Source organism: Halalkalibacter alkaliphilus, from assembly GCF_023555415.1.
Classification (GTDB): domain Bacteria; phylum Bacillota; class Bacilli; order Bacillales; family Bacillaceae_D; genus Halalkalibacter; species Halalkalibacter alkaliphilus.
The window spans coordinates 173,015-230,685 of record NZ_JAKRYL010000003.1; the positions used below are offsets into that span (position 1 = coordinate 173,015).

Below are 57,671 nucleotides of genomic sequence, written 5' to 3' on the forward strand. Positions count from 1 at the left end.
TCTTGAAGTTCATCTTTTAATTGAAAGTAAACAAAGCGGAACGTTTCACCATTATGACGTTCTGGTTTGACTTCACTTCCTTTAAATAGGATGGATGACCAATATTCCTCTTCAGGCGTTCTAGGGGAAAATTCTTTTTGTTTCGGTAAAGGAGTTAGGAAAATATTTAATAGGTCAAGTTCTTTTTCATGCATAAGGTCTATTGGAAAACCAATCGTTACGTTATCGGGTGTTTTGAACCAATAAAAGTTGTCATCGTATGTAATGTGATCATGACCGACGATGAAGATATCTCCAAAATGAGCTTTAAGCTTGTCTAACATGAATGATCAAATTCCTTTCAAGGTTTAACTTGAAATAAGTATAACAATCTTACAGAACAATATAAAGGTAACATAAGCATTCCACTATAAGTTAGAAGAAAGAAATGATAGAGATATACTCAAATGAAAAAGCTCTTTTCTATAGTTAGGCACTAAAAAATAAAAATTAAGAGACCACTGAAAAGGTAAAAACTGTACCTTTTTCAGTGCCTCCCAATTAACCTTAATTCAGTGCCGTTCTCTAAATCAGCCTTTTTATTTTGGCTTTGAAAAAATTACTTACACCAACTTACACCTAGGATAATAAGCAAAATGACTAGCACTACAATTAGTGCGAAGCCAAAGCCAAATCCTGGGCGGGGTGTTGGGGGACAACAAAATCCACTGTACCCGCCATATCCGCCGTACCATGGACTATAGTAACCCATAACTCACACCACCTTTCAGGAGGGTTACTACACACTATGCATTTGTACTAACTTTAGAGCTAGGTAAGAGTGGAATTTAACAAATATTATTGCTTCCCTTATTCAGTGGCTTTTAGAATAGTTTTGCTAGTATTTTTAGTTCCTTTCATTTGTTTGAACTTTCCATGTATGATACTCTTTTTTGGAAAACTCTACCGCACAATAAAAAATAGGAGAGAAATGATATGTTAGAAAAAGACAAGATAAAAAAGCAAATATTAGATGCGTTTCAGTTTAGACATGCAACAAAAGTATTCGATCCAGATAAAGTTATTTCCGATGATGACTTTCAGTTCATATTAGAAACAGGAAGACTATCTCCAAGTTCCATTGGACTTGAACCTTGGAAGTTTGTCATCCTGCAAAATAAAGAGATGAGAGAAAAGTTAAGAGAGATCGCTTGGGGAGCTGGTGGTCAATTACCGACAGCTAGTCATTTTGTTATTATTTTAGCTCGTACAAGTAAAGATGTCAGGTATGACTCTAATTATATTACGAATCATTTTAGAACCGTGAAGAACGCTCCTGAAAAGGTCGTTAGAGAGCTTCCAGCTCGATACCAAAATTTCCAAGAAAATTTTGGTTTATTGACGACTGAACGTACCATCTTTGATTGGTCATGTAAACAAACGTATATTGCGTTAGGAAATATGTTAACCGCTGCTGCACAAATAGGAATAGATTCTTGTCCAATTGAAGGCTTTAACTATAAGCTTGTTCATAAGTTTCTAAAAGAACAAGGCTTATTAGAAGATGGTCATTTCGACGTCTCGGTTATGGCCGCCTTTGGATATAGAAAGGATGAGCCAAGACCAAAGACTAGAAAAGAATTAAATGATATTGTTACATGGATTAAATAAGGTATGTCTAAAAGTATTTGAGAACTACTTCTAAATGGAAAGAAGGGTGTCTCAATAGACAGGACTAGGGTGAATCAGAAGATCAAAATCTTTGGTTCACCCCTTAATTAATTCTTTCAATTGCGTAAGAATGGCTGTGAAAGCTTCCTTATTATCAACTTCACGGAAAGAAGAGAAAGGGTCTTTTTGTTTTTCTAATCGTTCAATCACTGCTGGTAGTGTAAAAGCATTCGGGGTTAATGAGTCGTTTACTTCATCCCAGTTTAATGGAGTAGCGATGAGCCCTTTTTCGCTCCCCCGAGGGGAATAAGGTGCGACAATGGTTTTGCCTTCATCATGTTGGATGTAATCAAGGTATAGTTTATTGTTTCTGTTTTTCTTCAATCGTTCCGTCGTAAATAAATCGGGTTGCTGCTCACATAAAAACTGGCAAATGAATTGCGTGAAAATCCTTGTCTCCTGATATGTGAAGCGATTCTTTGGCAGCGGAATATATACTTGCAACCCCTTCCCTCCAGATGTTTTTACAAAGGAAGTTATGGTAAATTGGTCAAAGATCGCTTTCATTTGCTTTGCTGCAATAATAGCTAAAGAAAACTCGTTAGCTGATGGAGGATCTAGGTCAAATACAATTTCTGTTGGTTTGTCTGTATATCGTGTTTGAAAGGGGATATGAAGCTCAAGAGCGAGTTGATTCCCTAACCAAAGTAGAGTTTCGATATCATTACAGACGATATAATTAATATCTTCAACCTGTTCGGTCTCAATAAAGTCAGGTGCATAGTCAGGACAATGCTTTTGATAAAAGCTTTCACCTGTTGCTCCATGTGGATATCTAATAACGGTAAGAAGACGCTCACGTAAAAATGGGAGCAAGTAAGGTGCTGCTTTTTGTAAGTAAAGTAAGTATTCATCTTTTGATACTTCAATCGTTGACCAAATTGGTTTATCTGGATTGGTGATTGTAATATTATCAGGAATGGGATGAAGCTGCCGCTGCATATGGTGCCAAGTGCATTCTGGAGGTTCCTGATTAAAATTAAAAGCATGGAAACGTGGTTCACGCAATTGCTTCCCGTCAAAGTCAATACAAGCAATGTCAACGCAAATAGATGGTGGTAGCTCCCATATATTTGGTCCTCGTTTCGTCCCGTTGTTTTCAAAGAAAGCAAATAACGTTTTTTCTTCATCTTCTGTCAGTCCATGCTTAAAAATAACAACCTCTATAAGGTCAGTTCCTTGAAAGATAGCACCGTGAAAATAACCGTTGCTTTTATCGAATTTCGTTAATATAACGGAAACAAAGCGATAGTTCTTTATTTTAAGCCAATTGGAGGTTCGCTTTTCGCTTTCCCACGGACTTGTTGATCGTTTGGCAACGACTCCTTCTCCATTGTTGGAAACAATTTTATTCCACAAATAGCCTTCTTCAGTGAAAACATCGATTAATTGCAGTCGGCTACTGTTTTTATAATCAACAGAAGTAGGTAACCGTTTTTCAGTAAAAAAGCCTTCTAATATTTCTTTTCTTTTTTTTAGAGTTCGGTTAACAAGCAGTTCGCCCTTTAGTCTCATAACGTCAAAAACGATAAAGTGACATGGAAATTCTTTAGCGTGTTTTGTAATATTTGATTGATTTTTCATTCGTCCTCGAACTTGAACCGTAGAAAAATGACTCTGTAAATTATTTCTTAAATTCACAAGTTCTCCGTCAAAAGTGAGTGGTATAAAATCTTTAAGTAAAGGATAAATTTCCTCACAATACTTAATTATTTCAGGGAAATGAAGGTTTAATTCTTTTCCATTTCGACTGATTAACTTAGGTATTTCTTCATCCCAATACAACAAACAACGAAATCCATCATACTTCGTTTCATAAATCCATTCCTCGCCTGAAGGAAGATCGGTTGCAGGGGATAATAACATTGGTTTCATAAATGTCACCTACTTTATCATCTAGATACTATTTAAGCTGTAACAAATGTTAGACAACCATACATAATTGTAGGCAAAAACTTGCATATTAAAAGAAAAAGTAGGTGGTCCTCATGCATACAGTTTGGAAAGGGAGTATTAGTTTTGGTCTTGTTAATATTCCGATTAAACTTCACACTGCAACAGAGAACAAAGATATTAAATTGCGACAAATACACAAAGAGTGTCATACCCCTATCAGCTATCAAAAGGTTTGTCCAGGTTGTGATAAAGAAGTAAAGAATGAGGATATTGTTAAAGCGTATGAATATGCAAAAAACAAATTTGTTGTACTAGATGATGAGGAACTTGAAAAGTTAAAAAAGGAAAATGAAGAAAAGGCAGTTGAGATTATTGACTTTGTGAAACTAGAAGAAATTGATCCAATTTATTTTGAAAAAAGCTATTTTATTGCCCCTGATAACGGTGGGGGGAAAGCGTATTCACTGTTACGCAAAGCATTAATAGAATCAGGGAAGATAGGTATCGCAAAAATCATTATCCGATCAAAGGAACAATTAGCTGTTGTACGTGTATATGAAGATACTCTTTTAATGGAAACGATCCATTTCCCTGATGAAGTGCGTAATGTACAAGATGTTCCGAATGTACCTTCAGAACAATTAGTTGAACAAAAGGAACTGGATACAGCGCTTATGCTTGTTGAGCAATTAACAACATCATTTGAACCTGAAAAATATACAGATGAGTATCGAACAGCATTAATGGAATTAATTGAAGAAAAGAAATCAGGGAAGGAAACGGTTACAGCGGCAGAGAAAGAACCAGCCGCCGCTGCATCGAATGTTACAGATTTAATGTCTGCTCTTCAAGCTTCTCTTGATAAAACAAAAACGAAGAAGCCTACAACAAGAAAGAAGAAAGCACCAGCCAAGAAAAAAGCAGTTGAACCAGCAACAAGCGCAAGAAAGAATGCCTGAGCGAAAAAGAGAATTAGGGATCATTTAAAAAGCTTGTGTGAGAGACCACTGAAAAGGTCATTTTTCACCTTTTTTCAGTGGTCTCTCGTGTTTACCTTTTTAGTGACTACTTTTAGAAGTAACAACGTCGTGGAAGAGGTAAAGCTCCTATTTTCTATAGAACTACTATGTTTTATATAGTAAACTATTAGGTATGATCAAAAAAAGTCAGGAGTAGGTTGTTAAAACGATGAAATTAATTACAAAGCTAATCATTGGGTTGGGCTCAATACTTGGGATTATTATTATCTTGAGTACGACCGTTTTCTACACGTTAACCGAACAAAATACAAGCATGCGTGAAATTGTGACAGAAGACCATCAAAAGATTGTACTAGCGCAAAAGCTAAACTATGAGACAAATACGATAGCCAGAGAAATGAGAGAGCTCTTGCTAATGGACTCAAATGCTGAAGTAACAGAAAAGATCACGATTATTAATGAAGCTTTAGATAATCAAGTAACGATATTAGATTCCCTCCAACAAATAAGCTCATTAAATGAAGAAGAACGGTCTTCAATTACGTCTATCTACCAAACTAGAAATGATTATAATGATATGGTTCAAACGGTTTTATCTTTGGTTTCAACTGATGATTATATAGTGGCAACAAATTATTTAATAAACGAAAATGAACAATTACGAAGAGGTATGATAGAAGAAGTCGACTTATTTGCAGAACAAGAACAGCTACTTCTGATAGATAGATTAACTGATTCAGAAGCTGGTTACCGTAGTACGATTACATATTTAGTTATCCTAACAATTATTTCGTTAGGAGTCGTTACGACTATTACATACTCGATTGTTAAAAATATATCTTCTAGCATTAACAGTGTACGCAAAGTAATAACGAGTGTCAGGAGTCATCCTTTAGATAGGCTACCTCGAATTGAAGTGAAGTCAAAAGATGAAATCGGCGAAATAGCCATTGCCTATAACAATATGGCAGATTCTCTGGAAATCGTAACAAAGCAAGAAAAGGAAATTGCAGAATCGTTAAAAGAAGAGAACTGGATTAAATCGAGATACGCCGAAATTGCAATGAAGTTTCAAGGTATCAAAGACTTAAATGAGTTTGGTACGGTCTTTATGACGAATATTGCACAATTTGTAAGAGCCACTTATGGAGTTATTTATTTGAGAGGGGAAGGAAATACGTTATCTAAAATTTCCTCATATGCCTCTGATGACAGTACCATTGGCAAGGAAAAAATACACTTAGGACAAGGATTAGTTGGACAATGTGCAGCTGATAAAAAACTGATGATTTTTGATCATCTTCCAGGAGGCTATGTGTCCACAACATCTGGTTTAGGAGGAGCTGCTCCAACATCACTTATTCTTTTACCTATCGAATTTGATCAAGAGGTTGTTGGTGTTTTAGAATTAGCTAAATTTGAGCCGTTTTCTCAATCTGAAGTCAGAATTCTAGAACAGCTAAGTCAATCATCTGGATCAAGCATTGAACGGATATTAGATCATATGAAGATTGAAGAGCTACTTACTGAGTCACAAACTCAATCAGAAGAGTTGCAAACTCAATCAGAGGAGCTTCAACAACAGCAAGAAGAGCTTCGCTTAATTAATGAACAATTACACGAACAATTTAAACAATCCGATGAGAAAAAGCAAGAGCTTGAATTGATCAAAAAGGATTTAGAAGAAAAAAATCGAAATATTAAACTTGGGTCAAGGTATAAGTCAGAGTTTTTGGCAAATATGTCGCATGAGCTCAGAACGCCTTTAAATAGCATGTTGATATTATCACAAATGCTAGCTGAAAATGCTAATGGCAATTTAACAAATAAGCAGGTAGATCATGCATCAACGATTTATTCATCAGGACAGGATTTGCTAGACTTGATCAATGATATATTAGATTTGTCTAAAATTGAATCCGGTAAAATTGATGTGTTCCCAGAGGAAGTGCTAATTAGCGACATCAAAGCATTCGTTCAGAGACAATTCGCACCAATTTCTACTCAAAAAGGAATAGATTTTAACATCGTAATTGAGCCCAATACTCCAGCGATTCTCTTTACAGATGACCAAAGGTTAAAACAAATACTTAAAAATTTATTATCGAATGCTTTCAAATTTACTAGTGATGGCAAAGTAGAGCTTCATTTTAAAAAAGGGAAGGAAGCAGATGGGGTAAAAGTTGCCTTTTCGGTTTGTGATACTGGGATTGGAATTGATCCGAGTAAGCAGCAAAGCATTTTTGAGGCGTTCTATCAAGAGGATGGTACGATTACTCGTAAATATGGCGGTACAGGACTCGGGTTATCAATAAGTAGAGAGCTTTCAGAGTTGTTAGGTGGTTATATTGAAGTAGAAAGCACAGAAGGTGAAGGTAGTATGTTTACTTTGTACCTACCAGATTATCACCAACAACCTGAGCTGAATGAATCAATTATTGATGAAGTGGCAGGGACAATTGAGGAAGAGACCTTCATAATAGATGAAGCTATTGAGGAATCAGATGATAAGCTTACGGTGGAAAAGGAACAGGGACAGGATATGACAAAAGAACAGTTAAAAAATAAAACGGTTCTTATTGTTGACGATGATATGCGGAATGTTTTTTCACTAACAGCAGCCTTAGAAATGCAAAATATGAATGTCATTTTTGCTGAAAATGGAATTGACGCTATCGAGGCCTTATCAGAATATGAGGAAATTGATATCGTCTTAATGGATATCATGATGCCTGAGATGAATGGATATGAAGCAATGCAAGAGATTCGCAAAAATGAAAAATGGTCCAAGTTGCCAATTTTGGCATTAACTGCAAAAGCAATGAAGAATGATCGAGATAAATGCATTAAAGCAGGGGCTTCAGATTATATTAGCAAACCTGTAAACATGGAACAACTTCTTTCGCTAATGAAGGTTTGGCTCCATAAGTAGTTTAGAAGAGATGGTGAGTGCCGATGATTGATTCGTCTTTAATCCAAACTCATGAGGAACGCCTGAATGAGATAGAGAGAACAGAAATTGAATTATTACTTGAAGGGATTTATCAAACGTACGGGTATGACTTTCGAAATTATGCCTATTCATCTATTAAAAGAAGGATATGGTACCGTGCTCAAATAGAGGATGTTAAGACCATATCAGAATTTCAGGCAAAAGTGTTGTATCAACCTGAATTGATGAAACAATTGTTACGTGATTTCTCCATTAATGTAACAGAAATGTTTCGAGATCCAAGTTTCTTTAAAACATTTCGTACAGAAATTGTACCCGTATTACGAAATTTACCTTACATTCGTATTTGGCATGCAGGTTGTTCATCAGGGGAAGAAGTATATTCTATGGCTATTGTTTTGTTTGAAGAAGGGCTTCTTGAAAAAACAAAGATTTATGCGACCGATATGGATGAGGAAATTATTGAGAAGGCAAAGCTTGGCAAAGTATCACTTGAACACATGAAATTATACACGAAGAAATACCATCAAGCAGGAGGAAAGAAGGAATTCTCGGTATACTATTCTGTGTGTGATAATGAGGTAGTATTTCATTCTTTCCTTATTGAAAATATTGTCTTTGCTCACCATAATCTAGTAACTGATTATTCCTTTAATGAGTTTCACATGATTGTTTGTAGAAACGTACTTATTTATTTTAATAAGAAACTAACTAATCGAGTGTATTCTCTCTTTTATGATAGTTTAAGTGAAAATGGTTATTTAGGTCTTGGCTCTAAAGAGTCGATTAGCATGTACCGTTCAGCAGAATTATACGAAGAAGTAAATTCTGCTGAGAAAATATATAAAAAAAAATCAGAAGTAAATTAGAGAGGTAATGTTATGTCTGCTCACGAAAAGGTTGCAATACTAATGGTCGATGATCGACCAGAAAACCTAATGGCTTTAGAGGCTGTGTTAGACTCAGAACACTATTTATTAGTAAGCGCAAAGTCAGGGGAAGAAGCTTTAAAGAAAGTATTACAATATGATTTTGCGGTAATTCTATTAGACGTCCAAATGCCAGGTATAAATGGATTTGAGACGGCGGAAATCATCAAACAAAGGAAAAGTTCATGCCATATTCCAATTATATTTATAACCGCGTTAAGTAAAGCGAATGAACATGTTTCAACGGGCTACTTAACCGGAGCTATTGATTACATATTTAAACCATTTAATCCGATAATTCTGCGAAGCAAAGTCGAAGCATTTGTGCAAATTTATCGAAAACAACAAGAAATTGAGGAAAAGAATTCTCAATTAGAAAAACAGTCTGTAGAATTGCAAGAAAAGCAAAATAACCTTGAAAATATTGTTATTGAAAAAACAAAGGAATTGCTAAAAGCGAATGAGGAACTTAAGGTATCTCACGAACGATTCCAAAAGATATTTCAACTTAGTCCTAATTTAATGGCCATTCGTTCATTAGCTGATCAACGATATGTTGATGTAAATCAAAGTTGGATTCAGTTTTCTGGGTATCAGTTCGAGGAGCTTGCTGCATTAACTAATGACGTACTAGCCATTCACTCGGATACAGGGGAGCAAAATGTTGCGGGGGCAAGCCCGAAAGATTTACAAGTAGGTATTTATAATAAAGAAATTACATATGTGACAAAAAAAGGGGAAAGGAGAGAAGGATTGCTTTCAACAGAAACAGCAACGATCAATGGTGAACCTTGCGTCATTAGCACTATTACAGATATAACAGAACTAGTCGATTTAGAAAAAGAGGTTTCCCGCTTAGATCGATTAAATCTAGTAGGAGAAATGGCAGCAGGAATTGCTCATGAGATACGTAATCCGATGACAACCGTACTAGGCTTTCTTCAGTTAGCCAAAAATCAGAGTCATCATCCACAGCCAGAGGAATACATAAATTTGATGATTGATGAGCTGCACCGGGCAAACGGAATCATTACAGAGTTTCTGACGTTAGCAAAAGATAAAGCAAATAATCGAAAGAAAAAAGACTTAAATGAAATTGTAAAGACATTGCATCCTTTACTAAGAGCAGAAGCACTGATGAATAACAAAGTTGTTTTATTAGATTTAACAGAATGTCCATTGCTTTATTTAGATGAAAAAGAAATTAGGCAGTTAATTTTAAATATAGGATTAAATGGTTTAGAGGCAATGGAAGCTAACGGGACATTGACATTAAAGACATACATAAGTAACGAAAACGTTATTCTAGAAATTGCAGACACTGGCCCTGGAATTAAGAAGGAGGTATTGGAAAATATCGGTACACCGTTTTTTACGACAAAAGATGAAGGGACAGGACTAGGCTTAGCTATTTGTTATAGTATTGCCTCACGCCATTGTGCCAATATAGACGTAAAAACAAGTGAAAAAGGAACTTCTTTTATCATTTCTTTTCAGCAGACAGCAGTAGAGACACCGCAAGTTGCAAATAGACTTTCTTAAAAAATCAATATTTTTGTTTACATAAAGCACAAACAGGGTATGGGAATATAAAACACCATTGCAGGAGGTATGTGCATATGAATGGAGATGTTAAATATCCAAGTTTAAGGCGCTCTGTTGAAAAAAACTTAACTAGAAAAACAGATGAAAAAGAAAGACGCTTTATAAAATGGTTAATAAATAAAGCAAATAATAGCAAGATGAATAAGGGAACTTTGTAAAAATGTAAGATTCGATTGGCTGCAAATATGGTCCCAATTTTTCTCATTATATTTTGTCATAGTTGACAAATACTAACGGAGAAAGAAGGAGGGGTTTATATTGGCTAATCAGAAGGATAAAAATTCCGTAAAGTCATCAGAAGGCGTCGCAGAGAATTCATATCAACCTTCCGATTATAAAAGTACAGAGGAAGTTGAACAAGGATTAGCGGCAACGCATGAGCAAGTAAGTGATGCCTATGTTGAAGGCACGATTGATGGTCAAATTGATAATTATGAGGGACAAGATTTAGATCTTTCAAATGAGGGTTATCAAAAAGATGGGTCTAAAGAAAAGTAAATAATAAGGCTGGAGGTGTCTAAGTGGTTGAAACCTAGGCACCTTCTTTTTGTAGTTTGAGGTTTTTAAATGAAAAAAGGGTGCTAGAAGATAAACCATCTTTCCGAGCACCCAAAACATAAGGAAAATTATTTAAATAATTTTCTTATCGCTTTTCCAGAAGTGCGTCCAACTACACGTCTTCCTATTCTCTTTCCAACCTTGCCTTTTCTAACGGCATCAATATCATTCCAAATTCTGAGCATTTTATAGATCGATGATTTTAAGCTCAAATAAATCTACTCCTTTTGCTAATGTATTTTTAAGTGTACCACAAAAGGGACTGAATATTTGCTACCTTTACAGAAGCAACAATCGTTAAATCTGATTTAGTTGGCTCGTATAACAATTGTAGTTTGTGTAAAAGTAAAGATGAGACGAAAAATGGGAGGGATTAGATTATATGTTTAAAAAGTCAAAACCATCCACGTCAAGTTATATCGTAAGTTCAATTGTTGGTGGTGCTATAGGAGCGGCAGGAGTTATGTTTTTGAATAGTGAACGAGGACAACAATTTCGAAAAGAAATGAGTAACCAAATGAATCAACCTTTATCTGAAACTTTAGTGGAGATGGGCAAAGAGTGGGCGGATTTTGGTGACGTTGTTGATGCAAGAACAAAGACCTCGGAAAATGATGAATAAAATCATGTTGAGGTATTTTTAATTAGAGTTCAAAAACGGGGCTTCCCAAAGGTCAAAGGACTTTTGGGAACCTGCTTTAATTATTTTTGACAAAATACAGAAAAGCAAGAGTATAATACAATATTGTTTCCTATACCATTTTGTCCTACCTATGATAAAATACTATATGAAAAAGGTGGGATTTTAATGGAGATCGATAATTGGAAATGGGATGCTTTTGTTCATTCCTTAAACCGTTTAGAATGGGCAGATATTGGAATAGCAATTGCTATATTTTCAGTGTTTTTGTTATTTAGGAAATTATTTACTAGATATATTTTCAAACTCATTCTAATGATGCTAAAAAAAACACCAACGGAGTTCTTTTCAAACCTCCTTATCTCGTTTGAAAAGCCGATTCGAGCATTATGGATTGTAATAGGTACATATTTAGCCCTTGTGTATTTGCCCTTTCATTTTACAACCATTGAATTTGTCGAACATCTATATCGATCGATCATTATTATGATAATTGGCTGGGGGCTTTTTAACTATACATCGGAATACTCAATGGCAATTATTAAACTTGCCCGTAATATTGACTTAGATGAGCAAAGTATGTTCGTTCCCTTTGTATCTAAAATTTTGCGCTTTGCTGTCATCGCTTTAGTTATCGTTGTTGTTGCAAGTGAGTGGGGATATGAAATTAGTGGTTTTATAGCTGGATTGGGTCTTGGTGGACTAGCTTTTGCTTTAGCAGCTCAAGATACAATAGGGAACTTTTTTGGTGGAGTTATTATTATTACTGAGAAGCCATTTTCTAAAGGGGATTGGATTCAAACTCCTTCGGTTGAAGGAACAGTCCAAGACATTAGCTTCAGAAGTACACAAATTCGGACGTTCTCCGATTCGATCGTTACCATTCCGAATTCTACTTTAGCTAATGAGCCTATTACGAACTGGTCAGAGATGGGGAAGCGTCGAATTGCGTTTACAGTTGGTGTAACGTACTCAACTCCAAAAGAGAAGCTTCAAACTTGCGCGAGACGAATTGAATCTGTTCTTAGATCTCATGATGAGATTGATCAAGATTTAATCATGGTTCGTTTCAACGAATTTAATAGTTCTAGTTTGGATATTTATATTTACTTTTTTACAAAAACGATTGTCTGGGTTGAATGGTTTAGAATTAAAGAAGAAATTAATTTTGAGATCTTGAAAATATTAGAAGAAGAAAATGTATCGGTTGCATTCCCAAGCAGAAGCATTTATATGGAAAAAGATCGTAAAGAAAATCTTGAAGAATTGATGATGAAAGAGAGCTCAAGCGAAAGCTAAGCTCTCTTTTTGTATGGCTTGCTTTCAAATTAATAATTATTTGTATTTTGTCACAAGCTAATTAAGAGAGATGGCAGTAGGAAAGGAAGGAGATATAAAGCGTGAAGAATTTAACCATTACTTATAAGATATCGGTTGTTATTGCTCTCGTTTTTGTTATTTGGGGAGCGTTGTTTCCAGAACAACTAGGGAATTTAATGGGTATTGCACAAGCCTTTTTCTTAAGTGCATTTGGCTGGTTTTATAACTTAGCGGCTACATTCTTTTTGATTTTTTCACTAATTTTAATTTTCAGTAAGTACGGAAAGATCAAGCTAGGTAAAGATACAGATAAACCAGATTTCAATAGAGCGACATGGTTTGCGATGTTATTTAGTGCGGGCATGGGGATTGGTCTATTATTTTACGGAGTATCTGAGCCTGTTTCCCATTATGCTGCACCTCCAACTGGTGAAGGAAGTACTGAAGCATCTGCTCTTCTTGCTCTCCGGTATACGTATTTGCATTGGGGCTTTCATGCTTGGGCCATCTATGCAGTTGTAGCCTTAGCGCTTGCTTATTTTAAATTTCGTAAAGATGCACCTGGTTTAATGAGCTCAACATTGCACCCTGTTTTGGGAGATCGTGTTAATGGTCCGCTTGGATACACCATTGATATAATTGCCGTATTTGCTACGATCTTTGGTGTGTGCGCTTCACTTGGGCTAGGAGCTCAACAAATTAATGCTGGGTTAGGATATTTGATAGGAATCCCTGTTAACTTTACGGTACAATTAATCATTATATTGATCATTACTGTATTATTTATCCTTTCTGCGAGTACGGGAATCAAGCGTGGAATTAAATATTTAAGTAATACGAACATGGTCTTAGCTACACTCTTGTTGATTGCAATGGTTATATTAGGACCTACATTGTTTTTGTTTAATTTATTTACACATACATTAGGTGAGTACATTCAGAATTTGCCTCAAATGGGTTTGAGGATTTTTCCGTTTGATGAGGAAAGGGCTGAATGGACACAAGGTTGGACAATCTTTTACTGGGCATGGTGGATTTCATGGTCACCATTTGTAGGAATGTTTATTGCAAGGGTTTCTAAAGGACGTACGATTAGAGAATTCACGATCGCCGTGCTAGTCGTCCCAACCCTTGTCTGCGCATTCTGGTTTTGCGTATTTGGCGGGACTGGGATAAACTTGGACTTATTACAGGGAATTGATGTAGCTGGACAAAGTTTAGAAACGGGTCTGTTTTTTGTTTATGATCATCTTCCTTTAGGTGGTGTCTTATCAGTTATTACGGTTCTGCTGATTACAACATTCTTTATTACTTCTGCAGATTCAGCGACATTTGTTTTAGGAATGCAAACGACGGAAGGCGATATGGATCCATCTAATTTTATAAAGATTTCTTGGGGGTTAATCCTTTCTGCTTCGGCTATAGTATTAATGGCATCTGGTGGCTTGCAAGCACTTCAAACAGCGATAATAGTTAGTGCTTTCCCATTAACCATCGTTCTGTTAGTTATGAGTGTTGGTATTTTGAAAATATTTAAAACCGAAGTTAGGGGCTTTAAGAAAGCGCGGAAAGAAGGGTAAAAGAAAGTTGGATGACTAGCTATTCTGTATATCATACAGGAAGGTTGTGTCATCTTTTTTTGTTGTCATGATGAGTTATAAATTACATATAACGATAAGGTTAATTTTCTTCATGTTCGTCAAAGCTTTTATTATTCGGATTTACTAAGAGGTGAGCGATTTGAAGAGTGTATTAACTATCATTTTATTGTCGTTATTAGTAGGGTGCGGACAAGTTTCGGGTGAAAATTTAAGTGAAAGAAATCAGGATCAGTTCTCTTTACCTGTCATGAGTAATAATGATTCGTTTCTTTCTTTTAAATGGATAGAAGAAGGGTATAATGGTATGTTCTCACCTATTCAGGCTAACATAGATCATAGCATGGATAAGGTGATGGAACAATTAGGTGAACCTAGAACGCAAGGACATCATGAAGGTGGTGTTTATTGGGAATATGAGCAGGCAACCTATTTTTTCGACCCAATTACGAATAAAGGTGTGGCTATTGCAATAGATGTTGAAGAACATCAACTTACAAGTGAGGAAATGAGAAAACAACTGGGCACCCCTGATCAAAGTGAGATGAATGAAATGAATGGGTATTGGATGTTTGTATATAAATTAGAGGATTATGAATTACTTTTTGAAGCAAAATCAGAGAAAGATATTATATCATACGCTTGGCTAAGAAAAGCAAACAAACACTAAAGAAAAAAGCCTTTAGCGAAGGAGTTCCAAGGTCCAAAAGAGACCAAATTGGAGCTCCTTTGTTATTGGGCATAGAAAATTCAGAAAAAAAGAAAAAAATGGTTGCGGAAACAACATTGCTGTTATATGATAATATCATAATATAAACACTGTATTAATACAGGTTGGGAGAAGAGGGGGAGAAAATTAGTGAGGCAGAAAACGAAGCAAGGGTTACAAGTGGTTGGTCTAGTAGATCAGAGTTGTCATGAAATTTTAACGACAGAGGCTTTAGCATTTGTTGAAGGGTTATGCAGAACATTCAACGGGCGTCGTGAGAAACTTTTACATCGGAGGCAAGTACGACAAGAGGAATTGGATCAAGGAATATTGCCCACATTTCTAGACTCTACTAAGCATATTAGAGAAAGTGAATGGACGATTGCTCCACTTCCGAAAGATTTACAAGATCGTCGGGTTGAGATTACGGGTCCAGTTGAACGTAAAATGGTTATTAATGCATTAAATTCGGGTGCACATGTTTTTATGGCTGATTTTGAAGATGCGAATGCTCCAACTTGGGAAAATACAATACAAGGACAAGTGAATCTCCGTGATGCAATTAGAAGAACGATTTATTATGAAAATACGAAAACAGGTAAAAGTTATCAGTTGAATGAGAATACCGCAACCTTGGTTGTAAGACCACGTGGCTGGCACCTAGAAGAAAAACATCTAGTATTAGACGGTCAGCCAGTTTCTGCAAGCCTTGTTGATTTTGGTTTATATATGTTTCACAATGCTAAGGAATTAATAAGTAGAGGAACTGGACCATATTTTTATTTGCCAAAAATGGAAAGTCATCTTGAAGCTAGGTTATGGAATGATGTATTTATCTACGCTCAAAAACAATTAGCTATCCCAAAAGGGACGATTAAAGCAACCGTCTTAATTGAAACGATTCTAGCATCTTTTGAAATGGACGAAATTTTATTTGAATTAAAAGATCACTCAGCAGGTTTAAATTGTGGACGTTGGGATTATATATTTAGCTATTTAAAGCGTTTTAGAAATCATCCTGATGTGGTACTTCCAGATCGTAGTCAAGTAACTATGACGACTCCATTTATGAGAGCATATTCGCTTTTAACGATTAAAACTTGTCACAAGAGAGAAGCGCCGGCTATTGGAGGGATGGCTGCGCAAATTCCTGTGAAAAATGATGAAGAAAAAAATAGAGAAGCGTTTGAAAAGGTGCGCATAGATAAAGAGAGAGAGGTACGTGATGGGCATGATGGTACATGGGTAGCACATCCAGCTCTTGTACCTGTAGCAAAAGAAGTGTTCAATCACTATATGCCAACACCTAATCAAATTGGCAAAAAGAGAGAAGATGTAGAAGTTAGTGCATGGGAATTAATCGAAGTGCCTGCTGGGTCAATTACAGAGGATGGTCTTCGCATGAACATTAGCGTAGGAATTCAATATATCGAATCTTGGTTGAATGGGAATGGTGCAGTGCCAATTCGAAATTTAATGGAGGATGCAGCAACAGCAGAAATTTCCCGTGCACAAGTATGGCAGTGGATTAGACATCCAAAAGGGGTACTTGATAATGGAACGGATATCACCTTAGAACTTGTTAAACGCATTCAAGAGGAGGAGTTAGAAGTTATACGTGCTGAACTAGGAGAAGAGAGGTGGGAACGGGGAAGATTTGACGAAGCTGCAAATTTATTTACTAAGTTAATTGAAGATGATGAATTTGAAGAGTTTCTAACGCTACCTGGTTATCAACTACTAAACTAATAATATAAATAAAGATAGGGAGAGATGGAAATGAGTATGCGTATGGAATCTAGACAAATGGAAGTAAGACAGTTGGAGAAAAAATGGGGAGAAGATCTAAGATGGAATGGGATTGAAAGACCTTATTCAGCTGAAGATGTTGTTCGTTTAAGGGGCTCTGTTCAAGTTGAGCATACACTTGCTAGAAGAGGTGCTGAGAAGCTATGGAAGTTATTAAAGGAAGAGGATTACGTGAACGCTCTAGGTGCACTAACTGGTAATCAAGCTGTTCAACAAGTGAAGGCAGGTTTGAAAGCTATCTATTTAAGTGGGTGGCAGGTAGCTGCTGATGCGAATCTTGCTGGACAAATGTATCCAGATCAAAGTCTATATCCAGCTAATAGTGTTCCAAGTGTTGTGAAGCGGATCAATCAAGCATTGCAGCGGGCTGATCAAATTCAACACATGGAGGGGAAAGGGAATATTGATTATTTTGCTCCAATTGTAGCAGACGCAGAAGCTGGCTTTGGTGGGCAACTGAATGTATTTGAATTAATGAAAGGAATGATTGAAGCAGGGGCCGCAGGTGTTCACTTTGAAGATCAGCTTGCCTCAGAAAAAAAATGCGGTCATCTCGGAGGAAAAGTCCTTATTCCAACACAGACAGCTATTCGTAATTTAACAGCAGCACGACTTGCGGCGGATGTAAGTGGAGTGCCAACGATTATTGTTGCTAGGACGGATGCAGATGCGGCTGATTTAATCACTAGTGATATTGATCCAGCTGATCAACGATTTATTACAGGGGAACGAACACCTGAAGGATTTTATCGAACAAATGCAGGAATTGATCAAGCAATTGCAAGAGGTCTTTCTTATGCCCCGTATGCTGATTTAATTTGGTGCGAAACATCAAAACCGTCGTTAGAAGAAGCGAAACAGTTTGCAGATGCCATTCATGCACAGTTTCCTGGTAAAATGCTTGCTTACAATTGTTCGCCTTCATTTAACTGGGAAGCAAATCTAGATAAAGAAACGATTGAAACGTATCAAGTTGAGTTAGGTAAAATGGGTTATAAATTTCAGTTTGTAACACTTGCAGGCTTCCATGCACTTAATCATAGTATGTTTGAACTCGCTCATGGATATAAAAAACGTGGTATGGGTGCATACTCTGAATTACAACAAGCAGAATTTGCGAGCGAACAAAAAGGATATACAGCAACAAGACATCAGCGCGAAGTAGGAACTGGCTATTTTGATGAAATTTCTCAAGTTGTTTCTGGAGGTACGTCATCGACAACGGCTTTAAAAGGATCAACAGAGGAAGCGCAATTCCAAAAGTAAGAAATATAAGTTAAAAAATAACAGCCTCTGCATTTTTTTATGCAGAGGCTGTTATATTACAGTTATAAATTTTAGTGTTTGTGTAATACAGTTAACTTGTTGTCGGATTAACTCTTTCTTTGTATCATTATTCATTTTCTTGCCGGGGAAATATTTCATTTGACCTATCCATATTAAACAATAGAGGCGTATAATTAACGATATGCCTAATGATAGAAATGTGAGTTGGAGAGGATTCAAATGGATATTTTTATTCAAGTGGTTTTGCCTGTTTTTTTCGTGTTTATAATTGGATTCATAGTACAGAAATGGAAGAAAACTGATATAAAACCGGTATCAACGGTTGCTATATTTATCATGACACCTTGTTTAGTATTTCGAACATTTTATAGTTCAGAATTAGATGTTCAATCATTATATATGGTTATTTTTTCTATTATCCTACTATTCAGTTTAATAGTCATCAATAAAATCTACGTAAAAATAATGAGATACAATCAATCAATGGAAAGTGGTTTGATCCTGTCAACTGCTTTTATGAATGCAGGAAACTACGGTGCCCCTATTATATTGTTTGCATATGGTGAAGAGGCATTTGCGTATGCCGTTATGTTTCTTGTCTTACAATCCATTGTAATGAATTGTTTCGGTGTTTATTATGCTGCTAGAGGAAAGGCTGGGTTTGGGGTTGCACTTAAAGAAGTGTTTAAAATGCCGGCAACATATGCTGTGGTTATTGGCCTTTTCTTGAAAATATTTAATGTGTCATTACCAGACAATGTCCTTGTAACAGTGGATATCATAGCAGAAGCAGCCATTCCAACAGTGATGATTATTTTAGGAATGCAATTGGCTAGAATTCAATGGGGGGGATTTGAATGGGGAAAAGTAACTTATTCTACTTTTGTTAGACTGCTTGTTTCTCCAGCTATTGGGTTTGGTATTACGTTATTGCTCCCTATGGATCCAACAATGGCAAAAGTGTTAATTGTTTCTTCGGCCATGCCATCAGCAGCGACAATTGTCATGTATGCAGTTCAATTTGATGCACATCCTAGACTTGTCTCTAGTGTAACGTTAGTTTCTACAATTCTCAGTGTCATAACAATTACATTGTTGTTAGTTATACTAGGATGAAAACAATGTCGAAAAACAGGCTTTTTCCATTGCTTTTTTTCGGTGAAATCTTTATCATAATGAAGAGATTGTTTTAGAAAGGTAGGAGGACGAAACATGAAAATGATGGATGCAAATGAGATTATTCAATTTATCTCTAAAAGTGAAAAGAAAACTCCAGTTAAAGTACATATTAAAGGTGAGTTAGAGGGCTTAAACTTTGGAGCTGATACAAAAGCGTTTATTACAGGTTCTGTAGGGGTGCTTTTTGGTGAGTGGAGTGATATTGAGCCTGCATTAAAAGAAAATGAAGCGAAAATTGAAGACTATGTTGTTGAAAACGATCGCCGCAATTCTGCAATACCGCTTCTTGATATGAAAGGAATACAAGCGCGCATTGAGCCTGGTGCTATCATCCGGGATCAAGTTGAGATTGGGAACAATGCGGTTATTATGATGGGGGCAAGTATTAACATCGGTTCTGTCATTGGTGAAGGAACGATGATTGATATGAACGCTGTATTAGGAGGACGTGCAACAGTAGGAAAGAACTGTCACATTGGTGCAGGTTCTGTCCTAGCTGGAGTAATCGAGCCACCTTCTGCAAAGCCAGTAGTAGTTGAAGACGATGTAGTAGTTGGTGCGAATTGCGTTATCTTAGAAGGTGTAACTGTAGGAAAAGGTGCTGTTGTAGCTGCTGGAGCAATCGTAACTGAAGATGTTCCTCCTAATACAGTAGTAGCTGGTACACCAGCACGTGTTATTAAAGAAATTGATGAAAAAACAAAAGGAAAGACAGAAATTAAGCAAGAACTTCGTCGTTTAAATGAAGATAGATAAATAAGTGGACAAGCAGCTTTGTTGTTAGGGATGATCCTTTCGGCAAAGCTCTTTCCATACTTAGAGTGAAAGGGGAGCATTCTGTGTCAAACTGGATAGAACGTGACAAACAAGTGATTATGGCTACATATGGACGCTTACCAATTGTGATTAATCGTGGAGAAGGAAACTATCTGTATGATGAAGATGGTAAGAAATATTTAGATTTATTTACAGGTTTGGCAGTTAATATATTAGGCCACTCTCATCCTGAAGTTACGAAAGCACTTACGAGTCAAGCATCTAAATTTCTTCACATATCAAATTATTTTTATAACAAACCAGCGATTACTCTTGCTGAAAAGATGCTAGCACATTCAATTAAGGGAAAAGTATTCTTTTCGAATTCTGGGGCTGAAGCAACAGAGGCTGCATTAAAGTTTGTTCATAAGTGGTCAAAAGATCAAGAGGAAGAACGTAATGGAGTCGTTGTCCTAAAAAAGAGTTTTCACGGAAGAACACTAGGAGCTTTAAAGTTAACGAGGCAAGCAGGGGTTTATCAAGACTTCCCTGTAACAGATACACCTGTTTATGAGGTGGAACCTCATAATGTGAATGCCTTAAAAGATATATTTGAGGTAAATAAACCTGCTGCTATAATTGTTGAACCAATCTTAGGATCTGGTGGTATTGTTACACTTGAAAAAGAATACTTACAAGAGATCTCAAGACTTTGTAAGAAATATGGTGTCCTCTGTTGTATGGATGAAATCCAAACAGGAGTTGGGCGTACTGGACAATTTTTTGCGTACCAACATGCGGGGATTGAACCTGACGTTATTCTTTTTGCAAAAGGGATTGGCGGAGGTCTTCCGCTTGGGGGGATTATTGTTGCAGAGCGTTATGCTCACTTGTTCAAACCTGGTGATCATGGTACAACCTTTGGACCATCTCCATTAAGTGCGGCATTAGGGAATGCAGTTATTGATGTATTGATGGAAAAAGGTCAGCTTGAAAAAGGCAATCGTGTTGCTTCAGAGCTACATGAATTAGTCACAAAATTACAAGAACAGTTTCCAAGTGTAATCTCTAGTGTCCGTGGCAAAGGCATGATGCTTGGTATTGTCATGAACCTTGAGGCTTCATCAGTTAAAGAGATTCAACGTCAGTTACTTGAAGAAGGACTAATGGTGGATGTGACCCAACAAACAATCATTCGATTATTGCCACCGTTAACACTGACTAGTGAAGAGGTAGTTTTATTTATTAAGGCATTTGAAGAAAAGCTACAAAATGTATTGAAGGTGGACTCTAATGTTATCAGTTGAGCAACTCACAAAAATACGGCGTGATTTACATCGTATTCCAGAAATTGGTTACAAAGAAGTGAAAACACAACAATACCTATTAGGACAGATTGCTCAATTCCCCCAAGAGCTGTTAACGATAAAAAAATGGAAAACAGGAATATTAGTTCATGTGAAAGGATTAGATTCTTCTAAAACTATTGGATATCGTGCAGATATTGACGGGTTGCCAATTGTTGAACAAACGTCTTATACGGATTTTCGCTCAACACATGAAGGAGCAATGCATGCATGTGGACACGACCTTCACATGACCATTGCCTTGGGTGTGTTATCGTATTTCGCTCATCAACAACCAAAATATAATCAAGTGTTTATTTTTCAACCTGCTGAAGAAGGACCAGGTGGTGCTAAGCCTATGCTCGAATCAGCAGAGTTAATTGAATGGAAACCTGATAAGATTATGGCTCTTCATATTGCTCCTGAGTATCCAGTTGGTACGATCGCAATCAAGACAGGCTTGTTATTTGCAAATACGTCTGAGTTATTTATAACGTTAAAAGGAAAAGGTGGACATGCAGCCTACCCTCATACTGCTAACGATATGGTCGTTGCGGCCAGTCATCTTGTAACCCAATTACAAACGATTGTATCTAGGAATATTAATCCGTTAGATGCTGGTGTTGTAACAATAGGAGTTATTAAGGGTGGGACAAAACAAAATATTATTGCTGATACGGCTGTGATTGAAGGAACGATTCGAACACGTTCAATCGAGACAATGAAGTTAATAAAAAAACGAATTGAAGATCTTTCAAAAGGGATGGAGACCGGTTTTAATTGTTCCATTTCCATAGATTATGGAGCTAATTATTGTCAAGTTTATAATGAGGAAAGTGCTACAAACGATTTTATTGAATATTTGAAAGGTCAGGAATCGGTTAACCTTGTTATATGTGATGAGGCAATGACTGGGGAAGATTTTGGTTACTTCTTAGAAGAGATTCCCGGCTTTATGTTTTGGCTCGGTGTTGATAGTAAGTATGGGCTTCATGATGCGAGATTAGAACCAAATGAGAATGCCATTGGCTTTGCGGTTCAAACAATTGTTAACTACTTAGCTAAGTAAATAAGGAAGGCTGTCTAAAAAAGTCAAAGAACAGACTTTTTTAGACAGCCTCTTTTTATAAGCGTAAGTTTTGATATTTCATGCATAGTTACCATATTTTTGGGGAGTTTAATTACTGAAATGAATTAAATTTTTAATTAGTGGAGGTACAAAACATGCCAAAAATTGGTGTCGAGCAATCGCTTACAGCTGTACAACAAGAATTACAATCAATGGGTTATGATGTTGTTCAATTAAAGCAGGAACAAGATGCACAAGGCTGTGACTGCTGTGTCATTACAGGGCAAGATCAAAATGTTATGGGTGTTCAAGATGCAGCAATTAAAGGTTCTGTTATTAATGCACATGGAATGTCAGCACAAGAAGTATGTCAACAAGTTGAACAAAAACTAGGTCATCAACAATAATTAAAAGGAGGCTGGTATGTTTCAGCCTCCTTTTAATGTATTGTTTTTTTATTGTTCTTTCTTTTCAATATAGACTTGATGAGGAAATGGAATTTCAATGTTATTAGCCTCAAGTGCTTCTTTTAATGCTTTCCGTAGTTTTCTTTCAACAGCCCATTGCTCCATATTTTCTGTTTTTGCAATAACTCTAATGACGACATCTGAATCGCCAAGGCCTTGAACACCAACGACATTGGGCCCTTCCTTAATCGTTTCATCTTCTGTTGCAATTTTATCGCAAACAGCTTGTAAAACAGCCATTGCTTTATCAATATTATCATCATATGAAATACTCATATCAACAAGAGCCCTCATGTTACCACGGGAATGGTTGCTGACATTTGTTATCCCTCTATTCGGTATGTAATGCAATGTACCATCAAAGCCTCTTATCTGAACATTTCGTAAGCCAACCTCTTCAACAATGCCATCAATTCCACTAGCAGTAACATAATCTCCCACATCGATTTGTCTTTCTAAGAGTATGAAAAAGCCTGTGACAACATCACTTACTAGACCTTGTGCCCCAAAACCGATTGCTAGTCCGACGACACCGGCCCCTGCAATTAAACCAGTTGCGTCAAGTCCAAAAATACTTATAATAATCGTAATAAATACGAATATGAGTACATAAGAAAATGCATTTACTGAAAGCTTCTCAAGTGTTTTTACGCGGGGGGTGGACATGCCTTTTTGCGATTCCATTTTTGAGAATCCACCTTGAATTATTCTCTTCCCAATTGAACGAGCGATCAAAAAAGCTAAGATAGCCAATACCATTTGACCGACGATTGTGACCAACCCTACAAGGAATTCCCCTTCTGTAAGGTGGTTAAGCCATTGTTCCATCTAATCACTCCTATAATTTGCTAACTCTATCAAAGCTATTCCCGTTCAGTTAAACATTCAAACCATTTTTGAAACGTGAATATTAATACTAGCAAAAAAAAATTACTTCTCGCAGTAAAGCGAAAGAGCTTTACTGCGAATGATAAGCATATTTGTCGCATCACGTGGAAAGGACTGGTATAATTTAATTTGGAATGGTCGTTTATTAGCTCCAGCCATGGGTATACTACAATTGGCGCTGATTTAATAGAAGAATAATATATTAATTTATATTTATTATTAATTAATATTGACTATTGTTAAATCTTCTTTTATAATGACGGCTGTATAGAATTTATTTTTTAATTGGAGGTTTTACATATGACAGACAAGCGTATGGTAGCGAAGCAAGCACCGCGTTTTGAAATGGACGCAGTTATGCCAAACAAAGAATTTGCAAAGGTTAGCCTTGAAGAAAACATGAAAAACGATAAGTGGACAGTTCTTTATTTCTACCCAATGGACTTCACTTTCGTTTGTCCAACTGAAATAACTTCTTTAAGTGATCGTTACGATGAGTTCGAAGACTTAGATGCAGAAGTAATCGGAGTATCAACTGACACAGTTCACACTCATAAAGCATGGATCAACACAGCTCGTGATGAAAATGGTCTTGGTGAGTTAAAGTATCCACTTGCTGCAGATACAAATCACGTTGTTTCTCGTGAGTATGGCGTTCTTATTGAAGAAGAGGGTGTAGCTCTTCGTGGACTATTCATCATCAGCCCTGAAGGTGAGTTAATGTACTCAGTTGTTAACCATAACAACATTGGCCGTGATGTAGACGAAACACTTCGTGTACTTCAAGCCCTACAAACTGGTGGCCTTTGCCCTGCAAACTGGAAGCCAGGTCAAGAAACTCTTAAAGTGTAAGAAAAAAGGAAAGATAAAGGGTCTAGCAGTGATGTTAGGCCTTTTTTTATCCTAGATGCTTTAAAAAAGGCTGTTTTCGTAAAGGTTGTTGCTATAAATAGTTTTCCTCTTAGTGGCTGGAGCGCAATGGAACGAACATGTGAAGGATACGTACCCCATAAAAACAACAAAGTATGCGAAGACAGCCTTAAAAAAAGAGGAGGTATGATTATGGCGTTAAAATTAAGATCTCAGATGCCGGAGCTACAAGGAGCTTCAGCTTGGTTGAATGGTGAAGTGACGAAAGATGAATTAATAGGTAAGAAGCCAACGCTTTTTCACTTCTGGTCAATTAGTTGCGGTTTATGTAAAGAAGCGATGCCAAACGTAAATGAGTTTCGTGATTTGTATAAAGATCAGTTAAATGTAATTGCTGTTCATATGCCTCGTTCTGAGAAGGATTTAGATCTAGAAGAAATTAAAAAGGTAGCAGAAGAACATGGCATTAGTCAACCGATTTTCGTAGATAATGATCACAAACTTACAGATGCATTCGAAAACGAATATGTTCCTGCATATTATGTATTTGATGAAGAAGGCCAACTTCGCCATTTTCAAGCAGGCGGAGGCGGCATGAAAATGCTGACAAAGCGAGTAAATCGTGTATTAGGTATAAAAGAATAAAGGTCAAGGTTCTCGAGGTGTTTAACGGGCTAGTGCTCGTTAAACACTTTTTTTGTTTCATTTACATCACTTTGGATCATTTCTTCATATATATACAACGAGGTGATTTCATGAACATAATTGATAAGCGAAATGCACTCGCATCTAACCGTTCAAGATCATATCGGAGAAGAGCAAGAAGTGCGATTCGAAACATCGCTATCCATCATAGTGCGACAACTTCTGGCAGCGCAGAAGCGTTTGCCCGCTATCATGTAAACGAATTAGGTTGGCCAGGAATAGGCTATCATTATGTTGTTGATAGAGATGGTTCAATTAGTCGTTGTCATGACTTAGAAGTTGTAAGTTATCACGTCGGAAATAGCAATAGCCATGCAGTAGGAATTTGCATGGTAGGCGATTTTAGAAACCAATCGTTACCTGATGTCCAAAGACGAGCGACATTAAATTTAACTAGGTATTTAATGGATGAATTGAATATTCCCGTTGATAATGTTTGGGGGCATATTGAATTTCCAGGATATTCATGGAAGCCTTGTCCATCGATTAGTATGCAAAGTTTCAGAAATTGGTTACGTGAAGAAGGTGCTACCCTATCAAATCGGCCTGCACAGTCGCCTACGTACGTTGCAGGAGTTAGACAGCGTTCTATTCTTTCTCGCGGCGACCAAGGTGATGATATTCGAGCGCTTCAAGAACGATTGGAAGAGCTTGGATTTCATCCAGGCCCAATTGATGGGATTTTCGGACGACAAACAGCAGATGCAGTAATGAGGTTTCAAAGAACAGCTTCAATTACAGTTGATGGAATTGTGGGACCGCAAACTCGGGTTGCTCTTCGTGATTTTGAATCTACGATAGAGCCACCTGAACATGCTTCTCCAACTGATGAACCGGATGAACGTGAAGAAATGTATCTTAGTGAAACAAGGAGAATGCTCCGATTTATTCAACCGATGATGAGAGGAAGAGATGTCCAAGAGGTTCAACAAAAAGTTGGAGCTACTGTTGATGGAATCTTTGGACCAGAAACGGAAGAAAGGGTTAGGCAATTTCAGCGTAGTGAAAGAATTACAGTGGATGGAATCGTAGGGCCTCAAACTTGGCGTGCCCTAGACCGTGTTGAACAATCCTATGGAGTAAGTTACCAACGTCTCTTATCTGTTCAAACACCATTTTTACGTGGGTCTGATGTGAAACAGGTGCAGGAGGCTCTTGGAATTACAACTGATGGAATATATGGTCCGATGACAGCACAGGCAGTTCGGAGCTTTCAGAGGAGGGAAGCGATAACGGTAGATGGGATTGTAGGACCACAGACATGGCGAAGATTATTTGGCTAATTCCTATAGAGAGAATGGCTATCTGCTGTTCTCTTTTTTCGTGAATTAAACTATTTCCCCTGTACCTAATTGAATAGGAAATGCCATGAAGTCTCATAGTAAGAAGAGTGAAATTCTTACTAGGAGGATTAATATGAGACGTCGTTTTTTTATTGGATTAACGATTGCCGCAGTTTTTGTTGCTGTATACATGGGACTGAATTATTTTGAACCAGGTTATGCAGTCAATCCTGCTGGTGAACTCTCTTTGAATCATCCAATTGAGCATGAGATGAACGATGTATATGGTTATGATGTTTGGGGATTGTCTGTGTCGACGAATGAAGCAAATGAATTATTAAGCTCTAACGAAGGTAGAAGGATGCTGTCATTACATAATGGTGCAGTCAGAGTGGACGAAGAGTTTGTTCAAGAAGGTCGTGATTTATTTTACGAAGAAACGTTTAATAATGAAGAATTTATAACGGACGTACTAGGAATATTGGATGGACCATTATCTGTGCTTAATATTGGGAAAGCAGTTCTAAAAGTGAGAGGAGAAGGGACGGATAATTTAAAAGTAGAACTAGCTGAAGATGCTGTAATTGGCGGTCAAACATTTAAAAAAGGTCAAATGATTGAAACTGGTTTAGATGTGCCTAAAGGAGCTTTTGGCCCCCTTGGGATGCCAATTAAATTTAGTGAAGGTCGTTTAAAAGCGGGGATTTCTTGTGCGGCTTGTCATGCAACTGTAGATCGTGATACAGGAAAGGTCATTGAAGGGGCTCCAAATGCAGATTTTAACGCAGGGTTACTGATGGCACTTGCTACAAATTCTACTGCCTACTTTACAAATACAGATGTGGATGCAGAAAAGATTAAGTCTTTTATTGATCATCAAGATTGGATGAAGGAGAAAGAGTTAGGGGAGGAAAATTTTGTTGCTTTGCCAGATGCCGAGAAATTAGAAGAAGAAGTGGACAAGGCGTTGTTGGCATGGCCAAGAGGAAATTTTGATTCAACAATGGACTTAGAAAATAATCCAGCACAGATACCTGATTCATTTACATTAGGAGATCATCCATATGGTTGGAATGGCTTTGCTTCTATTGGTCCATTTAAAGGGTTAACGGCTCTAAATAATAATGTTCATGCTCAAAACTCAGACCTCTTAGCTCAAGCAGATCAAAGCGACGAGTTATTTGATGTGGAGAAGGAACGTTATATCGGGTTAATTCTACAAAATGCTCCAAATTTAAACTATCGTTATGATAACTCTTTAGAAGAAAAACCTAGTGATTTACTGGCAAGAGTTGATCATAATAGAACGGTTTATGGTTTTAATGACATGATACGGCCGCCGACCTATCCTAATATTTCTCTTTTTACCCCGAATGGGACAGTAATAGGTTCAGAAGGGCATATGGTATTAGAGGAATTGAATGCTATATCGGCATATCAAAATGCATTAAAGCCACCATCGGATTTGCCAACGTATACGGTAACGGAAGCATCTGGAAGAGAAGTGTTTGATCGTGCAGGTTGTATTAGTTGTCATGCAGGAACTGCGCGTACTAATAACCGAGTCATTCCAAATGATGTCGTAGGAGCAGAGCCTTCACGTGCTAAAGCATTTAAAGATTCAGTTAAATTATTAAAAGAACCATGGTTCTACCCGTTAGATACGCCAATTCCGATACCGGAAGATGCAAAAAGAGTGAAAATCCCAACAAATCACCTAGATATGGATCAGGTAAAATTGACGCTTGCTCAGGGAAATGAAGGTGGATATAAAGTCAAAAGTTTAGTTGGGCTAAAGTTTTCACCACCATATTTACATGATGGAGGTGTAGCTGTTGGCAAGGACAAAATGACACAATTAGGTATTCCTGGTACGTTAGAAAAAGGAATTAAGCCGGATGCGTATAACAGTTTATTAGCGCTTGTTGATCGTGAATTACGTGAAAAAGTAGTTGAAGCCAATAAATCGTCAGAACGCTTGCAGGATGCTCATTCAACTGGTGAAGGGCACAAGCAATGGGTAGATGCACAAAATGGCTTTTCTGCTGAAGAACAGGATGCGCTAATTCAATATTTATTGTCGATTGATTTGGAAAAAGAAAAACAAACAGAGAAGGAGTAGTAGGTTACTTGAAATAATAGTGTTGCTAGAAACTATTTTTAGTAATTTAAGCAGTGGATCTCTATAACTCCTTTCGTTAAATATAGCGAAAGGAGTTACTTCCTGCTTTGGGGGGAGTCTGATCCTTCTACTTTAAAAGGTATGAAATTGATAGTGATTTCTTGCAAGAAAAAGCGGATGACTAATTTAAAGTCATCCGCTTTTTTATTAAACTTCCATGATGATTGGTAAGATCATTGGCTTTCGTTTCGTCCGCTCATATAAAAATGGTCCAAGTAAATCTGTGATTTCATTTTTGATTTCTGACCATTGAGTTGTTTTGCGCTCCATCACGTCATTTAGATGTGAGGCAAGCAACTTTTGCGCTTCGTGAATTAAGTCGCTAGATTCTCTCATGTAAACAAATCCGCGAGAAATTAGATCTGGCCCCGCTGTTACTTTGAACTCTTTCATATTTAAGCTTACAACTACAACAACAAGACCTTCTTCTGAAAGGATACGTCTGTCTCTTAAGACAATGTTTCCAATATCCCCAATCCCATTTCCGTCAACATAGACAGACCCTGAAGGGATTTTGCCAACAACTCCTGCTTCTTCAGGGTGAAGAGCTAAAACATCGCCGTTATCCATAATGAAACTATTCTGTTTTGGAATACCGCAATCTTCAGCCAGTTTTATATGCATCTTTAACATTCTATATTCACCATGTATTGGCATAAAATACTGTGGCTTCATTAGTCGTAACATTAACTTTTGCTCTTCTTGCCCGCCGTGACCTGAAGTATGAATGTCATTAAGAGATCCGTGAATCACATCTGCACCAGCACGATACAACTGATTAATTGTTTTGCTTACGCTTAATGTGTTTCCAGGAATTGGTGAAGATGAAAAGACAACTGTATCCCCAGGTATTATTTGTATTTGGCGGTGTGTACCATTGGCGATCCTAGAAAGTGCAGCCATTGGTTCGCCTTGGCTTCCTGTACATAAGATGGTTACTTGATTATCAGGTAATTTATTTAATTGTGAAGGCTCGATAAATGTACTCTTAGGAGCTTTAATATAGCCTAATTCTTGTCCGATTGTTAAAGCTGACTCCATGCTTCGTCCAAATACAGCCACTTTTCGCCCGTGGTTGACAGCTGCTTCAACTACTTGTTGAAGGCGATGAATGTTTGAAGCAAATGTTGCAAAGATGATTCTTCCATCAACTTTTCTAAAGATGTTACTAATGCTTTCCCCAACTTTACGTTCAGACATGGTGAACTCTGGGATTTCACTATTTGTACTATCAGATAGTAAACAGAGGACACCTTCTTCTCCAATTTTGGCCATTTTTGTTAAGTTGGCTGGTTCTCCTACCGGTGTGAAATCAAACTTGAAATCGCCAGTATGAACGACATTTCCGGGTGGTGTTTTAACAACAATACCGTAAGCGTCAGGAATGCTATGAGTCGTACGGAAGAATGTAACCGACGTTTTTGTAAACTTAACGATTTGGTCTTCATGAATTTCATGTAGTTTCGTTTTACGAAGCAAACCGTGTTCTTCTAATTTTCCTTTTAATAATCCAAGAGCTAGCTTTCCTCCGTATATCGGAACGTTTACTGCTCGGAGTAAATAAGGAATTCCCCCAATGTGGTCTTCATGACCATGAGTGATAAAAAGACCTTTGATTTTGTCTTCATTTCTTACTAAGTACGTATAATCTGGTATTACATAATCGATGCCAAGAAGCTCGTCCTCTGGAAACTTAATCCCGGCATCGATCAAAATAATTTCATCTTGAAATTGAACTGCGTACGTATTTTTTCCGATTTCGCCTAATCCACCTAAGGCAAATACTGCAGTTTGGTTATTCTTTACTTGTTTCATAAAATTAAATAGTCTCCACTTTGAAATTTTCATTTTGTTGTTCGTATTCGAGATAAGCTCCAGAGACAGGTGTTACAAATTCAATATTAAAATTGCGATCGGCTAGTTTCTTCCTGACATCCGCTTCGCTCTCGCCTTCTACAAACATAGCTTCAGTAAATTCACGAACAGGGACTTGATTAAAATTCTTTTGATAAAATACTTTAAATAACATGTTACTACCTCTCCTTACCATTGGTTATATTTTCATTATAAAGCAAATGTCTTCTCATTTCATGTTATTTATTTCCGGGTACGTTTTCGCCTCTGTATAAAAGTTCATTATTCACGTTATTAGTCTTAATTAAACTTCGATTAAACGGCTTTTTGGTAAAAGGTTTTTGCAGCCTTTTACGATTTTTTTTCTCAATCTTCGCAACATTAGATTCCACACTCCTTATTCACGTTTTTTCCAATAGGTGAGGGTTTTTATATGTATAGTATGTGTTAGTTAGCATTTAGCTGTTCAAGGTAATAACTGGATAAAAAAATGATTCAACTCCGAGCGACCTCAGGAGATGAATCATCAATTTTATACCTTATTAGGCAATTCCTTTTTTAGTTTATCCTTAAAACCTTCAATTCGATCATAGAACATTATACCATTTAAGTGATCAAGTTCGTGTTGGAAAACAATTGACACTAAACCTCGTAAACGTAAAGTTACCTCTTCGCCATCTAAATTGGTTCCTTTTACAGTGATTCTTGAATAGCGAGGGACATTTCCAGGAATATCTCTATCTACAGATAAACATCCTTCGCCACCTTCTAAATGTGTTTCTTCTACAGAATGGCTTATTACTTTTGGGTTAAATAAACCCATGCTATATAATTGATCTTGTTCATCTGTTACATGAACAGCAAACATTCTTTTAGAGATTCCAATTTGGGGAGCTGCGATTCCAACACCAGGTCTTAATTCGTATTTTTCCGCAATCTCAGGGTCTTGGCTGTTTATAACGAAGTCAAGCATCTCTTGTAGGATCTTCCTATCTGCTTCACTTGCAGGTAGTGAGACCTCTTCAGCTATTTTTCTTAAAACGGGATCGCCTTCTCTTACAACATCTTTCATGGTTAACATTATGTATCACTCCTTTTGCACTTACGTTTACTTTATGAAGAAATAAATGAAATATCAAGTAATATTGTAACAAAAGGAGGAATAAGACGATTTTGCCTTATTCCTCCTTGAAATTATTAACAATGTCCGAACTTAGAAGCTCCAACAATGATAAGCAGGATGAAAAGTACTACGATTAACGCGAACCCTTTTCCAGCACCAGGTGCGTAAGCAGCACCCGCAACTACTGGAGCGCCGTAACCATATCCACAAGGGTCAGTACATCCGTGACCTGCACCATATCCGTAACCAAACATTTTTACATTCCTCCTTTTTCTCTTGCACCGCATTGCCTGCGATTCACTAACTACATTATGCATACATAGGCAAGTTGGTTGGACGAATGCCTATTTTTACGGATTCTTTTATAATTATTTGATGGACAGGCTCATATTACAAAATAACTGTTCATATACTAGCTTTGAAATTGAAATATTGTTAATTTGTTCCGTTTGTTTTATGGTAGAGCTTTAGTACATGGTAAGGGGGAAAAGGCTGGTGAGTGTTAAGAAATGGGGAGCAGCACTTTTATTAACAATGTTTTTATTGACAGGGTGTGGGGAGAACCCGGCAGAAACAGTATATCAACATTTAGAAGCTGCAGTAGAATTAGAAGTGCCTTTTGAACAACAACAAGAACCTTTGCAAAAAGCTGAAATGAGAGAAAATGAATTATTTGAAGAGATTATTTCACTTGGCATGGATGAATTTGAAGAAATAGTGGTACTAGCAGAAGAAGCAATCTCATCTATAAACTCTAGAGAATCCATGTTATTACAAGAAAAAGAAAGTATAGAGGATGGTTATCAAGAGTTTCTAAAAATTGAGGAACAGTTTGAGGACATAGAGGGAGAGGAACTTAGCAATTTATTAGAGCAACTTAAATCAACTATGGATGAGCGTTATGAATACTATCAACAGTTATATGCTAGTTATAATGAAGCAATTAGCTTAGATAAGGCGTTATTTGAAATGCTGCAGCAAGAAGATTTAACAATGGAATCCCTTCAAGAACAAATTGACAAAGTGAATGAGATATATGGGAGTGTAATTGAAAATAAGGAACGATTTAATGAATCGACAGATCGTTATAACCAGGTGAAAAGGGAATTTTATAAAAAAGCGGAGCTTAATGTACAGTACGATTAGTACTGTACATTAAGCTCCTTTTGCGTATGCAGCGCCAAATTACAAATAAAAAAACAAAACTGTACTAATATTGTGAGTCATTGATATATAACAAGGTGCTTTGGGAGTATTTACTATCTGCGTAGAAAAAAATCTTGAAAATAGATAAGTAAAAGGATTGACGGAATTTGTAGATGTGATGTAGACTTAATTTTGTGAGTTGTGTTGTATCACTTTGGTGGTAATTAGACTGATACAGTTGAGATTTTAAGGACGTAAATATGAAATCGTTTGGTGTGACATTAAAAAGCTTGCATGAATTTTTGTTTCAAACTTTTCTCCAAAGGTTATGGAAGGTAGTAGTTTGGGTATCCTATGGGGGAGATTTGTCAAATAGTCATTAGATTATCTTTAATTATTAATTTTTTTATTCGAAAGGAAGAGGTGAAGGTAGTGAGTACAAAAACGTTAGAACAAGTTGAAAATCAATTTGAAACTTTCCAAATTTTAAATGAAGAAGGCGAAGTTGTTAATGAAGCTGCTATGCCTAATTTAAGTGATGATCAATTACAAGAAATGATGAGACGTATGGTGTATACACGTATTTGGGACCAACGTGCGATCTCATTAAACCGCCAAGGACGTCTTGGCTTCTATGCACCTGTTGCTGGTCAAGAGGCATCAATGTTAGGAAGCCAATTTGCTCTTGATAAAGATGATTGGATTCTACCTGGTTACCGTGATATTCCTCAAATTGTATTTCACGGACTGCCATTACATCAAGCTTTCCTATGGTCTCGTGGGCACTTTGCAGGAAGCCAATTCCCTGATGGATTAAATGTTCTATTCCCTCAGATCATTATTGGAGCACAAATTATTCAAACAGCTGGGGTAGCGTTAGGCCTTAAGCGTAAAAACAAAAACAACATTGCGATCACATACACAGGTGATGGAGGAGCTTCGCAAGGGGATTTCTATGAAGGAATGAACTTTGCTGGTGCATATAATGCTCCTGCAGTATTCATCGTACAAAATAACCGTTTTGCGATTTCTGTACCTGTTGAAAAACAATCTGCAGCAAAAACAATTGCTCAAAAAGCAGTAGCGGCTGGTATTGAAGGAATTCAAGTAGATGGTATGGATATTCTTGCTGTTTACGCTGCAACAAAAGACGCTCGTGAACGTGCATTGGCAGGCGAAGGTCCTTCATTAATTGAAACAATGACATACCGTTACGGTCCACATACAATGGCAGGGGATGACCCAACTCGTTACCGTTCTTCTGATTTAGATGATGAGTGGACGAAAAAAGATCCTTTAGTTCGTTTCCGTAAGTTCTTAGAAACGAAAGGTCTTTGGACAGAAGAAAAAGAAAATGAAATCGTTGAGCAAGCGAAAGAAGATATCAAAGCTGCAATGAAAGAAGCAGATGCTGCACCTAAGCAAAAAGTAACAGATCTTATTGGTTTCATGTTCGAAGATTTACCTTATAATCTTCGTGAGCAAATGGAAGAATACACAGCAAAGGAGTCGAAGTAACCTATGGCACAAATGACAATGATTCAAGCGATTACGGATGCAATGCGTAATGAGCTTAAGAATAATGAAGATGTTCTTGTGTTTGGTGAAGACGTCGGTCAAAACGGTGGAGTATTCCGTGCGACAGAAGGCCTACAAAAAGAATTTGGTGAAGAGCGCGTATTTGATACGCCACTCGCGGAGTCTGGTATTGGTGGTTTAGCAATTGGTTTAGGATTAACGGGGTTCCGTCCAGTTATGGAAATTCAATTCTTTGGTTTCTTGTTTGAAGTTTTTGATTCTCTTGCTGGTCAAATGAACCGTATGCGTTATCGTACAGGTGGCAAATTAACATCACCAATTACTGTTCGTTCTCCATTTGGTGGAGGGGTTAAAACACCAGAGATGCATGCTGATAGTTTAGAAGGGCTAGTTGCACAAACTCCAGGGTTGAAAGTAGTTATTCCTTCAACTCCTTATGATGCAAAAGGACTTTTGATTTCAGCAATTCGTGATAACGACCCTGTTGTATATCTTGAACATATGAAGCTATATCGCTCATTCCGTGGAGAAGTACCTGAAGAAGAGTACACAATTCCACTTGGTAAAGCAGATATTAAGCGTGAAGGAAAAGATTTAACTATTGTTACATACGGAGCAATGGTCCACTCTTCCCTTAAAGCAGCTGAAGAGCTAGAGAAAGAAGGCATTGATGTCGAGGTTATCGACCTTATGACAATCAGTCCACTTGATATCGATACGATTCTTGCTTCTGTAGAGAAGACAAATCGAGCGATTGTTGTTCAAGAAGCTCAAAAGCAAGCGGGGATCGCAGCAAACGTAGTTGCTGAAATTACAGAACGAGCTATTTTAAGTTTGGAAGCTCCAGTACTTCGTGTAGCTGCACCTGATACTGTATATCCATTTGCACAAGCAGAAGATGCTTGGTTACCTGACTATAAAGGAATCATTGAAACAGCAAAGAAAGTTATTAATTTCTAACCTAAACAAGAGACAAGCATAAGAAAAGGAAAGATTTTGTCTTTCCTTTTCATTTAAATTTAGTTTAAGAGGAATTAAAGGAGGCACTTCAAAGTGGCATATAATTTTAAACTTCCTGATATTGGTGAAGGTATTCACGAAGGTGAAATTGTAAAATGGTTTGTTAAACCAGGTGACGAAATTAAGGAAGATGACATTCTTCTTGAAGTTCAAAATGACAAAGCTGTTGTAGAGATTCCATCACCTGTTGACGGTAAAGTTCTTGAAGTTAAAGTAGAAGAGGGAACGGTTAGTATCGTTGGTGATGTTCTTTTAACGATTGATGCTGGAGATGCAAATCCTGCAGAAGATGAAGGTACTCCAGAAGCGGAAGAACCAGCTGCTAAGGAAGAAGTAGCAAAAACTTCTGAGCCGGCTGCTGATACAGCAAATGATGAGGTAGATAGTGATGCTCGTGTAATCGCAATGCCTTCTGTACGTAAATATGCTCGTGAAAAAGGTGTTGCAATTCACAAAGTAAGTGGAACTGGAAAAAATGGTCGTGTCGTTAAAGGAGATATCGATACATTCTTAAATGGTGGAGCGCAAGAAGCGCCAGCAGCACAAGCGCAAACAGAAGAAAAAGAAGCACCAGCTGCTGCAACACCACAAAAAACAGAGCCAGTTGCTATTCCTGTTGGTGAGTTAGAGCACCGTGTTCCTTTCAAAGGTGTTCGTAAAGCAATTGCAAAAGCAATGGTGAATTCTAAGCACACAGCTCCTCATGTTACACACATGGATGAAGTGGAAGTTTCTGCTTTAGTTGCACACCGTAAAGAGTATAAAGGAATAGCTGCTGAACAAGGTACTAAGCTAACGTACTTACCATACGTTGTCAAAGCTCTTACAGCTGCTTTACGTAAATTCCCTGCACTTAATGCATCAATTGATGATGCGAATGATGAAATTGTATACAAAAACTATTTCAACATTGGTATTGCTGCTGATACTGAGCATGGTTTATTTGTACCAGTTGTTAAAGATGCAGATCGTAAATCAATTTTTGCTCTTGCTGATGAAATTAATGAGTTGGCAGTTAAGGCACGTGATGGTAAACTTAGTGGTGCAGAAATGAAGGGCGGATCTGCCACAATTTCCAATGTTGGTTCAGCTCGTGGTCTTTGGTTCACTCCAGTTATTAATCATCCAGAAGTAGCCATTTTAGGTATTGGTCGTATCGAAGAGAAGCCGGTTGTAAAGAATGGCGAGATTGTAGCTGCTCCTGTACTAGCGCTTTCAATCAGTTATGATCACCGTCTTATTGATGGCGTTACAGCTCAGAATGCACTAAACCACGTTAAACGCCTATTAAATGATCCACAATTATTATTAATGGAGGGGTAAGCATGGTTGTAGGAGATTTCGCAAATGAAGTAGACACACTTGTCATCGGTTCTGGTCCTGGTGGATATGTTGCAGCAATTCGCGCTGCGCAACTAGGACAAAAAGTAACAATTGTAGAAAAAGGAGAAATGGGCGGCGTTTGTCTAAACGTTGGTTGTATTCCTTCAAAAGCATTAATTGCTGCAGGTCACCGCTTTCATAATGCAAAGCATTCTGAAGACATGGGAATTATTGCAGAAAAAGTTTCCATTAACTTTGAGAAAGTACAAGAATGGAAAGCTTCAGTTGTTAAAAAGTTAACTGGTGGAGTAGAAGGACTTCTTAAAGGAAACAAAGTAGAAATTGTTCGTGGTGAAGCGTATTTTGCGTCTGAAAACTCTGTCCGTATCATGGATGAGAAAAGTGCACAAACATACAATTTTAAAAATTGCATCATTGCAACAGGTTCTACCCCTATAGAAATTCCTGGTTTCAAATACACGGATCGCGTCATTAATTCAACAGGTGCCCTAGCTCTTAAAGAAGTGCCTAAGAAAATGGTCGTTATTGGTGGAGGGTACATTGGGATTGAATTAGCTGGTGCTTATGCGAATATGGGAACAGAAGTTGTTGTTCTCGAAGGTTCGAAGCAAATTCTTGGCGGTTTTGAAAAACAAATGGCTAAGGTTGTAGAACGTCGTTTGAAAAAGAACGGTGTTGAATTCAAGATGGAAGCACTTGCTAAAGGTGTTGAAGAAACAAAAGACGGTGTAAAAGTGACAGCTGAGGTGAAAGGTAAGGAAGAAGTCTTCGAGGCTGACTACTGCTTAGTAACGGTTGGACGTCGTCCGAATACAGATGAGATTGGACTTGAGCAAATTGGTGTTGAAACAACAGATCGCGGAGTTGTTAAGATTGATAAGCAGTGCCGTACAAACGTTTCAAATATCTATGCAATTGGTGATATCGTAGAAGGACCACCATTAGCTCACAAAGCTTCTTATGAAGGCAAAATTGCTGCTGAAGCAATTGCAGGTGAAAAGTCTGAAATAGACTACCTAGCGATTCCGGCTGTTGTATTCTCTGATCCTGAGCTAGCAAGTGTCGGATATACAGAAGCAGAAGCAAAAGATGCTGGATTTGATGTTATTGCATCGAAATTCCCATTTGCTGCTAATGGACGTGCGTTATCTCTAAACGAAACAGATGGGTTTATGAAGCTTGTTACTCGTAAAGAGGATGGACTCGTTATTGGTGCTCAAGTAGCTGGCCCTAATGCTTCTGATATGATTGCAGAATTAGGTCTTGCAATTGAAACTGGAATGACTGCAGAAGATATTGCATTAACGATTCATGCTCATCCTTCTTTAGGTGAAATTACAATGGAAGCAGCAGAAGTTGCCCTTGGAACACCAATTCATATAGTTAAGTAATTGAAAGGGGTGTCTCAAAAGGTCTGTTCCGGACTTTTGGGACAGCCCCTTTTTTATTTTTATGTACATTAAAAGGTTTTATAGCAAAAAATCCAGTTTCTCTATAAAAGAGATACTGGATTTTTGTATGTATTCAATTGAGGTGAGGTTTATCTTCGGTGTCTTCTCAAGTTGAAATACTTCCATTAAATGTGTTAATATTTCGTCTTTTGTAAATATACCTTCCATGCGTAAGTCCTCTTGATCACCGGTTATTACGAGCATAGTTGGGAATTGTTCGATGTTAAAATAACGAATTACCTCACGTTCATTTGCGTCAATAATTAAAAACGAAGGGATTTCACTTGGATAATTTTGTTTTAGTTCAAGGAACGCGTCATAATATGTCTTCTCATCTTGCATAGTAGAAGAATCTGAAAAAAGGACAGTAATTGTTTCGTCAGTATGTTGCTCTAAAGGATTTTCTATCGACGATGCTGCAGAAAAGCACGAGTTTAATAATAGAATTGATCCAATTATCATCACTTCGACATACTTGTCCATTACTAGTCACATCCTCTTTCTAAAATTACATTTTTTTACTAATTGCATTATGTTACTTCATTTTATCACGCATTGATTCACTTAGGATATTTATTATTTAAATGTAATCAAATAGAAATATTTAGGACTTTTATATGACAAAAGACGCCTCTCCTTGGTGGGGAAACCGGAGAAACGTCTTTTAGATTTTATTATTTATATAGTTTTATTTCTTCTTTTTTAGCTCTGCTTTTTCTTTTTTAAAGGCAGATTTTTCTTCTTTTAATCTTTCGCGCTCTTGTTTGAGCTCATATCGTTCAAGACGAATACGTTCTTTTTCAGTTGCTAAAATTGGCTTTTCTGCTTTTAATGATTTCATAATAGAGAAAATCATCATAATCATAATAATTGTAAAAGGGAGGGCGGCGATGATTGCTGCTGTTTGCAAGGCTCCTAACCCTTTCTCTGTAGAAAGTAGAACTGCTGCTGTTGCAGAAATAATCAGACCCCAAACAAATTTCACTCCATTTGGTGGGTTTAAATTTCCGTTCGTTGTTTGCATTCCCAGTACGACTGTGGCTGAATCAGCCGATGTTACAAAGAAAGAGGAAATCAAAAACACAGCAATAATGGAAAGGAGTAACCCAAGTGGAAATTGTTCGAGTACGGCAAACAGAGCTACTTCCATACCACCTTCAGACATCGTTCCCATAATGTCGGCTGTACCAAGTCTTTGTAGTTGAATTCCTGTCCCACCGAAGACAGCAAACCACAAAGCACCGAAGATAGATGGAACAGCAAGTACACCAACAACAAACTCTCTAATAGTACGTCCTTTCGAAACGCGTGCTATAAATGTTCCTACAAATGGCGCCCATGAAATCCACCATGCCCAATAGAAAATAGTCCATCCTTCAACCCAAGTCGTCTCAGGGTTGTAAACATCGAGCCTGAAGCTCATTCCAGCAAGATTTTGAAGGTAACTACCAATGCCTTGTGTGAAAACGCCCATAATGTAGCTAGTCGGACCAAATAATAAGACAAATAACATTAATGAAATAGCAAGATACACGTTTGTTTTACTTAAAATACGAATTCCTTTATTTAGACCAGTTTGGGCTGATATCATAAATAGTATAGTAACAATAAGGATGACAATAAGTTGAAGCATCACTTCATTTATCGTTTGTAAGCCTGGTATCAGATATGAAAGCCCAGCTGAAATTTGGGCAGCTCCAAATCCTAAAGATGTAGCTACTCCAAAAATTGTTGCAAAAACAACCAATACATTAATTGATGTACCTAAACCGCCATTTGCTCTTTCTCCTAACAATGGTTCTAGGACGGCACTCATAACAGCTGGCGACTCTTTTCTAAATCTAAAATATGCTAGTGCTAATGCGACGATAGAATAAATCGCCCATGGATGTAAGCCCCAATGGAAAAAGGCGTAGCGCATCGCTTCACCAGCAGCTTGTGTGGAACCAGGTTCTGCTGTAGGAGGCTCAAAGAAATGATATAGTGGTTCCGCAACGCCCCAAAAGACAAGTCCGATTCCCATTCCGGCAGTAAATAAAAAAGAAAACCAGGTTAGATAGTTATATTCAGGTTTATCATCGGGTTTACCGAGTTTAATTCTGCCGTATGGGCTAAATATTAAATATAAACAAAAAATCAAAAATCCAGTAGCGGCTAAAAGATAAAACCACCCTAATTCATTCGTAATAAAACCTTGAATGCTTGTTGTAACTGCTTCTAGATTATTTGGAGCAACGATTCCCCAAATAATAAAGGCGACTGCAATTGCAACTGAAATTGTAAAAACAGGTGTCACTTTCTTCATTTTCATCAACCTTTCTTTAAAAACCAACTTCTACCGTACCATAAACTTGAAATAGAGTGCAAAAGATTTAATCGGCTTCATGTAATTACCCGCTTGTATTCGAATGAAAACCAATAATTTAATTTTATGAAAAAAAAGAAGATCACATTTCACATTTCATTGCCTCAATCATATAACGCCTGTTTTTGGAATATATAAGTTGGATAGCTTGTTTCTTCCATAGAAAACCTTCGTTCATCTGTGGTGATTTGTGCTAATTCCGATGTAACTTCATTCAGCGAGATAAGCTCGTGACATATTTGGGATAAAAATGAATCTTGCTTATTTTGCTCAGAACGTAGTTGTTTAATTTTTTCTATATTTATAAAATGAGCAGTTGTTATTTGGTGATAATGATCTTCATAAATGTTACAAAATGATTTGATTGTATTACGAAGAAGGTCCTTTTCCTTTTTAGATAAAGATTGATTTAAGCGTAGATGACAAATTTTCCCTAAATGAAAAAGAGTAAGGTGTAAGTAATCTAATTTCTTTTGTAAGTAACCGAAAGACCTTCGCTCAAATTCACATGATCGCCTATATTGCCACTCATCATGTTGAAATTGTGTTAATTGGTAGGCCTTTGTGAGCTCTTCGTGTAAGTGCCGATAATAATGTGTGCGATCCACTGTATCGTCTAATAAATGGGATTCAAGGATCAAGGCAAATTTATTCGCTGTTTGTTGATATAAAGCATCTACTTTCTTTACTAGAATCGGTCCAAATTTAGGTGGAAGAATAACAAAATTAACAAAGGTTGAAACAATAATCCCGATCGATGTACCAGAAATTCTAATAGAAAAGTCAAAAATAGCATGATCTGTTGTACCTGGAATCATGGCTACTGCAGTTAATGTGGCAACTAGTGTTCCCGTATCAAGCTTAAGTTTTGAACAAGCGATTATTGTCAGCATTGCTACAAGTGCATAAGTGATTGCGTTTTGGCCGAGAACAAAATCAGCAGCAATAGCAAACGTTGCACCAAGAGCGGCGGCAGGTAAACGGATCATTCCTTTTTTAAGAGAATCAGCAGCTGTGGGTTCTGTTGTAACAATAGCGGTTATAACTGCAAACGTAGGTGGTAAATTAATAAGGTGGCAAATAAAAGCTGTTATGAAAACAGCGACACCCGTTTTTATTACACGTCTCCCAATCCAGCTTTTCATATCAACACGAACTCCTTAGGTGAAAATTGTTTTTTTCGGTCAGTACATACTAAATAAGTCCTACGTTTAGTATGAGAGAGAAAAAAGGAAGTTATACTCCATTTTTCGACATGAGCGTATGTTAGGAGAGAAAGGATGAGGTAATTCAATGAAACGACTTCTTATCATGGTCATCTTATTTATTATGAGCTTATTCATGTTAGTCGGATGTCAAAATGATCACGTTGAAAGCGAAGTAGAAGTTGAAGAGGAAATAGAAGAAAAAGTAAAAGAAGAGGAGGGAAGGGGAGTTGAACCTGTTCAAGAGGAGGAATTAGAAAGTGTGGATGTGGAATCAGAAGTTTTGAATGAAATTGAAAAAAAATATACAATTAACAAAACGAATTGGTTAGTTGAACCGATAGATGATGCATCTGATCAAGTAGTTCTAATAACGATAGATGATGCGCCTGAACACTATAGTGTAGCTATGGCAGAAATATTAAAACGTCTAGAAGCTGGAGCCATTTTTTTTGTAAATGGGCATTTCTTGCAAACGGAAGAAGACCGAGAAAAACTGAAAAGAATTCATGAACTAGGCTTTGAAATCGGGAATCATACGATGACACATCCGAATATGAGCCAATTGTCACGAGAAGATCAAAAAAATGAGATAATTCAATTAAACCGTTTAATTGAAGGTATCATTGGAGAACGACCAAGGTTTTACCGGGCACCTTTTGGAGTAAATACTGAAACGTCTAATGAAGTTGTAGAAGCGGAAGGGATGCAATCAATGAATTGGACGTATGGTTATGATTGGGAGAACGAGTATCAAGAAGCGGACGCATTAGCTGATATCATGGTTAATAGTCCCCTGCTTACAAAAGGGGCGAATCTGTTAATGCATGATCGAATGTGGACCAAAGAAGCATTAGAAGATATTGTTATTGGACTTAGGGAACAAGGTTATGAAATTGTTCATCCTAATGAAATTGCAACGAATTAACGAATTAGTGAAAGCTAATTCTAGAGCCCCTGAAAAAGGTGAAAACCAGAATGCACTGAAAAAGTCCTTTTTAACAGATTCTAGGAAGCAGCAATGGCTCCACACGTTGCGCGCCTGCTATAGGTGCAAAGCAAGTTTGCACCTATGAAAACCACTTATAGCAGGCTTTAAGACTAAGCAACGGTTCCGCTCATCGCTTAAAGGCCATTGAAAAGGGTCAAAACCTTTTTCAGCGGCCTTTTAATTCGTTCTTTTTTTGCTTCTTTTCTCATCTTGTCAACGGTAGTGATTAAAGGGTAAAATAATCGATATGTGACGAATTTTACACACAAGGAAAGGTTGTACTATATGAAAGCAGCTCAGAAGATTTTATCAGTATTATTTGTTTTATTTTTAATTAGTGGTTGTCAAGGTGAGCCGAATGACTCAGGTAGAGAATCGTCCCAAGCAGATGGGCTTAGTCAAAATGAAAGTGAATATAATGAAACAGTATCGATTGAAATTAAAGAAAATGAGGCTAGATTTCTACTTGATGACTTACTTGAGGTTGTTGGAGGAAGTTATGAATTTGATGAAATTCACCGTACATTACAATTAACAATTAATGAAGACTCGTTCTATTTAATTGACGAAGTACCTGTTTTAGAGAGAAATGGGGAGTATATTCCTTCAGAGGATATTTACTTAATCGTAGAAGGTGAAGCAGGTAATGAAGAGATTTATTTACCAGTTGAATTTCTTGGACAAGCTCTCGATACGAGTGTTGTTTTTAGCGATGATCAAGTTTCATTCGATTGGTATGGTCCAGCAGAAAGAGTGGGGGGACCTCCAGAAGCATTCACATTTGAAGAGTGGACTGTTGATGAAATGGTTGAATATTTATCATTTCTAGAAAAACCAATCAAAGGAGCTCAAGTTAGTAAAATTCCAAGCCATTTGCCAGGTGCTCCAAGACCATACCGCAATGGATTCCATGAAGGGATCGACTGGTATGATCATGCTAGTGGTGGGGGAATCACAACAGAAACACCAATTTACGCAATGGCTGAGGGGGTTGTTGTGAGAGCAGATCATGATTTTGTTGAATATGAATCGTCTGAAATTAGAAATCAAGATTTAGCTTATACAGCCGAGCTTCAAGATACGCCGGAATATATTTTTGACAGGCTAAGAGGAAGACAAGTGTGGGTCCAATATCAAGGTGGAGTTATGAATCGATTTGCTCATCTTCATGAGATCCCTAGTGACTTACAGGTTGGCGATCGTGTAACTGCTGAAACGGTTATTGGATATGTCGGAAACTCAGGGACAAGTGATGGAGTGATAGGAGATTATAATGCTGGCTTGCACTTGCATCAGGATCTACTGATCTATGGAGAACTTTTTTGGAAACCATTATCTCAAGAAGAAGTGTTAGAAGTGTTAGAAAGAATCTGGGACTAGAATGTTTCGACAATAGTTACTTTAACATTGCAGCCTTCGACATGGGTATTATGGTAAGCTAAGATAGAGGGTAGTTGATTTTGTTTGGTTGGAGGTTTCTAGTATGGATAAGTCCTATTTTCTTGATGAGCTACGCCTAGAAATTGGTCTTGTGCGTGAACAAGTACAAACATTATCTAGTTTCTATAGTGGTATTACAAGAAAGTTTGCTAATATTATGGATAATCGTTCCTCCGTTTCGATCTATGAAGCGACAGATCGTGAATTTATTATGAGAGTGTGCGCTGGTCCATGTTATTTAGTTCAGTTGATGTCCTTTGGTGAAGGGATACTTAGTGAAGTGGCAATAAAAGGAGATCTGTTCCATCAAGTGGAACAAGATATGCAAATCATTTATTTGCCATTTTATAAAACGCATCATTTACTAGGTATTATGGTTTTCTATATCCCTTTGGATTACTATGTTGTGTCTGAAGACGATTTCGTTTTCTTAAAAGAGGTAGGGCGTTTTATTGAGGTTCAACATGAAACGTTTTATCCACATACTTATTAAAAGTAGATTCAAAGAGGGTACTGGTTAAAACTCCATTAATCAGTATCCTCTTTTTTATTTTTAAAAAAAATTAATGTGACATACAATTAATGATTGACGTAACCAATTAGTATGTATTATTATATGGTTAAGGAAATTAAAACCGCTTCCAAAATATTAAAATGCATAAAGGGGATGACTCAAATGGGAATTATCATTTGTCAATCATGTAACAAGACTATCGATGTGTTTGAAGGTGAAAAAGTCACAAAGCTTTATGCAAAGGGAAATGGTTGCACACATTGTAAACAAACCGAACAAAAAAAATAATGATACAAAAGAAGAAGGACTCCCACTTTGGGAAGTCCTTCTTCTTTATATATAGAATACAATGAGGTTTTTTCGAAAAAGCCTGAAAGAAAAGGCCGCTTGTGCGACTTTTCTTATCGAATTGCTCTATGTTCTTTTATAACACGCAATGATTGGAATGTTGCATCTTCAGGACCTTGCACAGGTAAATCATTTTTTAAGTTTTCTTCAATATAGGATAGATTTTCTTCGGTTACAATTTCTCCTGGAATGAGAATAGGGATTCCAGGTGGATAAACCATAATAAATTCAGCAATAATTCTCCCGGCTGATTCATGAAATGGAACGACCTCTGTTTCAGCGTAAAAGGCATCGCGAGGAGACAAAGCTAGAGTAGGAATGTTAGGCACATACACAGACGATCTTTGATTAGTTCTAGTACTATTTGCTTTATCAGAAGCAAGGTGTGATAGTGCATCAATTAAAATGTCCATTTTTTCTTGTGTATCCCCTAATGTGACAATACATAAAATATTGTATAAATCTGACATTTCAACTTCAATGGAGTAATGTTCACGGAGCCAAATTTCAACTTCATGACCACTAATACCTAAATCTCTTACACTAATAATTAATTTTGTTGGATCGATATCAAACGTTGCTTTTGTACCTAAGATTTCGTCGCCTACACATGTTAATCCATCAATTTTATTAATGAGGGCTCTTGTTGTTTCAGCTAGAGTAATGACTTCAGAAATTAATTGTTCTCCTTTCGTTGCAAGTTGTTTTCTAGCAACATCTAAAGAGGAGAGTAGTAAGTAAGAAGTTGAAGTAGTTGTCAACATACTAATAATAGATTGTACACGTTTAGGTGAAATAAGGCCTTCTTTAACATTTAAGATGGAACTTTGCGTCATCGAACCCCCAAGTTTATGAACACTTGTTGCGGCCATGTCAGCTCCTGCTTGCATCGCTGAAATCGGCAATTGATTATGAAAATGAATATGAACTCCATGAGCCTCATCCACAAGCACTGGAACATCATACGAATGAGCAATTTCAACTATTTTCTTTAAATTTCCAGCAATCCCAAAATAAGTAGGATTAATGACAAGGAGTCCCTTTGCATCAGGATGTGAATCTAACGCTTTTTCAACTGAATCTGTTGTTATTCCATGAGATATTCCTAGGACAGGGTCGATCTCAGGATGAATGAAAATAGGAGTAGCTCCAGAAAAAATAATGGCAGACATTATCGATTTATGCACATTGCGAGGAACGATGATTTTGTCTCCTGGACCACAGACAGACATGATCATTGTCATAATGGCCCCGCTTGTCCCTTGTACAGAAAAAAACGTATGGTCTGCACCAAAAGCTTCAGCAGCTAATTCTTGTGCCTCTTTTATGATCCCGTGTGGATGGTGAAGATCATCCAATGGTTCAATATTTATTAAGTCAATTGAAAGGGCGTTTTCTCCAATGAATTGTCTAAATTCAGGGTCCATGCCTTTTCCTTGTTTATGCCCAGGAATATGAAATTGAATGGGTTGTTTTTCGGCGTGATTACGTACACCGGTGAACAACGGAGTAAGATGTTGTCGTGACAACAGGTTCACCTCATTTTTCATTATAAACTAAAAGCTAGTTTTAAAAACTTCTAAAACAAATTTGAGTATATCAAAAATGTGGATGAAAGCAAAGATACAATAACCGGATTGATGTGCAAATTTGACAAAATTCAGCGTTCTTATATGTTACGATTTTGGTAATTCAGCTAGGGAGGGGTTTTAATGTGGGAGAATAGAGTAACAAAATTATTAGGAACAACATATCCGATTATACAAGGAGGACTTGCCTATTTAGCGTACTCCGAATTAGCATCTGCTGTTTCAAACGCAGGTGGATTAGGACAAATTACAGCAATGTCACTTCCGTCTCCTGAGGCTTTAAAGGAAGAGATAAGAAAAGTAAGACAAAGGACAAAACATTCATTTGGCGTGAATTTCGCTATTGGACATCATGGACGAAGTTATGAACTTATGCTAGAAACAGCGATTGAACAAGATGTACCTGTAATATCAATGACCGGTGGAAATCCAGCTCCATTAATGAAGAAGTTAGAAAATACGAAGATAAAAAAGGTCGTTTTAGTTGCGTCTACAAGGCAAGCGCAGAAGGCAGAAGCTCTCGGTGCAGATGCTGTAATGGTTGTCGGCCAAGAAGGTGGGGGACATCTAGGAAAAGCAGATACAGGGACTATTGTATTAGTACCTCAAGTAGTTGATGCCGTATCAATCCCTGTTATTGCGTCTGGTGGAATTGGAGATGGAAGAGGGTTGATGGCTGCATTGGCTCTTGGAGCAGAGGGAATTGAAATGGGGACTAGATTTATCGTTACGAAGGAATGCGTTCATGCACATCCAAATTATAAAAAGAACATCATAACGGCAACGGAGAACGATACAACTGTTATAAAACGTTCGATCGGATCTCCTGCACGTGCCTTGAAGAATAAATGGACAAATAAAATCCTTGATATTGAAAAGGTTGAACCGACATATGATGCTTTAAAAGAGTATATCAGTGGAGATGCAAACAAATCCTATATTTACGAGGGAAACGAAGATGAGGGATTTGGCTGGGCAGGGCAAATCGTAGGAAGAATTCATGAAGAGTTGACAGTATCACAATTACTAACGAAAATAATCAATGAAGCACAGATGATACGAAAACAATGGGTTGTAATAGGAGGAGAATAAATAATGGAATCTAAATTACCTATATCTCTCGATTGGTCGACAGAAGAAGTAATTACTGTTATTCAATTTTTTGAGACAATTGAGAAAGCATATAAAAAAGGAGTGGATAGAGAGAAACTTCTCAGTGATTATCGAAGGTTTAAGGAAATCGTGCCAAGTAAAAGCGAGGAGAAACAACTCTTTAAACAATATGATGAGGAGCTAGGAATATCTAGTTACCATTGCATAAAAAAAGCCCGTGAAGGAACGGAGAATATAATAAAAATGGAAAGAGGATGAATACTCTTTCCATTTTTATTATTAAGATTGAGACATAGCTAGTTGATAAATTGGCAATAGTTGTTCGTATGTTTCCTTAGTAAGGTTCAGCAATGCATGTCCATCTTGAACGATTGATTGATTAGGCTTAAGGTGACGGCCTACTAAGAATTCAGCTTTTTTTACGTCGCGTAATCTTTCTAAATCTGCAATGATATCACTTTCATTTTTGTCTCCGATTGAGGTTGCGTCCTTTTTCATATGGTCTAATGAAATGACGTACTCATCCGGTAAGTCCATTATTAGATTACTATTTGTCATTAAGCTCTCGGCGATAGCCTTTTTATTTGGTGCCTCATATATTAGAGCAAACCAGATGAATAAATGATCGTCAAATAAACCTAGTTGAAAATGTGGATGCTTTTTGTAACCGCGTTTATCATGAGCTATTGCCATCCACGTATCATTTGGCGGATTAACCTTTCGTCTAGCATGTCTTGCAATATGAAGGTACATTTCGTTTCCAGCGAGAACAGCAAGTTCCTCTGCTAATATATCTCCAAGCGCTTTAAATTTTGGTTGGATTTGTGTTTGAATTGCTTCCATTCTTGCTTCAAGGCCATCGATATGGAAGACATTAAAATCTGACTGTGAAAATCCTTTTAAACTCATCATTTTAACCTCGCTTTATCATTTATAAATGTATTTTATCATATCTTATCTAATAAACTCGAATGATATGCTGTTGATCATTAGGACATAAAACATGATTATATTAATATTTTAATCTTTTTTTAATTAACATTTTCTTCTATTATCAAATGTGCTATAATAAAATTAATTTAAATAACAGAAAATTTAGTTTTTATTTAGTGGTTAGTATTTTGACTATATAAAGAGGAGTGAAGCCGTATGGAACAAGTTGTGCAAGCTTTTATTCGCGAAGATGGTGAAATGAGAATTCCGGTGTTGCGTCTTGAAATTGATTATGAGCTAGCGACTCTACATGATGCTTTACTCGATGAAGATTTACTAACAATTAAACAGACAAAACAACGACTTGAACAATTACGACAAGAACTTATTTTATTAGAAGTATAGTGGTATTTAATTTCTTGAGAGTGGCTTTTATTAGGGTATAAGCTACTCTCTTTTTTTTGACTTGAAAAGGGTTACTATTTTTCTATTTGGAAAATGTATGTCATAATGGAAATTGAAAAGTGAAGTACCATTTAGGAGGTCATGTAGATGTCAGTCGACTGGTTAGAACTTGAAAAGATTGCTAGAGCATGGACATATGAAGCTGCTGGCTTGATCAAAAAATCTCTCGCCAACCCTATTCATATTGAAGCCAAGTCTAATCCGGATGATTTAGTTACTGAGGTTGACAGAGCAATTGAATCATTCTTTTATCATAAGATTGATCAAACATATCCTGAGCATCATTTCTTAGGTGAAGAAGGGATTGCTGAAGAACTTAATTCGTTAGATGGAACCGTTTGGATTGTTGATCCGATTGATGGGACAATGAATTTTGTTCATCAGAAATATAATTTTGCTATCTCAGTCGCTGTCTATCATGATGGAGTCGGAATGGTCGGTCTTATTTATGATGTAATGAATGACGAATTATTTCATGCTGTTCGGGATCATGGTGCTTATGTAAATAATGAGGAGCTCGTTCCTGTTAAGGAGCGGCCTTTACATGAATCAATTATTGGATTGAATGCAAAATGGTTAGTGCAAGAAAAAAATCCATTTCGAAATCCACTGAAAGCACTCGTCCGAGATGTGAGAAGTATTCGCTCTTATGGATCTGCTGCTCTTGAAATAGCTTATGTCGCAGCAGACCGATTAGATGGGTATATAAGTGTAAATCTGTCCCCTTGGGATTATGCGGCTGGGATCGTTTTATTAGAAGAAGTGGGCTGTAAGGCTTCTACTTTTAGAGGAGAACATCTAAATTACTTACAAAAAAGTACCGTTATTGTTGGGAAACCAAGATTACATAAAGAGATGGTTTCTTCGTATGTTGGAGAGGAGTTATAAGTGATGACAAACGTTGGCTTTATTGGTTTAGGAACAATGGGATTGCCAATGACTAAACATTTAATTGATGCTGGTTACAAAACATTTGTAGTAGGCCGGAGTAGAGGACCAATTGATAAAGCTGTAGCGCTTGGTGCAGAAGAGGCAGCTTCCCCGAAAGACTTAATTGAGAAAGTGGACATTGTTATGACTTGCTTACCGATGCCACAAACCATTATTGATGTTTATGAAGGGGAAAATGGTTTAGTCGCTGGGGCTGTAGAAGGGAAAATTGTGATAGACCACTCTACTGTTAATCGTGAAACAAATGAACATGTTGCTAAATTATTAGCTGAAAAAGGGGCGTTTTTTATTGATGCTCCAGTTAGTGGCGGACCAATGGGGGCTTCTGCAGGAACATTGACAATTATGTGTGGTGGAGAAGAAGAAGCCTTTGAAAAAGCTATGCCTGTCATGAAAGCTTTTGGCGAGTATATTGTTCATGTTGGACCAACTGGCAGTGGCACGGTTGTCAAGTTGCTTAATAATATGTTAATTGGTGTTCATCAATCAGCCTTAGCAGAATGCTACATAATGGCAGAAAAAGCAGGTGTTGATCCTGCAATAGCATATGATTTAATTAAAAGAAGTGCAGGATTCTCAAAAAGTATGGATTGGTCTGTTGATGCCATCCTTGACCGGAAATTCGAACCACGCTTCTCTATCAATCTTTTACATAAAGACATTTTGCTTGCCTTACAGTTAGCGGAGGAAGTAAACATGCCACTTGATTTAATAAAATTAGGAGAACAGAAAGTAGCGGAAGCGAAAGAAAAATACGGCGAGAAAGACGTATGTGCAATTGTTCGTCCATTAGAAGAGAAGACAGGAACAGTTTTAAAAAGAAAAGGGTAAAAAAACAGAATTGACTAGATTTTTACATAAAAGCACGCAAGAAAAGTTTGATTTTAAACCTTTCTTGCGTGCTTCTTTTACAATTCGCTTGATTCTCTAATTTTTTTACGAAGCGTGAACCCAAGGCCGGTTGCGATGAAAACTCCAGCTATGGCAAGAACAGCAATCAGAATACTTCTTTCAGCAACAGCGACTCCAATACTCATTATGCAAATAACGGTAATAGCAGAAAGCAATAAAAACAATATATTTTCTTTCTTCATTTATGAGATCCCCCTCAAAAGATCATTCGCTTATCATTAGTGTAACTCTTATTTGAAAAAAGAAAAACCCCAACATTGTGACAAATACGTTAAACATGGTACAGATAGTGTTAAGGAGGGTGTTTATCTAAGTCATTTACGCTCATAATATCTAATATATAAAGTAAGAATAACGTTTCGTGCAATGTATTTGTCGATAATTGTTCCTTTATAAAGAATTTATGATATACTTGTACAGTTAATGAACGAATAAGGAGAGAAAAAAATGACAATTCGTAACGATATACGTAACATCGCTATTATTGCCCACGTTGATCACGGGAAAACAACATTAGTTGACCAATTATTAAAACAATCGGGTACTTTCCGTGAAAATGAGCAAGTAGATGAACGTGCGATGGACTCTAATGCACTTGAGAAAGAGCGTGGAATTACAATCCTTGCTAAAAATACAGCAATTAACTATAACGATAGACGGATTAATATTATGGATACCCCAGGACACGCTGACTTCGGTGGAGAAGTAGAACGTATTATGAAAATGGTTGATGGTGTATTGCTTGTCGTTGATGCATATGAAGGATGTATGCCACAAACTCGTTTTGTATTAAAGAAAGCCCTAGAACAAAATCTGACTCCAATCGTAGTGGTCAATAAAATTGATCGTGACTTTGCTCGTCCAGCAGAAGTAGTTGATGAGGTTATTGATTTATTTATTGATTTAGGAGCGAATGAAGATCAGTTAGAATTCCCAGTTGTGTATGCTTCGGCCATAAATGGAACAGCAAGTATGGACGCAGAAAAACAAGATGACAACATGTCAGCTTTATTTGATACAATTATTGAAACAATCCCAGCTCCAATTGATAATAGTGATGAGCCTCTTCAGTTCCAAGTTACAATGCTTGATTACAATGACTACGTTGGTCGTATCGGGATTGGCCGGGTGTTTAGAGGGACAATAAAAGTTGGACAGCAAGTAGCTTTAATGAAGCTTGATGGCTCTGTTAAACAATATCGTGTTACGAAGATGTTTGGCTTTTTAGGATTAAAGCGTGCAGAAATTCAAGAAGCGAAGGCTGGAGACTTAATAGCGGTTTCTGGTATGGAAGAAATCAATGTTGGTGAGACGGTTTGCCCAGTAGAACATCAAGAAGCTCTTCCAATTTTACGTATTGATGAACCTACTCTACAAATGACATTCCTTGTTAACAACAGTCCTTTTGCTGGTCGTGAAGGAAAATTTGTAACAAGCCGTAAGCTTGAAGAACGTTTGAAGTCAGAACTTGAAACAGATGTAAGTCTTCGTGTAGAAAATACAGAGTCTCCGGACGTTTGGATTGTCTCTGGCCGTGGTGAGCTTCATCTTTCAATTCTAATTGAGAACATGCGTCGTGAAGGATATGAGCTTCAAGTTTCTAAGCCAGAAGTTATCATTCGTGAGATAGATGGTGTGAAGTCGGAGCCGATGGAACGAGTACAAATTGACGTTCCAGAAGAATATACGGGATCTGTTATGGAATCAATTGGAGAGCGTAAAGGTGAAATGCTAAATATGACAAATAACGGCAGCGGACAAGTTCGTCTAGAGTTTTTAGTACCAGCACGTGGTCTGATTGGTTACACAACAGAGTTCCTTTCACAAACTCGTGGTTATGGTATTATTAACCACTCGTTTGACAGCTATGCGCCTCTAACTCCTGGACAAGTAGGTGGACGTCGTCAAGGTGTACTAGTTTCTATGGAGACAGGTAAATCAAGTCAATACGGGATTATGCAAGTGGAAGACCGAGGTACAATCTTTGTAGAGCCTGGAACGGAAATTTATGAAGGTCAAATTGTTGGGGAACATACTCGTGATAATGACCTTGCTGTTAACATCACAAAAATGAAACAACAAACAAATGTCCGTTCTGCGACAAAGGATACAACTGTTACGATGAAAAAACCTAGAATAATGACGCTTGAAGAAGCTCTTGAGTATTTAAATGAGGACGAGTACTGTGAACTAACACCAGAATCAATCCGACTTCGCAAGAAAATTCTTATCAAATCAGAGCGTGAGCGTGAAGAGAAACGTAGAAAGCTTGCGGCGAAGTAACAAGAAAAAGTTGGTGATCGAATGGACAACCAGTTTACGGAAGAAGAATTAGAAGCATTAACATGGATGATGCGAATGACGGCGGAGAATCCATGGTATGGTTTTTTATCGTATCTAGTCGTCGTTTTATTAACCATTGTTGTATTTAATTTAGGTTTTGCAAGAGAGTTACCTGTTCTCAAAAAAGCAATAGTGTATGTGTTGTTGGTTATCGGTAGTTTTGTCATGTGGTTTTTAGAATTTGCATTTGGTGCTCCAATTATCGCAGTATTAATCATCTCAGGAGTTATACTTGGTATGTATCGATTCAGGCTGCATAAGCATCGAAAAGAAAAAGAACAAGCTTAAAAAGGAAGAGAGCGTTTGGAATTAGATCCATTCGCTCTCTTTTTTTGTTTCTACTGTTAATTGAAATGAACTAGAGGCTTTTCTTGTCTCTGTTCGTTCCTTTATGCGTTCATAACAAGCATCACACATATACGTATGAATTGGCCGGTTACGTAGACGTTTAGCTAAAGGTAATTGATCGTCTAATTTATCAATTTTATCACAAAGTACGCATTTCACTCTCATGGGTATAATCACTCCATTCTTCTTTCATTTTAACAAAAAACAGAAAAAAAGCTATATTCAATGAAAAAAGATGGGTTATCTGAAAAGGTGTGATTTTGACCTTATTAAATTAACCCCAAATTTAATAAGGTACTTTTTTAGAAAAAGTGTAATGAAGCGCTCAAACTCGTTGAAAAATAATGGTATGATAGATGATGAATGTAGAAAAAACAGGGAGGGTATGATATGGCCAACCAAGTTGAATATGCATTAACAGAAGAGATGTTACCATTGCTTCAAAAGGAATGTTACGTAACAATAGCAACTATTGATTATGAAAAAAATATTCCGTATGTAAAAGCTATTTCATGGGTGTATGCTCCTAATGTACAAACTATACGAATTATGATTGATAATCGTTCACGAATTGTTGAAAACATTAAGACCAATGAAGGTGTCGTTCTTACTTTGATTGCTAATGGATCAACATATTCAATAACTGGATCTGCAAAGATTGTGACTGAACGTATTGAAAATCTTCCGTTAAAATTATCGATGATTGAAATGGAAATTCAAGAGGTGCGCGATGTGATGTTTTATGGGGCAAAAATGACGATAACGCCTTCTTATGAAAAAACATATGATGCAGAAGCTGCTGCCAAACTCGATCGTCAAGTTATGGAAGCGTTAAAGAAAAAGGAATAAACCATGTTTTGTCCAAATAATAGTGACTATTTTTGTCCGTTATTTGGATTTTTTTATTATAACCACGTTTTGTTTTCGATTCTTTCGTCTAAGTTTGACAGCTTGAACATACATTCATATTAAGAGGATAATTGAACAATTGGTTAAACATACGGACCGACTTGTTCAATTTGCATAACTTAATAGTAGTTGATAAACGATTCTTTAGTCAGGAGGCGGAATGTTGAAAAAAATCTACGTATTGGACACGAACGTACTCTTACAGGATCCTTACTCCATTTTTTCATTTCAAGATAACGAAGTAGTTATACCAGCAGTTGTGTTAGAAGAGGTGGACTCGAAGAAACGCTATATGGACGAGATTGGTCGGAATGCACGACAATTTTCAAAATTAATAGATAATCTCAGAGGGATGGGGAAGTTACATGAAGGGGTCCCAATAGAATCAGGTGGTAAATTAAGAGTTGAATTAAATCACCGATCATTTTTGCGATTAAAAGATTCGTTTGCAGAAATGACAAATGATAATCGAATTATTGCAGTAGCCCTTAACCTAATGATTGAAGAGCAAGAACGAATTAATGGAAGACATGTGATTCTTGTTAGTAAAGATGCCTTAGTACGAGTAAAGGCTGATGCGTTAGGTTTGCCGGCTGAAGACTTTCTAAGTGATCGCGTAGTAGAATTTGATCATGTATATCCGGGCTATGTTGAGATCTTTGTAGATGCCGATGTTATGAAGAAGTTTTATACAAATGGAGAAATTGCTATTTCAGAGTTAACAAAACACCCGTTTTATCCGCATCAATTTATTATAATGAAGGATGCTTTAGGTAGTTCTAGTTCGGCATTAGGAAAAGTCGAACCAGATGGAAAAAAAGTAAAGCCTTTTATCAGTGAGCCCGATCATGTATGGGGGATACGAGCGAGAAATGTCCAACAGCGAATGGCATTTGAATTATTGTTAAGAGATGATATTAGTCTAGTGACAATGATAGGGAAGGCTGGGACTGGTAAGACACTATTATCCCTTGCAGCTGGACTTATGCAGACAGAGGACCTTGGAAAGTACAAAAAGCTCGTTGTAGCAAGGCCGGTTGTACCACTCGGGAAGGATATAGGTTATTTACCAGGAGAGAAAGAAGAGAAATTGCGTCCGTGGATGCAACCAATTTATGATAACTTAGAATTTTTGTTTGATACGAAAAAGCCTGGTGAACTTGATCAAATCCTTGCTGGTATGGGATCAATTCAAGTTGAAGCATTAACGTATATTCGTGGAAGAAGTATTCCAGATCAGTTTATCATTATTGATGAAGCGCAAAATTTAACAAAGCATGAGGTGAAAACAATTTTAACTCGTGTAGGTGAAAGAAGTAAAATTGTATTAATGGGCGATCCACAGCAGATAGATCATCCATATTTAGATGAATACAATAATGGTCTTACCTATGTGGTAGAGAAATTCAAAGATCAAACAGCAAGTGGGCATGTTAAATTAGTGAAAGGTGAACGATCAGGATTAGCGCAGCTAGCAGCTGATTTACTATAGACTTAGCACTAGCTAAAAAAATCGCACTGCAGTGGCAATTGTTCGCTGCAGTGCGATTTTGGGAGTCACCCCTTCTGGAGAGTGAACTTACATACATTTTTAATTGGGCTTGTTTGATTTGAACCATCTCCAAAATAAAAATGGATAGGGCCATCTTCGCGAAGTGGTTGTCCTTTATGGGAAAATCCAACAATACCAGCTAAGGCATCCGCTAGTGTTACTACGTGTTGGGTGCCGTTTTCTTCCGTTATTTCCACATTGGCTACCCCTTTTAAAGGTTCTGCGTTTATTAAAAATGGTTTGAGAGGCATCCCGAAAGAACCGTTAATTAACTTTTGCTTTTCGTACCTAATTTCATTTCCATTACTATTAGGGCGCGGTGGAGCTGAGCCTTCTGTAATTTCTTTATCCCATTGAGCCGAAATGGCTTTTTTGTATGCCGTTTCCTCATCTTCTTTTGTTTTTATTTCTTCAAAATATGTATCGAGATCTACCTTTCTTTCATCAAATATCCATACAGTGGGATCGATCGTTAATGGGTGTCCAACTTCTCCTTCAATAAAAAAAACAAACTCTTGCATATTGTCCCCTCCTATAACAGTTTCTTTTAAGTGGAATTAGAGCTCTTATGTAGTGCCCCATGTTTAATCTTTAAAAAAGTTAAGAATTGTAATAATAATGGAGCGGCTTCGCTCTATTTCTCTAACTTTAGAACAACCTCTTAAAGTATAAAGTGTTTCAATGTTTTTGTCACTTTTGGTAAAGGATATGAGGTACATACTTATAGGTGAGGTGGAATTTACGTGGTTTGTCATTATGGGAAAGATTTAAAAGAGATGATTGAACAAGTAAAGGGCTATACAAAGAGCGGCAAAGTAGCTGATTATATTCCGGCTTTATTAAAAGCCAACGGTGACGATATTGGTGTGGCGATTTTTGATGGAAATGAGACGTGTTTTAGTGAAGGAGAGCATCATAAACCTTTCACATTACAAAGTATCTCAAAAGTCCTTACATTAGCATTAGCGTTAATGGACCATGGAGAGGATGTTGTGTTTAGCAAGGTCGGAATGGAACCGACAGGAGACCCGTTTAATTCAATAGCAAAATTAGAATCACACATTCCTTCAAAGCCTTTAAATCCAATGATCAATGCAGGTGCTCTTGCTGTTACTTCTCTAATAAAAGGTAGCTCTAATGAAGAAAAATTGGATAGACTTATTCAATTTGTTAGAGAATTAAGTGGAAACAGTCAAATTACGTATAATCAAAATGTGGCAAAGTCAGAATTTGAGACGGCTGACTTGAACAGGTCGCTCGCATATTTTATGAAGCAGCATGGGGTTATATCAGGTGAAGTAGATGTGTTACTCGATTTTTATACAAAGCAATGTGCGATAGAAGTTGATTGTGAAGATCTAGCAAAGATTGGCTATTCTTTAGCACATCAAGGGGAACATCCAGATAAAAATTATTCCATTATACCATTTGAAATAGCGAGATTAGTGAAAACTTTTATGGTTACTTGTGGTATGTA

The 57,671-nt window shown here is 37.2% G+C and carries 58 protein-coding genes (2 of these 58 running past the window's edge); 41 read left to right on the plus strand and 17 right to left on the minus strand.

What is annotated here, in order from left to right; genetic code table 11:
• Together MF646_RS03960 and MF646_RS03965 are read right to left on the minus strand one after the other, a co-directional pair.
• Positions 1 to 323: the 5' portion of a PucR family transcriptional regulator gene (locus tag MF646_RS03960; RefSeq protein WP_250095194.1), read on the minus strand. It extends 586 nt beyond the left edge of the window; only the first 323 of its 909 coding nucleotides appear in the window; the start codon lies at positions 321 to 323; the stop codon falls past the left edge of the window.
• A 275-nt stretch (positions 324 to 598) separates the two neighbouring features.
• Entirely contained in the window at positions 599 to 751 is a 153-nt protein-coding gene (locus MF646_RS03965; protein ID WP_250095195.1) for a YjcZ family sporulation protein, read from the minus strand.
• A 224-nt stretch (positions 752 to 975) separates the two neighbouring features.
• On the opposite strand from MF646_RS03965, the gene MF646_RS03970 reads away from it, so the two are divergent.
• On the plus strand, positions 976 to 1,650 hold the full coding sequence (locus tag MF646_RS03970) for an NAD(P)H-dependent oxidoreductase (protein WP_250095196.1): 675 nt from the start codon (positions 976 to 978) through the stop codon (positions 1,648 to 1,650).
• 96 nt (positions 1,651 to 1,746) lie between these two features.
• Here MF646_RS03970 and MF646_RS03975 read toward each other — a convergent pair whose 3' ends face one another.
• On the minus strand, positions 1,747 to 3,585 hold the full coding sequence (locus tag MF646_RS03975) for a DNA ligase D (RefSeq protein ID WP_250095197.1): 1,839 nt from the start codon (positions 3,583 to 3,585) through the stop codon (positions 1,747 to 1,749).
• A 113-nt stretch (positions 3,586 to 3,698) separates the two neighbouring features.
• On the opposite strand from MF646_RS03975, the gene ku reads away from it, so the two are divergent.
• The 6 genes from ku to MF646_RS04005 all read left to right on the plus strand — a co-directional run bounded on the left by ku (position 3,699) and on the right by MF646_RS04005 (position 10,571).
• Positions 3,699 to 4,565, plus strand: a complete 867-nt coding sequence (gene ku / locus MF646_RS03980) for a non-homologous end joining protein Ku (protein WP_250095198.1) — start codon at positions 3,699 to 3,701, stop codon at positions 4,563 to 4,565.
• A gap of 229 nt (positions 4,566 to 4,794) precedes the next feature.
• Positions 4,795 to 7,518 (plus strand): ATP-binding protein, encoded by a 2,724-nt coding sequence (locus MF646_RS03985; protein WP_250095199.1) that lies wholly within the window; start codon positions 4,795 to 4,797, stop codon positions 7,516 to 7,518.
• A gap of 23 nt (positions 7,519 to 7,541) precedes the next feature.
• Entirely contained in the window at positions 7,542 to 8,408 is an 867-nt protein-coding gene (locus MF646_RS03990; RefSeq protein WP_250095200.1) for a CheR family methyltransferase, read from the plus strand.
• A 12-nt stretch (positions 8,409 to 8,420) separates the two neighbouring features.
• Positions 8,421 to 10,010 carry a response regulator gene (locus MF646_RS03995; protein ID WP_250095201.1) on the plus strand — a complete coding sequence of 530 codons (1,590 nt, stop codon included), beginning with the start codon at positions 8,421 to 8,423 and terminating at the stop codon, positions 10,008 to 10,010.
• 77 nt (positions 10,011 to 10,087) lie between these two features.
• The gene (locus tag MF646_RS04000) at positions 10,088 to 10,231 is read left to right on the plus strand and encodes a hypothetical protein (RefSeq protein WP_250095202.1); all 144 of its coding nucleotides are present in this window, start codon (positions 10,088 to 10,090) and stop codon (positions 10,229 to 10,231) included.
• Between the two features lie 100 nt (positions 10,232 to 10,331).
• Positions 10,332 to 10,571 carry a YozQ family protein gene (locus MF646_RS04005; protein ID WP_250095203.1) on the plus strand — a complete coding sequence of 80 codons (240 nt, stop codon included), beginning with the start codon at positions 10,332 to 10,334 and terminating at the stop codon, positions 10,569 to 10,571.
• Between the two features lie 128 nt (positions 10,572 to 10,699).
• Here the strand turns inward: MF646_RS04005 and MF646_RS04010 are convergent, their stop codons facing one another.
• Positions 10,700 to 10,843, minus strand: a complete 144-nt coding sequence (locus MF646_RS04010) for a hypothetical protein (RefSeq protein WP_250095204.1) — start codon at positions 10,841 to 10,843, stop codon at positions 10,700 to 10,702.
• Positions 10,844 to 11,013: 170 nt separating this feature from the next.
• On the opposite strand from MF646_RS04010, the gene MF646_RS04015 reads away from it, so the two are divergent.
• The 11 genes from MF646_RS04015 to MF646_RS04065 all read left to right on the plus strand — a co-directional run bounded on the left by MF646_RS04015 (position 11,014) and on the right by MF646_RS04065 (position 22,751).
• Positions 11,014 to 11,253: a YtxH domain-containing protein gene (locus tag MF646_RS04015; RefSeq protein WP_250095205.1), complete on the plus strand. Its 240-nt coding sequence runs from the start codon at positions 11,014 to 11,016 to the stop codon at positions 11,251 to 11,253.
• Positions 11,254 to 11,439: 186 nt separating this feature from the next.
• Positions 11,440 to 12,570, plus strand: coding sequence for a mechanosensitive ion channel family protein (locus tag MF646_RS04020; protein ID WP_250095206.1), 1,131 nt, complete (start codon positions 11,440 to 11,442; stop codon positions 12,568 to 12,570).
• A gap of 101 nt (positions 12,571 to 12,671) precedes the next feature.
• Positions 12,672 to 14,171 carry a glycine betaine uptake BCCT transporter gene (locus MF646_RS04025; RefSeq protein WP_250095207.1) on the plus strand — a complete coding sequence of 500 codons (1,500 nt, stop codon included), beginning with the start codon at positions 12,672 to 12,674 and terminating at the stop codon, positions 14,169 to 14,171.
• A gap of 160 nt (positions 14,172 to 14,331) precedes the next feature.
• A complete protein-coding gene (locus MF646_RS04030; RefSeq protein WP_250095208.1) occupies positions 14,332 to 14,859 on the plus strand; it encodes a DUF4309 domain-containing protein in 528 nt (175 codons plus the stop codon).
• 189 nt (positions 14,860 to 15,048) lie between these two features.
• Positions 15,049 to 16,647: a malate synthase A gene (gene aceB, locus MF646_RS04035; protein WP_250095209.1), complete on the plus strand. Its 1,599-nt coding sequence runs from the start codon at positions 15,049 to 15,051 to the stop codon at positions 16,645 to 16,647.
• A gap of 42 nt (positions 16,648 to 16,689) precedes the next feature.
• Complete coding sequence (gene aceA / locus MF646_RS04040; RefSeq protein WP_250095327.1) at positions 16,690 to 17,973, plus strand: isocitrate lyase; 1,284 nt, start codon at positions 16,690 to 16,692, stop codon at positions 17,971 to 17,973.
• Between the two features lie 240 nt (positions 17,974 to 18,213).
• Positions 18,214 to 19,110: an AEC family transporter gene (locus MF646_RS04045; protein ID WP_250095210.1), complete on the plus strand. Its 897-nt coding sequence runs from the start codon at positions 18,214 to 18,216 to the stop codon at positions 19,108 to 19,110.
• A 96-nt stretch (positions 19,111 to 19,206) separates the two neighbouring features.
• Positions 19,207 to 19,929, plus strand: a complete 723-nt coding sequence (gene dapD / locus MF646_RS04050; protein ID WP_250095211.1) for a 2,3,4,5-tetrahydropyridine-2,6-dicarboxylate N-acetyltransferase — start codon at positions 19,207 to 19,209, stop codon at positions 19,927 to 19,929.
• Positions 19,930 to 20,012: 83 nt separating this feature from the next.
• Positions 20,013 to 21,236, plus strand: a complete 1,224-nt coding sequence (locus MF646_RS04055; protein ID WP_250095212.1) for an aspartate aminotransferase family protein — start codon at positions 20,013 to 20,015, stop codon at positions 21,234 to 21,236.
• Entirely contained in the window at positions 21,223 to 22,344 is a 1,122-nt protein-coding gene (locus MF646_RS04060) for an N-acetyldiaminopimelate deacetylase (RefSeq protein ID WP_250095213.1), read from the plus strand. Before MF646_RS04055 ends, MF646_RS04060 begins: the two co-directional genes overlap by 14 nt.
• Before the next feature lie 155 nt (positions 22,345 to 22,499).
• Positions 22,500 to 22,751 carry a YkuS family protein gene (locus tag MF646_RS04065; protein ID WP_250095214.1) on the plus strand — a complete coding sequence of 84 codons (252 nt, stop codon included), beginning with the start codon at positions 22,500 to 22,502 and terminating at the stop codon, positions 22,749 to 22,751.
• A gap of 48 nt (positions 22,752 to 22,799) precedes the next feature.
• Here the strand turns inward: MF646_RS04065 and MF646_RS04070 are convergent, their stop codons facing one another.
• Entirely contained in the window at positions 22,800 to 23,639 is an 840-nt protein-coding gene (locus MF646_RS04070; protein WP_250095215.1) for a mechanosensitive ion channel family protein, read from the minus strand.
• A 360-nt stretch (positions 23,640 to 23,999) separates the two neighbouring features.
• Here MF646_RS04070 and MF646_RS04075 point away from each other — a divergent pair, with 360 nt between their 5' ends.
• The 4 genes from MF646_RS04075 to MF646_RS04090 all read left to right on the plus strand — a co-directional run bounded on the left by MF646_RS04075 (position 24,000) and on the right by MF646_RS04090 (position 28,679).
• Positions 24,000 to 24,551: a peroxiredoxin gene (locus tag MF646_RS04075; protein WP_250095216.1), complete on the plus strand. Its 552-nt coding sequence runs from the start codon at positions 24,000 to 24,002 to the stop codon at positions 24,549 to 24,551.
• 210 nt (positions 24,552 to 24,761) lie between these two features.
• A complete protein-coding gene (locus tag MF646_RS04080) occupies positions 24,762 to 25,214 on the plus strand; it encodes a redoxin domain-containing protein (RefSeq protein WP_250095217.1) in 453 nt (150 codons plus the stop codon).
• Positions 25,215 to 25,324: 110 nt separating this feature from the next.
• Entirely contained in the window at positions 25,325 to 26,557 is a 1,233-nt protein-coding gene (locus tag MF646_RS04085; RefSeq protein WP_250095218.1) for a peptidoglycan recognition protein family protein, read from the plus strand.
• A 133-nt stretch (positions 26,558 to 26,690) separates the two neighbouring features.
• The gene (locus MF646_RS04090) at positions 26,691 to 28,679 is read left to right on the plus strand and encodes an electron transport protein (RefSeq protein ID WP_250095219.1); all 1,989 of its coding nucleotides are present in this window, start codon (positions 26,691 to 26,693) and stop codon (positions 28,677 to 28,679) included.
• A 207-nt stretch (positions 28,680 to 28,886) separates the two neighbouring features.
• Here MF646_RS04090 and rnjA read toward each other — a convergent pair whose 3' ends face one another.
• The 4 genes from rnjA to MF646_RS04110 all read right to left on the minus strand — a co-directional run bounded on the left by rnjA (position 28,887) and on the right by MF646_RS04110 (position 31,970).
• A complete protein-coding gene (gene rnjA / locus MF646_RS04095) occupies positions 28,887 to 30,554 on the minus strand; it encodes a ribonuclease J1 (RefSeq protein ID WP_250095220.1) in 1,668 nt (555 codons plus the stop codon).
• A 4-nt stretch (positions 30,555 to 30,558) separates the two neighbouring features.
• Positions 30,559 to 30,768 (minus strand): DNA-dependent RNA polymerase subunit epsilon, encoded by a 210-nt coding sequence (locus MF646_RS04100; protein ID WP_250095221.1) that lies wholly within the window; start codon positions 30,766 to 30,768, stop codon positions 30,559 to 30,561.
• Positions 30,769 to 31,125: 357 nt separating this feature from the next.
• Positions 31,126 to 31,674 carry a peptide deformylase gene (gene def / locus MF646_RS04105; protein WP_250095222.1) on the minus strand — a complete coding sequence of 183 codons (549 nt, stop codon included), beginning with the start codon at positions 31,672 to 31,674 and terminating at the stop codon, positions 31,126 to 31,128.
• Between the two features lie 116 nt (positions 31,675 to 31,790).
• Positions 31,791 to 31,970 (minus strand): YjcZ family sporulation protein, encoded by a 180-nt coding sequence (locus MF646_RS04110; RefSeq protein ID WP_250095223.1) that lies wholly within the window; start codon positions 31,968 to 31,970, stop codon positions 31,791 to 31,793.
• A gap of 241 nt (positions 31,971 to 32,211) precedes the next feature.
• Here MF646_RS04110 and MF646_RS04115 point away from each other — a divergent pair, with 241 nt between their 5' ends.
• The 5 genes from MF646_RS04115 (at position 32,212) to lpdA (ending at position 38,156) form a co-directional block, all read left to right on the plus strand.
• Positions 32,212 to 32,862, plus strand: coding sequence for a YkyA family protein (locus tag MF646_RS04115; protein WP_250095224.1), 651 nt, complete (start codon positions 32,212 to 32,214; stop codon positions 32,860 to 32,862).
• A 432-nt stretch (positions 32,863 to 33,294) separates the two neighbouring features.
• Positions 33,295 to 34,380, plus strand: coding sequence for a pyruvate dehydrogenase (acetyl-transferring) E1 component subunit alpha (pdhA, locus tag MF646_RS04120; protein ID WP_250095225.1), 1,086 nt, complete (start codon positions 33,295 to 33,297; stop codon positions 34,378 to 34,380).
• A 3-nt stretch (positions 34,381 to 34,383) separates the two neighbouring features.
• A complete protein-coding gene (locus tag MF646_RS04125; protein ID WP_250095226.1) occupies positions 34,384 to 35,361 on the plus strand; it encodes an alpha-ketoacid dehydrogenase subunit beta in 978 nt (325 codons plus the stop codon).
• 93 nt (positions 35,362 to 35,454) lie between these two features.
• The gene (locus tag MF646_RS04130) at positions 35,455 to 36,744 is read left to right on the plus strand and encodes a dihydrolipoamide acetyltransferase family protein (protein ID WP_250095227.1); all 1,290 of its coding nucleotides are present in this window, start codon (positions 35,455 to 35,457) and stop codon (positions 36,742 to 36,744) included.
• Between the two features lie 2 nt (positions 36,745 to 36,746).
• Positions 36,747 to 38,156 carry a dihydrolipoyl dehydrogenase gene (gene lpdA, locus MF646_RS04135; protein WP_250095228.1) on the plus strand — a complete coding sequence of 470 codons (1,410 nt, stop codon included), beginning with the start codon at positions 36,747 to 36,749 and terminating at the stop codon, positions 38,154 to 38,156.
• A gap of 78 nt (positions 38,157 to 38,234) precedes the next feature.
• Here the strand turns inward: lpdA and MF646_RS04140 are convergent, their stop codons facing one another.
• From MF646_RS04140 to MF646_RS04150, 3 genes are all read right to left on the minus strand, one after another.
• The gene (locus MF646_RS04140) at positions 38,235 to 38,699 is read right to left on the minus strand and encodes a protein disulfide isomerase family protein (RefSeq protein ID WP_250095229.1); all 465 of its coding nucleotides are present in this window, start codon (positions 38,697 to 38,699) and stop codon (positions 38,235 to 38,237) included.
• 205 nt (positions 38,700 to 38,904) lie between these two features.
• Positions 38,905 to 40,521 carry a glycine betaine uptake BCCT transporter gene (locus tag MF646_RS04145; protein WP_250095230.1) on the minus strand — a complete coding sequence of 539 codons (1,617 nt, stop codon included), beginning with the start codon at positions 40,519 to 40,521 and terminating at the stop codon, positions 38,905 to 38,907.
• A gap of 164 nt (positions 40,522 to 40,685) precedes the next feature.
• Positions 40,686 to 41,726 (minus strand): FUSC family protein, encoded by a 1,041-nt coding sequence (locus tag MF646_RS04150; protein ID WP_250095231.1) that lies wholly within the window; start codon positions 41,724 to 41,726, stop codon positions 40,686 to 40,688.
• Between the two features lie 148 nt (positions 41,727 to 41,874).
• Between MF646_RS04150 and MF646_RS04155 the strand changes: the two genes are divergently transcribed.
• From MF646_RS04155 to MF646_RS04170, 4 genes are all read left to right on the plus strand, one after another.
• A complete protein-coding gene (locus MF646_RS04155) occupies positions 41,875 to 42,714 on the plus strand; it encodes a polysaccharide deacetylase family protein (RefSeq protein WP_250095232.1) in 840 nt (279 codons plus the stop codon).
• 348 nt (positions 42,715 to 43,062) lie between these two features.
• Positions 43,063 to 44,157 (plus strand): M23 family metallopeptidase, encoded by a 1,095-nt coding sequence (locus tag MF646_RS04160; protein WP_250095233.1) that lies wholly within the window; start codon positions 43,063 to 43,065, stop codon positions 44,155 to 44,157.
• A 103-nt stretch (positions 44,158 to 44,260) separates the two neighbouring features.
• Positions 44,261 to 44,710, plus strand: coding sequence for a hypothetical protein (locus MF646_RS04165; RefSeq protein WP_250095234.1), 450 nt, complete (start codon positions 44,261 to 44,263; stop codon positions 44,708 to 44,710).
• Between the two features lie 183 nt (positions 44,711 to 44,893).
• Complete coding sequence (locus MF646_RS04170) at positions 44,894 to 45,019, plus strand: GapA-binding peptide SR1P (protein ID WP_250095235.1); 126 nt, start codon at positions 44,894 to 44,896, stop codon at positions 45,017 to 45,019.
• A 113-nt stretch (positions 45,020 to 45,132) separates the two neighbouring features.
• Here the strand turns inward: MF646_RS04170 and MF646_RS04175 are convergent, their stop codons facing one another.
• Positions 45,133 to 46,608, minus strand: coding sequence for an aminotransferase class I/II-fold pyridoxal phosphate-dependent enzyme (locus MF646_RS04175; RefSeq protein WP_275980199.1), 1,476 nt, complete (start codon positions 46,606 to 46,608; stop codon positions 45,133 to 45,135).
• A 183-nt stretch (positions 46,609 to 46,791) separates the two neighbouring features.
• On the opposite strand from MF646_RS04175, the gene MF646_RS04180 reads away from it, so the two are divergent.
• Together MF646_RS04180 and MF646_RS04185 are read left to right on the plus strand one after the other, a co-directional pair.
• Positions 46,792 to 47,760: an NAD(P)H-dependent flavin oxidoreductase gene (locus MF646_RS04180; RefSeq protein WP_250095237.1), complete on the plus strand. Its 969-nt coding sequence runs from the start codon at positions 46,792 to 46,794 to the stop codon at positions 47,758 to 47,760.
• A 3-nt stretch (positions 47,761 to 47,763) separates the two neighbouring features.
• The gene (locus MF646_RS04185) at positions 47,764 to 48,039 is read left to right on the plus strand and encodes a UPF0223 family protein (RefSeq protein WP_250095238.1); all 276 of its coding nucleotides are present in this window, start codon (positions 47,764 to 47,766) and stop codon (positions 48,037 to 48,039) included.
• 21 nt (positions 48,040 to 48,060) lie between these two features.
• Here MF646_RS04185 and MF646_RS04190 read toward each other — a convergent pair whose 3' ends face one another.
• Entirely contained in the window at positions 48,061 to 48,693 is a 633-nt protein-coding gene (locus MF646_RS04190) for a YktB family protein (RefSeq protein WP_338035469.1), read from the minus strand.
• Between the two features lie 237 nt (positions 48,694 to 48,930).
• Between MF646_RS04190 and MF646_RS04195 the strand changes: the two genes are divergently transcribed.
• The 3 genes from MF646_RS04195 to MF646_RS04205 all read left to right on the plus strand — a co-directional run bounded on the left by MF646_RS04195 (position 48,931) and on the right by MF646_RS04205 (position 50,961).
• Complete coding sequence (locus MF646_RS04195) at positions 48,931 to 49,119, plus strand: hypothetical protein (RefSeq protein WP_250095239.1); 189 nt, start codon at positions 48,931 to 48,933, stop codon at positions 49,117 to 49,119.
• Between the two features lie 147 nt (positions 49,120 to 49,266).
• Complete coding sequence (locus MF646_RS04200) at positions 49,267 to 50,067, plus strand: inositol monophosphatase family protein (protein WP_250095240.1); 801 nt, start codon at positions 49,267 to 49,269, stop codon at positions 50,065 to 50,067.
• A 3-nt stretch (positions 50,068 to 50,070) separates the two neighbouring features.
• Positions 50,071 to 50,961 (plus strand): NAD(P)-dependent oxidoreductase, encoded by an 891-nt coding sequence (locus MF646_RS04205; RefSeq protein ID WP_250095241.1) that lies wholly within the window; start codon positions 50,071 to 50,073, stop codon positions 50,959 to 50,961.
• Between the two features lie 77 nt (positions 50,962 to 51,038).
• On the opposite strand, the gene MF646_RS04210 is transcribed toward MF646_RS04205, so the two are convergent.
• Complete coding sequence (locus MF646_RS04210) at positions 51,039 to 51,224, minus strand: DUF5325 family protein (protein ID WP_250095242.1); 186 nt, start codon at positions 51,222 to 51,224, stop codon at positions 51,039 to 51,041.
• Positions 51,225 to 51,489: 265 nt separating this feature from the next.
• Here MF646_RS04210 and typA point away from each other — a divergent pair, with 265 nt between their 5' ends.
• Together typA and MF646_RS04220 are read left to right on the plus strand one after the other, a co-directional pair.
• The gene (gene typA / locus MF646_RS04215) at positions 51,490 to 53,325 is read left to right on the plus strand and encodes a translational GTPase TypA (RefSeq protein WP_250095243.1); all 1,836 of its coding nucleotides are present in this window, start codon (positions 51,490 to 51,492) and stop codon (positions 53,323 to 53,325) included.
• Between the two features lie 21 nt (positions 53,326 to 53,346).
• Positions 53,347 to 53,673: a YlaH-like family protein gene (locus MF646_RS04220; RefSeq protein WP_250095244.1), complete on the plus strand. Its 327-nt coding sequence runs from the start codon at positions 53,347 to 53,349 to the stop codon at positions 53,671 to 53,673.
• 21 nt (positions 53,674 to 53,694) lie between these two features.
• On the opposite strand, the gene MF646_RS04225 is transcribed toward MF646_RS04220, so the two are convergent.
• Positions 53,695 to 53,898, minus strand: coding sequence for a YlaI family protein (locus tag MF646_RS04225; protein WP_250095245.1), 204 nt, complete (start codon positions 53,896 to 53,898; stop codon positions 53,695 to 53,697).
• A 225-nt stretch (positions 53,899 to 54,123) separates the two neighbouring features.
• Between MF646_RS04225 and MF646_RS04230 the strand changes: the two genes are divergently transcribed.
• Positions 54,124 to 54,582 carry a pyridoxamine 5'-phosphate oxidase family protein gene (locus MF646_RS04230; RefSeq protein ID WP_250095246.1) on the plus strand — a complete coding sequence of 153 codons (459 nt, stop codon included), beginning with the start codon at positions 54,124 to 54,126 and terminating at the stop codon, positions 54,580 to 54,582.
• A gap of 220 nt (positions 54,583 to 54,802) precedes the next feature.
• Entirely contained in the window at positions 54,803 to 56,134 is a 1,332-nt protein-coding gene (locus tag MF646_RS04235; RefSeq protein WP_250095247.1) for a PhoH family protein, read from the plus strand.
• Positions 56,135 to 56,199: 65 nt separating this feature from the next.
• Here MF646_RS04235 and MF646_RS04240 read toward each other — a convergent pair whose 3' ends face one another.
• Positions 56,200 to 56,715 carry a peptidyl-prolyl cis-trans isomerase gene (locus MF646_RS04240; RefSeq protein ID WP_250095248.1) on the minus strand — a complete coding sequence of 172 codons (516 nt, stop codon included), beginning with the start codon at positions 56,713 to 56,715 and terminating at the stop codon, positions 56,200 to 56,202.
• A gap of 222 nt (positions 56,716 to 56,937) precedes the next feature.
• On the opposite strand from MF646_RS04240, the gene glsA reads away from it, so the two are divergent.
• A protein-coding gene (glsA, locus tag MF646_RS04245) for a glutaminase A (RefSeq protein ID WP_420842476.1) crosses the window boundary here: on the plus strand, positions 56,938 to 57,671 show its 5' portion. The gene runs 196 nt beyond the window's last position; the window shows 734 of its 930 coding nt (coding positions 1–734); the start codon lies at positions 56,938 to 56,940; its stop codon lies beyond the right edge, outside the window.

Bases quoted from the DNA above. Each gene is read 5' to 3' on its own strand.
- MF646_RS04195 (WP_250095239.1), top strand. From the start codon at position 48,931: ATGGAACAAGTTGTGCAAGCTTTTATTCGCGAAGATGGTGAAATGAGA.
- MF646_RS04225 (WP_250095245.1), bottom strand. From the start codon at position 53,898: ATGAGAGTGAAATGCGTACTTTGTGATAAAATTGATAAATTAGACGAT.
- MF646_RS04160 (WP_250095233.1), top strand. From the start codon at position 43,063: ATGAAAGCAGCTCAGAAGATTTTATCAGTATTATTTGTTTTATTTTTA.
- MF646_RS04165 (WP_250095234.1), top strand. From the start codon at position 44,261: ATGGATAAGTCCTATTTTCTTGATGAGCTACGCCTAGAAATTGGTCTT.
- MF646_RS04150 (WP_250095231.1), bottom strand. From the start codon at position 41,726: ATGAAAAGCTGGATTGGGAGACGTGTAATAAAAACGGGTGTCGCTGTT.
- rnjA (WP_250095220.1), bottom strand. From the start codon at position 30,554: ATGAAACAAGTAAAGAATAACCAAACTGCAGTATTTGCCTTAGGTGGA.
- MF646_RS03985 (WP_250095199.1), top strand. From the start codon at position 4,795: ATGAAATTAATTACAAAGCTAATCATTGGGTTGGGCTCAATACTTGGG.
- aceA (WP_250095327.1), top strand. From the start codon at position 16,690: ATGGAATCTAGACAAATGGAAGTAAGACAGTTGGAGAAAAAATGGGGA.
- MF646_RS03970 (WP_250095196.1), top strand. From the start codon at position 976: ATGTTAGAAAAAGACAAGATAAAAAAGCAAATATTAGATGCGTTTCAG.
- MF646_RS04085 (WP_250095218.1), top strand. From the start codon at position 25,325: ATGAACATAATTGATAAGCGAAATGCACTCGCATCTAACCGTTCAAGA.
- MF646_RS04185 (WP_250095238.1), top strand. From the start codon at position 47,764: ATGGAATCTAAATTACCTATATCTCTCGATTGGTCGACAGAAGAAGTA.
- MF646_RS04125 (WP_250095226.1), top strand. From the start codon at position 34,384: ATGGCACAAATGACAATGATTCAAGCGATTACGGATGCAATGCGTAAT.
- MF646_RS04100 (WP_250095221.1), bottom strand. From the start codon at position 30,768: ATGTTATTTAAAGTATTTTATCAAAAGAATTTTAATCAAGTCCCTGTT.
- MF646_RS04020 (WP_250095206.1), top strand. From the start codon at position 11,440: ATGGAGATCGATAATTGGAAATGGGATGCTTTTGTTCATTCCTTAAAC.
- MF646_RS04155 (WP_250095232.1), top strand. From the start codon at position 41,875: ATGAAACGACTTCTTATCATGGTCATCTTATTTATTATGAGCTTATTC.
- MF646_RS04235 (WP_250095247.1), top strand. From the start codon at position 54,803: ATGTTGAAAAAAATCTACGTATTGGACACGAACGTACTCTTACAGGAT.
- MF646_RS04230 (WP_250095246.1), top strand. From the start codon at position 54,124: ATGGCCAACCAAGTTGAATATGCATTAACAGAAGAGATGTTACCATTG.
- typA (WP_250095243.1), top strand. From the start codon at position 51,490: ATGACAATTCGTAACGATATACGTAACATCGCTATTATTGCCCACGTT.
- MF646_RS04190 (WP_338035469.1), bottom strand. From the start codon at position 48,693: ATGATGAGTTTAAAAGGATTTTCACAGTCAGATTTTAATGTCTTCCAT.
- MF646_RS04210 (WP_250095242.1), bottom strand. From the start codon at position 51,224: ATGAAGAAAGAAAATATATTGTTTTTATTGCTTTCTGCTATTACCGTT.
- MF646_RS03990 (WP_250095200.1), top strand. From the start codon at position 7,542: ATGATTGATTCGTCTTTAATCCAAACTCATGAGGAACGCCTGAATGAG.
- MF646_RS04170 (WP_250095235.1), top strand. From the start codon at position 44,894: ATGGGAATTATCATTTGTCAATCATGTAACAAGACTATCGATGTGTTT.
- MF646_RS04075 (WP_250095216.1), top strand. From the start codon at position 24,000: ATGACAGACAAGCGTATGGTAGCGAAGCAAGCACCGCGTTTTGAAATG.
- MF646_RS04090 (WP_250095219.1), top strand. From the start codon at position 26,691: ATGAGACGTCGTTTTTTTATTGGATTAACGATTGCCGCAGTTTTTGTT.
- dapD (WP_250095211.1), top strand. From the start codon at position 19,207: ATGAAAATGATGGATGCAAATGAGATTATTCAATTTATCTCTAAAAGT.
- lpdA (WP_250095228.1), top strand. From the start codon at position 36,747: ATGGTTGTAGGAGATTTCGCAAATGAAGTAGACACACTTGTCATCGGT.
- MF646_RS04200 (WP_250095240.1), top strand. From the start codon at position 49,267: ATGTCAGTCGACTGGTTAGAACTTGAAAAGATTGCTAGAGCATGGACA.
- MF646_RS04140 (WP_250095229.1), bottom strand. From the start codon at position 38,699: ATGGACAAGTATGTCGAAGTGATGATAATTGGATCAATTCTATTATTA.
- MF646_RS04080 (WP_250095217.1), top strand. From the start codon at position 24,762: ATGGCGTTAAAATTAAGATCTCAGATGCCGGAGCTACAAGGAGCTTCA.
- MF646_RS04070 (WP_250095215.1), bottom strand. From the start codon at position 23,639: ATGGAACAATGGCTTAACCACCTTACAGAAGGGGAATTCCTTGTAGGG.
- def (WP_250095222.1), bottom strand. From the start codon at position 31,674: ATGTTAACCATGAAAGATGTTGTAAGAGAAGGCGATCCCGTTTTAAGA.
- MF646_RS04220 (WP_250095244.1), top strand. From the start codon at position 53,347: ATGGACAACCAGTTTACGGAAGAAGAATTAGAAGCATTAACATGGATG.
- ku (WP_250095198.1), top strand. From the start codon at position 3,699: ATGCATACAGTTTGGAAAGGGAGTATTAGTTTTGGTCTTGTTAATATT.
- MF646_RS03965 (WP_250095195.1), bottom strand. From the start codon at position 751: ATGGGTTACTATAGTCCATGGTACGGCGGATATGGCGGGTACAGTGGA.
- MF646_RS04205 (WP_250095241.1), top strand. From the start codon at position 50,071: ATGACAAACGTTGGCTTTATTGGTTTAGGAACAATGGGATTGCCAATG.
- MF646_RS04110 (WP_250095223.1), bottom strand. From the start codon at position 31,970: ATGTTTGGTTACGGATATGGTGCAGGTCACGGATGTACTGACCCTTGT.
- MF646_RS04015 (WP_250095205.1), top strand. From the start codon at position 11,014: ATGTTTAAAAAGTCAAAACCATCCACGTCAAGTTATATCGTAAGTTCA.
- MF646_RS04060 (WP_250095213.1), top strand. From the start codon at position 21,223: ATGTTATCAGTTGAGCAACTCACAAAAATACGGCGTGATTTACATCGT.
- MF646_RS04240 (WP_250095248.1), bottom strand. From the start codon at position 56,715: ATGCAAGAGTTTGTTTTTTTTATTGAAGGAGAAGTTGGACACCCATTA.
- MF646_RS04045 (WP_250095210.1), top strand. From the start codon at position 18,214: ATGGATATTTTTATTCAAGTGGTTTTGCCTGTTTTTTTCGTGTTTATA.
- MF646_RS04180 (WP_250095237.1), top strand. From the start codon at position 46,792: ATGTGGGAGAATAGAGTAACAAAATTATTAGGAACAACATATCCGATT.
- MF646_RS04000 (WP_250095202.1), top strand. From the start codon at position 10,088: ATGAATGGAGATGTTAAATATCCAAGTTTAAGGCGCTCTGTTGAAAAA.
- MF646_RS03995 (WP_250095201.1), top strand. From the start codon at position 8,421: ATGTCTGCTCACGAAAAGGTTGCAATACTAATGGTCGATGATCGACCA.
- MF646_RS04145 (WP_250095230.1), bottom strand. From the start codon at position 40,521: ATGAAGAAAGTGACACCTGTTTTTACAATTTCAGTTGCAATTGCAGTC.
- MF646_RS04065 (WP_250095214.1), top strand. From the start codon at position 22,500: ATGCCAAAAATTGGTGTCGAGCAATCGCTTACAGCTGTACAACAAGAA.
- MF646_RS03975 (WP_250095197.1), bottom strand. From the start codon at position 3,585: ATGAAACCAATGTTATTATCCCCTGCAACCGATCTTCCTTCAGGCGAG.